The organism is Bradyrhizobium sp. LB14.3 (genome assembly GCF_040547985.1).
GTDB lineage: Bacteria > Pseudomonadota > Alphaproteobacteria > Rhizobiales > Xanthobacteraceae > Bradyrhizobium.
The window spans coordinates 52,436-93,549 of sequence record NZ_JBEPQT010000026.1 but is presented as its reverse complement, the minus strand read 5'-3'; the positions used below and the strand labels follow the sequence as shown (position 1 = coordinate 93,549).

The 41,114-nt window shown below is 64.7% G+C and carries 42 protein-coding genes (1 of these 42 cut by a window edge); 20 read left to right on the top strand and 22 right to left on the bottom strand.

Annotation, left to right across the window (positions count from 1 at the left end; genetic code table 11):
* Positions 1-115 precede the first annotated feature (115 nt).
* The 6 genes from ABIB00_RS31890 to ABIB00_RS31865 form a co-directional block, all read right to left on the bottom strand.
* Complete coding sequence (locus tag ABIB00_RS31890) at positions 116-958, bottom strand: DUF2076 domain-containing protein (RefSeq protein WP_354107086.1); 843 nt, start codon at positions 956-958, stop codon at positions 116-118.
* 128 nt (positions 959-1,086) lie between these two features.
* Complete coding sequence (locus tag ABIB00_RS31885; protein ID WP_247343621.1) at positions 1,087-1,932, bottom strand: ChbG/HpnK family deacetylase; 846 nt, start codon at positions 1,930-1,932, stop codon at positions 1,087-1,089.
* Positions 1,929-2,975, bottom strand: a complete 1,047-nt coding sequence (locus ABIB00_RS31880; RefSeq protein WP_354107085.1) for a glycosyltransferase family 2 protein — start codon at positions 2,973-2,975, stop codon at positions 1,929-1,931. Before ABIB00_RS31880 ends, ABIB00_RS31885 begins: the two co-directional genes overlap by 4 nt.
* Positions 2,976-3,063: 88 nt before the next feature.
* On the bottom strand, positions 3,064-4,041 hold the full coding sequence (gene hisG, locus ABIB00_RS31875) for an ATP phosphoribosyltransferase (protein WP_354107084.1): 978 nt from the start codon (positions 4,039-4,041) through the stop codon (positions 3,064-3,066).
* Positions 4,042-4,044: 3 nt separating this feature from the next.
* Positions 4,045-5,196 (bottom strand): ATP phosphoribosyltransferase regulatory subunit, encoded by a 1,152-nt coding sequence (locus tag ABIB00_RS31870; RefSeq protein ID WP_354107083.1) that lies wholly within the window; start codon positions 5,194-5,196, stop codon positions 4,045-4,047.
* 133 nt (positions 5,197-5,329) lie between these two features.
* Positions 5,330-6,100: a 16S rRNA (uracil(1498)-N(3))-methyltransferase gene (locus ABIB00_RS31865; RefSeq protein ID WP_354107082.1), complete on the bottom strand. Its 771-nt coding sequence runs from the start codon at positions 6,098-6,100 to the stop codon at positions 5,330-5,332.
* Between the two features lie 200 nt (positions 6,101-6,300).
* Between ABIB00_RS31865 and ABIB00_RS31860 the strand changes: the two genes are divergently transcribed.
* Positions 6,301-6,966: a hypothetical protein gene (locus tag ABIB00_RS31860; RefSeq protein ID WP_354052455.1), complete on the top strand. Its 666-nt coding sequence runs from the start codon at positions 6,301-6,303 to the stop codon at positions 6,964-6,966.
* Positions 6,963-7,895 (top strand): 4-hydroxybenzoate octaprenyltransferase, encoded by a 933-nt coding sequence (gene ubiA / locus ABIB00_RS31855; RefSeq protein WP_354107081.1) that lies wholly within the window; start codon positions 6,963-6,965, stop codon positions 7,893-7,895. The genes ABIB00_RS31860 and ubiA overlap by 4 nt, the downstream gene beginning before the upstream one ends.
* Here the strand turns inward: ubiA and ABIB00_RS31850 are convergent.
* Entirely contained in the window at positions 7,892-8,410 is a 519-nt protein-coding gene (locus ABIB00_RS31850; protein WP_247343600.1) for a DUF6101 family protein, read from the bottom strand. The genes ubiA and ABIB00_RS31850 overlap by 4 nt on opposite strands.
* 264 nt (positions 8,411-8,674) lie before the next feature.
* On the opposite strand from ABIB00_RS31850, the gene ABIB00_RS31845 reads away from it, so the two are divergent.
* The 7 genes from ABIB00_RS31845 (at position 8,675) to ABIB00_RS31815 (ending at position 15,897) form a co-directional block, all read left to right on the top strand.
* Complete coding sequence (locus ABIB00_RS31845; RefSeq protein ID WP_354107080.1) at positions 8,675-10,078, top strand: TldD/PmbA family protein; 1,404 nt, start codon at positions 8,675-8,677, stop codon at positions 10,076-10,078.
* A complete protein-coding gene (locus tag ABIB00_RS31840) occupies positions 10,065-10,883 on the top strand; it encodes a 3'(2'),5'-bisphosphate nucleotidase CysQ (protein ID WP_354052450.1) in 819 nt (272 codons plus the stop codon). The genes ABIB00_RS31845 and ABIB00_RS31840 overlap by 14 nt, the downstream gene beginning before the upstream one ends.
* Positions 10,884-10,942: 59 nt before the next feature.
* Positions 10,943-11,185: a DUF4170 domain-containing protein gene (locus tag ABIB00_RS31835; protein ID WP_247343592.1), complete on the top strand. Its 243-nt coding sequence runs from the start codon at positions 10,943-10,945 to the stop codon at positions 11,183-11,185.
* Positions 11,182-11,895 carry a lysophospholipid acyltransferase family protein gene (locus ABIB00_RS31830; protein WP_354052448.1) on the top strand — a complete coding sequence of 238 codons (714 nt, stop codon included), beginning with the start codon at positions 11,182-11,184 and terminating at the stop codon, positions 11,893-11,895. The genes ABIB00_RS31835 and ABIB00_RS31830 overlap by 4 nt, the downstream gene beginning before the upstream one ends.
* The gene (locus ABIB00_RS31825; RefSeq protein WP_354107079.1) at positions 11,858-13,204 is read left to right on the top strand and encodes a 3-deoxy-D-manno-octulosonic acid transferase; all 1,347 of its coding nucleotides are present in this window, start codon (positions 11,858-11,860) and stop codon (positions 13,202-13,204) included. Before ABIB00_RS31830 ends, ABIB00_RS31825 begins: the two co-directional genes overlap by 38 nt.
* Positions 13,197-14,213: a tetraacyldisaccharide 4'-kinase gene (lpxK, locus tag ABIB00_RS31820; protein ID WP_354107078.1), complete on the top strand. Its 1,017-nt coding sequence runs from the start codon at positions 13,197-13,199 to the stop codon at positions 14,211-14,213. The genes ABIB00_RS31825 and lpxK overlap by 8 nt, the downstream gene beginning before the upstream one ends.
* Positions 14,214-15,591: 1,378 nt before the next feature.
* A complete protein-coding gene (locus ABIB00_RS31815; protein WP_354107077.1) occupies positions 15,592-15,897 on the top strand; it encodes a hypothetical protein in 306 nt (101 codons plus the stop codon).
* A gap of 16 nt (positions 15,898-15,913) precedes the next feature.
* On the opposite strand, the gene ABIB00_RS31810 is transcribed toward ABIB00_RS31815, so the two are convergent.
* Positions 15,914-16,141, bottom strand: coding sequence for a DUF2093 domain-containing protein (locus ABIB00_RS31810; RefSeq protein ID WP_247343579.1), 228 nt, complete (start codon positions 16,139-16,141; stop codon positions 15,914-15,916).
* A gap of 176 nt (positions 16,142-16,317) precedes the next feature.
* Between ABIB00_RS31810 and ABIB00_RS31805 the strand changes: the two genes are divergently transcribed.
* Positions 16,318-17,142, top strand: a complete 825-nt coding sequence (locus ABIB00_RS31805) for a dienelactone hydrolase family protein (RefSeq protein ID WP_354107076.1) — start codon at positions 16,318-16,320, stop codon at positions 17,140-17,142.
* Positions 17,143-17,398: 256 nt separating this feature from the next.
* A complete protein-coding gene (locus ABIB00_RS31800) occupies positions 17,399-17,548 on the top strand; it encodes a hypothetical protein (protein ID WP_247343573.1) in 150 nt (49 codons plus the stop codon).
* Between the two features lie 247 nt (positions 17,549-17,795).
* Here ABIB00_RS31800 and xseA read toward each other — a convergent pair whose 3' ends face one another.
* Positions 17,796-19,436, bottom strand: coding sequence for an exodeoxyribonuclease VII large subunit (gene xseA, locus ABIB00_RS31795; RefSeq protein WP_354107075.1), 1,641 nt, complete (start codon positions 19,434-19,436; stop codon positions 17,796-17,798).
* A 119-nt stretch (positions 19,437-19,555) separates the two neighbouring features.
* On the opposite strand from xseA, the gene ABIB00_RS31790 reads away from it, so the two are divergent.
* From ABIB00_RS31790 to ABIB00_RS31780, 3 genes are all read left to right on the top strand, one after another.
* Entirely contained in the window at positions 19,556-20,566 is a 1,011-nt protein-coding gene (locus tag ABIB00_RS31790) for an alpha/beta hydrolase (protein ID WP_354107074.1), read from the top strand.
* Positions 20,567-20,908: 342 nt separating this feature from the next.
* Complete coding sequence (locus tag ABIB00_RS31785; RefSeq protein WP_354107073.1) at positions 20,909-21,463, top strand: hypothetical protein; 555 nt, start codon at positions 20,909-20,911, stop codon at positions 21,461-21,463.
* Complete coding sequence (locus ABIB00_RS31780; protein WP_354107072.1) at positions 21,463-21,762, top strand: transcriptional regulator; 300 nt, start codon at positions 21,463-21,465, stop codon at positions 21,760-21,762. The genes ABIB00_RS31785 and ABIB00_RS31780 overlap by 1 nt, the downstream gene beginning before the upstream one ends.
* A 387-nt stretch (positions 21,763-22,149) precedes the next feature.
* Here the strand turns inward: ABIB00_RS31780 and ABIB00_RS31775 are convergent, their stop codons facing one another.
* Entirely contained in the window at positions 22,150-24,009 is a 1,860-nt protein-coding gene (locus ABIB00_RS31775) for an ATP-dependent nuclease (protein ID WP_354107071.1), read from the bottom strand.
* Positions 24,010-24,355: 346 nt separating this feature from the next.
* Between ABIB00_RS31775 and purD the strand changes: the two genes are divergently transcribed.
* Both purD and ABIB00_RS31765 read left to right on the top strand, forming a co-directional pair.
* Entirely contained in the window at positions 24,356-25,639 is a 1,284-nt protein-coding gene (purD, locus tag ABIB00_RS31770) for a phosphoribosylamine--glycine ligase (protein WP_354107070.1), read from the top strand.
* 188 nt (positions 25,640-25,827) lie between these two features.
* Positions 25,828-26,733: an alpha/beta fold hydrolase gene (locus ABIB00_RS31765; RefSeq protein WP_354107069.1), complete on the top strand. Its 906-nt coding sequence runs from the start codon at positions 25,828-25,830 to the stop codon at positions 26,731-26,733.
* Here ABIB00_RS31765 and ABIB00_RS31760 read toward each other — a convergent pair.
* Positions 26,730-27,188 (bottom strand): nucleoside deaminase, encoded by a 459-nt coding sequence (locus ABIB00_RS31760; protein ID WP_354107068.1) that lies wholly within the window; start codon positions 27,186-27,188, stop codon positions 26,730-26,732. The two genes, ABIB00_RS31765 and ABIB00_RS31760, sit on opposite strands and share 4 nt — an antisense overlap.
* Before the next feature lie 119 nt (positions 27,189-27,307).
* Here ABIB00_RS31760 and ABIB00_RS31755 point away from each other — a divergent pair, with 119 nt between their 5' ends.
* Both ABIB00_RS31755 and rsmD read left to right on the top strand, forming a co-directional pair.
* A complete protein-coding gene (locus ABIB00_RS31755; RefSeq protein ID WP_354107067.1) occupies positions 27,308-29,428 on the top strand; it encodes a pseudouridine synthase in 2,121 nt (706 codons plus the stop codon).
* A gap of 2 nt (positions 29,429-29,430) precedes the next feature.
* Complete coding sequence (gene rsmD / locus ABIB00_RS31750; RefSeq protein ID WP_354107066.1) at positions 29,431-29,985, top strand: 16S rRNA (guanine(966)-N(2))-methyltransferase RsmD; 555 nt, start codon at positions 29,431-29,433, stop codon at positions 29,983-29,985.
* A 9-nt stretch (positions 29,986-29,994) separates the two neighbouring features.
* Here the strand turns inward: rsmD and mutL are convergent, their stop codons facing one another.
* Positions 29,995-31,797 carry a DNA mismatch repair endonuclease MutL gene (gene mutL / locus ABIB00_RS31745; protein WP_354107065.1) on the bottom strand — a complete coding sequence of 601 codons (1,803 nt, stop codon included), beginning with the start codon at positions 31,795-31,797 and terminating at the stop codon, positions 29,995-29,997.
* A 252-nt stretch (positions 31,798-32,049) separates the two neighbouring features.
* Between mutL and ABIB00_RS31740 the strand changes: the two genes are divergently transcribed.
* Positions 32,050-32,367, top strand: a complete 318-nt coding sequence (locus ABIB00_RS31740; RefSeq protein ID WP_354107064.1) for a ribbon-helix-helix domain-containing protein — start codon at positions 32,050-32,052, stop codon at positions 32,365-32,367.
* A 108-nt stretch (positions 32,368-32,475) separates the two neighbouring features.
* Here the strand turns inward: ABIB00_RS31740 and ABIB00_RS31735 are convergent, their stop codons facing one another.
* From ABIB00_RS31735 to ABIB00_RS31720, 4 genes are read right to left on the bottom strand one after another with little or no spacing between them, the layout of a single operon-like run.
* Positions 32,476-34,044, bottom strand: a complete 1,569-nt coding sequence (locus ABIB00_RS31735; protein ID WP_354107063.1) for a GMC family oxidoreductase — start codon at positions 34,042-34,044, stop codon at positions 32,476-32,478.
* 28 nt (positions 34,045-34,072) lie between these two features.
* Positions 34,073-34,621, bottom strand: coding sequence for a gluconate 2-dehydrogenase subunit 3 family protein (locus tag ABIB00_RS31730; protein WP_247352938.1), 549 nt, complete (start codon positions 34,619-34,621; stop codon positions 34,073-34,075).
* Between the two features lie 45 nt (positions 34,622-34,666).
* The gene (locus tag ABIB00_RS31725; RefSeq protein WP_247352940.1) at positions 34,667-35,062 is read right to left on the bottom strand and encodes a VOC family protein; all 396 of its coding nucleotides are present in this window, start codon (positions 35,060-35,062) and stop codon (positions 34,667-34,669) included.
* The gene (locus tag ABIB00_RS31720) at positions 35,063-35,449 is read right to left on the bottom strand and encodes a c-type cytochrome (RefSeq protein ID WP_247352942.1); all 387 of its coding nucleotides are present in this window, start codon (positions 35,447-35,449) and stop codon (positions 35,063-35,065) included.
* Positions 35,450-35,649: 200 nt separating this feature from the next.
* Between ABIB00_RS31720 and ABIB00_RS31715 the strand changes: the two genes are divergently transcribed.
* Positions 35,650-36,063: a hypothetical protein gene (locus tag ABIB00_RS31715; RefSeq protein ID WP_247352944.1), complete on the top strand. Its 414-nt coding sequence runs from the start codon at positions 35,650-35,652 to the stop codon at positions 36,061-36,063.
* Between the two features lie 59 nt (positions 36,064-36,122).
* On the opposite strand, the gene arfB is transcribed toward ABIB00_RS31715, so the two are convergent.
* From arfB to ileS, 6 genes are all read right to left on the bottom strand, one after another.
* Positions 36,123-36,539, bottom strand: a complete 417-nt coding sequence (gene arfB, locus ABIB00_RS31710) for an alternative ribosome rescue aminoacyl-tRNA hydrolase ArfB (protein WP_247352946.1) — start codon at positions 36,537-36,539, stop codon at positions 36,123-36,125.
* 115 nt (positions 36,540-36,654) lie between these two features.
* Positions 36,655-38,019, bottom strand: coding sequence for a M16 family metallopeptidase (locus ABIB00_RS31705; protein ID WP_354107062.1), 1,365 nt, complete (start codon positions 38,017-38,019; stop codon positions 36,655-36,657).
* The gene (locus tag ABIB00_RS31700; RefSeq protein WP_247447896.1) at positions 38,016-39,407 is read right to left on the bottom strand and encodes a M16 family metallopeptidase; all 1,392 of its coding nucleotides are present in this window, start codon (positions 39,405-39,407) and stop codon (positions 38,016-38,018) included. The genes ABIB00_RS31705 and ABIB00_RS31700 overlap by 4 nt, the downstream gene beginning before the upstream one ends.
* A gap of 205 nt (positions 39,408-39,612) precedes the next feature.
* Positions 39,613-40,341 carry a hypothetical protein gene (locus ABIB00_RS31695; protein ID WP_247353091.1) on the bottom strand — a complete coding sequence of 243 codons (729 nt, stop codon included), beginning with the start codon at positions 40,339-40,341 and terminating at the stop codon, positions 39,613-39,615.
* Between the two features lie 97 nt (positions 40,342-40,438).
* A complete protein-coding gene (lspA, locus tag ABIB00_RS31690; protein ID WP_354107061.1) occupies positions 40,439-40,933 on the bottom strand; it encodes a signal peptidase II in 495 nt (164 codons plus the stop codon).
* 11 nt (positions 40,934-40,944) lie between these two features.
* Positions 40,945-41,114 carry the final stretch of an isoleucine--tRNA ligase gene (ileS, locus tag ABIB00_RS31685; protein WP_354107060.1) on the bottom strand. The gene runs 2,845 nt beyond the window's last position, so the window shows 170 of its 3,015 coding nt (coding positions 2,846-3,015); the start codon falls outside the window, past its right edge — the gene reads right to left on this strand; the stop codon is at positions 40,945-40,947.

Below are 41,114 nucleotides of genomic sequence, written 5' to 3'. Positions count from 1 at the left end.
CCGAGACCCGCATAATCCACCGAACCGCCGTATACGGACCCGTACGTACGGTGGTGTGGGAGGGGCGACGCCGCGAGGCGTCCCCCTATCCCGATTGAGGCCGGGCAGAACAGTGTCAGGCGTAATCGCTGCCGCCGTCGTCTCCGCCGCCAAAGTCGCTGTCGTCGGCAACGTCCACATTGTCGTCGTCGTAATTCTGATCGTTATTCTGATCGTTGTCGTTGTGATCGTTATTCGACGCCTGATCTGCGAAGTTTTGACGCGAATCCTCGCGATTGCCCGAGCCGATGTCGTTGAGACCGGCGTCGCGCGCGAGCGAGCCGCCGGACTGGTCGCTACCGCTCCAGGGGCTGCGGTCGCCCGTGGCATTGGTGTCGCCGAAGGCCTGCTGGTGCGATCCGCCCATCATGCCGCGAATGCTGGAGAGCAGCAGCGAGCCGCCGACGACGCCGGCTGCGGCTGCCGCCGCGGTGCCGAGGAACGAGCCGCCGCCACCGCCGACTGGCGGGGCACCATAGCCCTGACCTTGCCCCGGACCTTGTTGACCTGGACCTTGGCCGTAAGCCTGCCCATAAGGCGGCTGGCCATATCCCGGTTGACCCGGCTGCGTCGCCTGGCCGCTGTTCCAGACAGGGCGCGAGTCGCGCTGCGGCACGTTCGGAACCGAGCCGCGCGACGGGCCCCCGCCGAACAGCGTGTCGCGCATGGTATCCAGGAAGCCGCCGGACTGCGCCTGCTCGGGCGCCTGCCCCGCCTCCAGTTCCTGGATGCGGACATGGGCCCGCTTCAGGGCTTCGTCCTGCAACAGCACGGTCTGCACCAGCGCATAGATGGCGCCGGGGGCCTTGCGCAGGCCGTCGGAGATTGCGGCGATCGCGTCGGGGTCGCGCGGTGCGTTTTCCAGTTTCGAAAGCCGGTCAAAAAGCTCGTCGACGAGCTGGCGTTCCTGCGGCGTCATGGTCAGTCTCCCTCGCGCAAAACAAGCACGAGGCAGATGTAGGGTTCCATTGTGGCCCCAACAGTGCCGGCCGGATTAAATTTCGGTATGCGACAAGCTGCCTCGCGGGGTCGGCCTTTTCGCCGATTTCATCCCAGCGTGACGCCGCTGTCCGTTAGCAGGCGCGCAAAGGCTTCACTGGCGAGATAACCGTGTTCGCGCTCGCGGACATCCGTCATCGGGTCGAGGCCGGTAAGGACTTCGTCGACGAAGCCGGGATGACACATGATGAGGCCGCCATCCGGCAGGCCTTCGAGAAATTGCCGCATCAATGCACCGAAATCGGCCGCCTGCGTGAAATCATAGGCGCCGGCGAAGCCGGGATTGAAGCTGAGGCCCGCACTGCCGGCGCGGCGGCGGAATTGCGCGCTGAGGATATCGAGCACCATGGCTTTTGGTGAAGCCAGCCGCTGCATAAGCGGCAGGTCCCGGCCGCCCTGGCGCACCCAGGCTTTTGGCGCGGCTTCGGCGACCGCGTCGACAAAGCCGTCGCGCACCTGCGGATAGAGCTGCACATGCTGATGGCCGTCGACGAAGTCAGGCGCGCGCCCGAACGCTTTCGCGAAGGCTGCCAGCTGCGCCTTGACCTCGTTGCGAAAGAATTCACGGTCGAGCCTTCGCGCAAGGCCCGCGCGCAGCAGCTTTGGAAACGGCAGAAACATGTCGCCGTCGAGCGGGCGGAAATGCATGGTGAGCGGCCGGAACGGCGCGGACAATGTTACGTGCAATCCGATCGCGCAGCGTGGGCTCGCCTTCGCCGCGGCCTGGAGCGCCTCGATCTCGCTGCGTTCGATCGCAGGTCCCACCATCATCACCGACGTGGCGTTGAGACGGCCGCGCTCGATCAGGTCGCGGATGGCGCGATTGACGCCCGGGCTGATGCCATAATCGTCGGCGCAGAGCCAGATCCGCCGCGGACTCGCGGCCGCGCTCATTCGGCCGCCGTCCTCTTCGAGGCGTCGTCGGCCTTGTCGGTCTCGAAATGCTTTTCGCTGTGCTCGGCAACGAAGTAGATCGGGCGCGCCTTCAGCTCGGACAGGATCTTGCCGATATATTCGCCGACGATGCCGATCATGATGAGCTGCACGCCGCCGATTGTCATCAGGCCGATCACGAGCGAGGGATAGCCGGGCACCTGCTTGCCGGTGGTCAAGACCTCCCAAAGGATCGAGATGCCGAACAGGAAGGCGCCGCCGGCGAGGATCACGCCGAGCAGGCTGGCAAAGCGCAGCGGCGCCACCGAGAACGAGGTCACCCCTTCGATCGAAAGACCCAGCAGGCGCGCGGCGCTGAAGGTCGTCACGCCATGGGTGCGCGGCGCGGGCTCGTAATCGACGCGGATCTGGCGGAAGCCGATCCAGCTCGCGAGGCCCTTGAAGAAGCGGTTGCGTTCCGGCAGCTGCCTGAGAGCCGCGACCGCCCGCGGCGACAGCAAGCGGAAGTCCCCGGCGTCCTCCGGGATCTTTTGGCGGGCCCCCCAATTGATCAGCGCGTAGAAGCCGCGCCCGGCGAGCCGCCGCAGGAAGGGCTCGTTGTCGCGATGCGCCTTGGCGGTATAGACAACGTCATAGCCGTCCTCGATCCAGTGCCGCACCAGCTGCTCGACCAGCGCCGGCGGATGCTGGCCGTCGCCATCCATGAACAGCACCGCGCCGAGCCTGGCATGGTCGAGGCCGGCCATCAGCGCCGCCTCCTTGCCGAAATTGCGCGACAGCGAGACCACCTGGACGTCGACCGCATCGGCCGGCAGCGAGTGGGCGATCGCCAGCGTCGCATCCGCGCTGCCGTCGTCGACATAGACGATTTCGCAGCCGAGCCGATAGCGTTGCCGCAGGGTCTTGGCGAGTTCGCAGATGCGCTGGTGCAAGGCGGCGAGGCCCGCCGCCTCGTTGTAGAGGGGGACGACAATCGACAGTCCCTTCGCGGCGGCGCTCGCCGCGGTGGTCGTCATGCCGGAAACGTCAGAGCCCAGCGTCATCGATCAAAGGTTCCAGAGGCGTTCAAGGTCATCTCAACAGCATATGGTAGCTGCCGTTTGCTGTCGCTAAGCTGAACGGACCTGAGGCTCACTGCCGCAGGAATGCCTCGAGTTTGGCGAACAGCGGGTTCTCCCGGTCGTACACGTAATCCAGCGAAACCACCGAGACGGTCTCGGCGCCATGCGCGCGCAGGAAGCTCGCGAGTGCATAGAGCTGGCCCGGCGGGCAGTGCAGCGTGAGCATGCCTGACGAGGTCGGCCCGCCGAAAGGGGCTTCAACGCCGAAGCGCTCGTGGGCCTCGGTGAGCATGGCCGCGTCGCACTGCCGGAAGCGGGTGCGGACCTCGCGGTATTTGTTGGCCCGCGCCCGCGCCGCGATGTGATCCAGGATGACGCGCGCGGTCTCCCGCGCCTGCGGCGACCAGTCGGCATCTCTCGACGCCACCAGATTGGCCTGGCTGCGCAGGATGATGCCGTCGTCGAGCACCCTGAGCCCGTTCGCGACCAGTGTCGCGCCGGTCGTGGTGATGTCGACGATCAGCTCAGCGCTGCCGGCCGCGGGCGCGCCCTCGGTCGCGCCGGTGCTTTCGACGATGCGGTAATCGGTGATGCCCTGGCTCTGGAAGAAGGTGCGGGTGAGGTTGATGAACTTGGTCGCGACCCGCATCCGCATGTGATGCTGCTCACGAAAGCCGGTGGTGACGTCGTCGAGGTCGGCCATGGTGCGGACATCGATCCACGCCTGCGGCACCGCCACGACGACGTCGGCATAACCGAAACCCAGCCCCTCGATCAGCGCGACGCGTTCGTCGGCGTCCGCAATGTTCTCGCGCACCAGATCTTCCCCGGTAACGCCGAGATGCGCCACGCCGCGGGACAATTGTGAGGCGATCTCACTCGCCGAGAGGTAGGCGACCTCGACATGGTCGAGGCCTGCAATCGTGCCGCGATAGTCGCGTGCGCCGCCGGCCTTCGACAGCTTGAGCCCTGCACGGGCGAAGAAGGCTTCGGTGTTTTCCTGAAGGCGGCCCTTGGAGGGAACGGCCAGAACGAATGGCGCGCTCATGACTTAAGCTCCCACCTTGCGGCCGATCCTGGTCAGCGCGTCCACCCAGACCGAGAAGCCGACCGCGGGGATCGGCTCGACTGAACCGAGTTGGGTCATGAGCCCGTCGTAGCGGCCGCCGGCAACCAGCGGCTCGGCGCCGTTGCCGCGGTGATGCAGCTCGAATTCGAAGCCGGTGTAATAGTCGAGACCGCGTCCGAACGCAGTCGAGAAGCGGGTCTGCTTCACGTCGATACCGCGCGCCGCCATGAAGCCGACCCGGCTTTCGAACTGGTCGATAGCGGCAGCGAGGTCCAGCTTCGCGTCAGTGGTGAGCGTGCGCAGTTCGGCGACAGCGTCGTCGGGATTGCCGCTGATTCCGAGGAAGCGCTTGAGCACGGCGATGGCCTCGCGCGGCAGCGCGCCGCCCTTCAGCGTCGACTGCTCCAGGAAGCGGTCGGCGATCTCGGCCGTGGTGCGGCCGCCGACATTGGTGGTGCCGGCGATCGACATCAGATCGGTGACGAAGGCCAACGCGGCCTTGCGGTCGGAGCCGGCCAGGGCTGCCAGCACGCCCTCATATTCGCTGCGGGTCGCAGGAGTTGCGGCTGCCAGGCGCTCCAGATCCTGCTCCAGGCTGATCTTGCGGTTGAAATCCTTGACCAGGCGGCGGCGCCAGACCGGATAGAGATCGAGCGCGTCGAGCAGCGCGTTGAACAGCGCCACGTCGCCGGTGCGGATCTCGACGTCGCGGACGCCGAAGGCCGCGGTTGCCTCCAGCGCCAACGCCAGCATCTCGGCATCGGCGGCGGCACGGTCCTGGCGGCCGAACGATTCGATGCCGGCCTGCAGGAATTCACTGGCCTGGCCACTGCGGTAGCGGAACACCGGACCGAGATAGCTGAACCCGGCCGGCTGGCCGGCGCGGCTGGAGGCGAGGTAATCGCGCGCCACCGGAATGGTCAGGTCCGGGCGCAAGCAGAGCTCCTCACCGGACAGATCCGTGGTCAGGTACAGGCTTTTGCGGATGTCTTCGCCGGAGAGGTCCAGGAACGGTTCGGCCGGCTGCAGGATCGCGGGCTCGGCCCTGACATAGCCGGCCTGTGCGAACGACAACAGCAGCGTGTCCGCCCAGGCGGCGGAGCCGGCAACATTTGAGGTGGCAGTCGCGGTCATCTCGGGGTCCATCGTCCCGGTGGAACCGGGCAGGGCAAGCAAGGGAAGCGAATTGCCGCAGGCCTTAGCATGGCCCGAAAGCGGTTTCGACCTCCAAAGGATCAATCGCTTAACGGTCGGCCAATGCCCGGGATCAGGCAGTCCCGCCGCCCCAATCGCCCAGCACCGCCTGCACCAGCGCCAGCGCGGCCACCGCGGCGGTGTCGGCCCGCATGATCCGGGGTCCCAGCGCCAGCCGCAGGATTTTCGGCTGCCGCAGCAGCAGCGCCCGCTCTTCCTCGGCAAAGCCGCCCTCGGGGCCGATCAGCACGTCGATGCCAACTCTGCCTTGGTCGTGTCCCGCCTCGCGTGCGCCTCGCAGGCTCCGAATCGGGTTTTCGAGCTCCGCCGCCTCGTCGCAGAAGATCAGCAGCCTGCCGGCGGCGCGCTGGCTGAGGAAGCGCTCCAGCGGCGCCGGCTCGGCGACAGTGGCGATGCTGAGGATGCCGCATTGCTCGGCTGCCTCGACGACATTGGCGCGCATCCGCTCGGTATTGACCCGGGAGGCCTGGGTGAACCGGGTCAGGACCGGCTGAAGCGTGGCGGCGCCCATCTCGATGGCCTTCTGCACCATGTAATCGAGCCGGGCATGCTTGAGCGGGGCGAAGACGTAAGTGAGGTCGGGCAGCCGGTCCTGGGCCCGGGTCTGCTGGAGGATGACGAGGCCGTCCGGTCGCTTGCGGCCTTCAATGGCGGCCTGCCACTCGCCGTCGCGGCCGTTGAACGCCAAAACCTCGGCCCCGGCGGCAAGCCGCAGCACATTGCCGAGATAATTGGCCTGATCTCGGTCGAGCTCGACCCTGCCGTCCTGGGCAAGGGGGGCGTCGACGAACAGGCGGGGGCCGCGGAAATCGTGGGAGGGCATCGTTCAAAGGTCCAATTTGTGGCCGTTGTTAACCGAAAGCAGTACTTTCGGGGTAAATATTGCCAAATTGGTGCGTCGGCGCGCCGCGCTCTTGCCCTATTCGGCGGGTTGTTAAGGGCCGGCGGGAATCGAGCGCGCTGGTTGCGCTTCAATTGGGAAGACGCCGAATCCCGCAAGCTCCTGCCGGAGAGACTGCCTTGATGATCCGTCATTTGATGGTTCCAATCACTGCCGCCATGGTCACGATGGGTGCCGCTTGTGCCTATGCGCAGGGTTTCCCGGCGCCGTTGCCCGGTCAGGCCCCAACCAGTTCCGCGTTCCCGCCCGTGAATGGCTCCGCGCCAGTCGCCTCCGTCGGCGGCGCGCCGCAATCGTCCTTCCCCGTGAACGGCGCTGCGCCCGTCGGTGGCGGCACCGGCGCTTTCAGCGCGGCTCCGCCGACGCAAGGTGGTCCCGCCGAGGATTGCATGAAGGCGTTCATGCCTCTGCGTGAGGAAGCCGAAAAGCGCGGCAAGCTGATCAAGATCGCAAGCGACCGTCACGCGCCGCCGGACGAGGCCTGCAAGCTGATCCGCAACTTCAGCCAGGCCGAATCCAAGATGGTCAAATACATCGAGGCCAACGCCGCCAAATGCGGGATCCCGCCGCAGGTCGGCGGGCAGATGAAGGATGGCCACAAGAACACTGAGGCCATGCAGGCGAAGGTCTGCAACGTCGCGCAGCAGATGCAGAACCAGCCGCGCGGTCCGGCCGGCCCGTCATTGAGCGAAGTGCTGGGCTCGTCGGCCTCGGCGCCCGAGGCCAATGCGGGCAAGAAGGGCGGCAGCACCTTCGACACACTCAACGGCAACGTCCTCACCCGATGAACGACACATCCGCCCGCGTTGCCGATTCCACCGGCAACTGGGTCGATACGCGCGCGCCGCAATGGGCGCGGCCTTATCTGCGCTTGTCCCGCTTCGATCGTCCGATCGGCTCCTGGCTTCTGTTGATGCCGTGCTGGTGGTCGGCGGCGCTCGCCGCCGGCATGGCGCATGACGTCGGCCGCCTGCCGCTCACCATCGTCCTGTTCTTGGTCGGCGCCTTCGTGATGCGGGGCGCCGGCTGTACCTGGAACGACATTACCGACCGCGATCTCGACGACAAGGTCGAGCGCACCCGCTCGCGGCCGCTACCGTCGGGCCAGGTGAGCGCGAAACAGGCGCTGGCCTTCATGGTCGCGCAGGCGCTGATCGGGCTCGTGGTGTTGCTGCAGTTCAACCGCTTCGCGATCCTGACCGGCGTTGCCTCGCTGCTGATCGTCGCGATCTACCCGTTCATGAAGCGCATCACCTGGTGGCCGCAGACCGTGCTCGGGCTCGCCTTCTCCTGGGGCGCCCTGATGGGATTTGCCGTCACCTTCGGACGCATCGACGTCACCGCGCTCGTGCTCTATGCCGGCGCGATTTCCTGGGTGATCGGCTACGACACGATCTACGCGCACCAGGACGCCGAGGACGATGCGCTGATCGGCATCAAGTCCACCGCGCGCCTGTTCGGCGCCCATACGCACCAGGCGCTGATCTTGTTCTACGGCCTTGCGGTGATGCTGATCGGCGTGGCGCTGGCGTCAGGCGATGCGCGCTGGCCGGCGTGGCTCGGACTGATAGCCTTCGCCGTGCATCTGTCGTGGCAGATCGCGCGGCTGGATATCAGCGACGGCGAACTCTGCAAGCGCCTGTTCTATTCGAACCGCGATGCGGGATTTCTGCTGTTTGCGGGTTTGCTGGCCGACGCGGTGATGCGGGCGGCTTAAGTCCGCGCGATAATCTCGCGCTCATCGCGATGCACCGACAACTCCCGTGCAACACCGGTGCGCCGGCGCATCAAGAATTTCGGACGGCGGTCGCGGATCGCGTTGGCGCGGCGACGGCGCGGCGACGGCTTGCGTGCGCCTTCGTCGAGCTGCGGAAGCGCGAACAGCTCGCTCCAGATCGCCCATGCTTCACTGAGCTCGTCGCCATCGGCGCTGACCAGCAGCGGAACGGACAGCGAGGGATCGCGGTGCACGAGGACGAGGGACTGCGCCTCGTCATTGCCGCGTAGCGCAACGCCGGTGAAGTCGCTGACGCGGACGTTGATTGCCATCCGCATGCCGCGGACGGCACGGCGCAGCACGACGCGTTCGCGATGAAGCTCGATCTGCCGGACATATCCGTCGGCGCGCGGATCATGCGCATCGAAGCGGACCGGAAGGGAAAGGGGGTCGAGCCGCAGGGAGCGGCTCGACCCGGCGGGAGCGGTCCCGCTTGTTGCTGTTTGACGCCTCACGGCTTTAGTTCTCCCCGCCAGGATTATGTTCCCGGTCGATGTGAGGACCTTAGCGCGGGCGTTTCCGAAACCGCTTAAAAAGGCTGGTTAATCCAACCTCACCGCCGAGCATGATTGACAAGACCTTGGCGCGCATGATTGACGAGACGTTGCGCCAACTGTGCGAATCTGAACTTTCGGCGGGCTGAAAATGCTTGAAGTCCGCGCTATCAGGGCACATTTGTGGGTTCCGGTCCCGAACCCCGCCCCAACAGGATTTCGTTTGTGAACCCTTCACCAAGCTCGACGCTTTCGCCCAAGGATTCGTCCACATCCGGCCGCGACCTGTTTGACCAGTCTGCGCTCTCCGATCTCGCGCAGCGGCTGGTGGAGGCTGCCAAACGCGCCGGCGCAGATGCGGCCGATGCGGTCGCGGTGCGTGGCGTCTCGCAAGGCGTCGAGGTGCGCGACGGCCGCGTCGAGGAATCCGAGCGGTCTGAGGGCGACGATGTCGGCCTGCGCGTGCTGGTCGGCCGGCGCCAGGCGGTGGTCTCGACCAACGACGCCAGCGGCGATGCCGTGACCGCGCTTGCCGAACGCGCCGTTGCGATGGCGCGCGTTGCGCCAGACGATAAATATGTCGGTCTTGCCGATCCCGCGCTGCTCGCGCGCGATTTCCCCGATCTCGATCTGCTCGACCCCGACGTACCCGCAACCTCGGAGCTGGAGCGCCGCGCGCTCGAAGCCGAAGCCGCGGCGCTCAGCGTGAAGGGCGTGGCCAAATCCGGCGGCGCCTCCGCCTCCGCCGGCATGGGCGGCATGGTGCTCGTCACCAGCACCGGCTTCCACGGCTCTTATCTGCGTTCCAGCCAGGGCATCTCCGCCACCGCAATTGTCGGCGAAGGCACCGGCATGGAGCGCGACTACGATTTCACCTCGGCGCCGCATGGTGCGGACCTCTTGTCACCGGAGATCATCGGCCGTTCCGCGGGCGAGCGCACCGTGGCGCGCGCCAATCCGCGCAAGGTCCAGACCTGCAAGGTGCCTGTAGTATTCGATCCGCGCGTGGCGGGCTCGCTGGTCGGTCACGTCGTCGGTGCCATCAATGGCGCTTCGATCGCGCGCAAGACCAGCTTTCTGAAGGACAAGCTCGGCCAGCAGCTGTTCGCCAGGAACATCCGCATCATCGACGACCCCCTGCGCAAACGCGGCCTGCGCTCGCAGACGTTTGACGCCGAAGGCGTTGCGGTGAAGAAGATCGCGCTGATCGACGAAGGCGTGCTGACGACCTGGCTGCTCGACTGCGCCACCGCGCGCGAGCTCGGCCTCACCACCACCGGCCACGCCCATCGCGGCGTGTCCTCCTCGCCGTCACCCGGGCCGTACAATCTGCATCTCGAACCCGGCACGCCGACGCCGGCCGAGCTGATCGCCGACATCAAGCAGGGCTTCTACGTCACCGATTTGATCGGCTCGGGCGTCAACGGCGTCACCGGCGATTACAGCCGCGGCGCCTCCGGCTTCTGGATCGAGAACGGCGAGCTCACCTATGCCGTTAGCGAGGTGACGATCGCCGGCCATCTGTTCGAGATCTTCAAGTCGATGCAGCCGGCGAACAATCTCGAGTTCCGCTACGGCGTCAATGCGCCGACGGTGCGCATCGAAAGTTTGACGCTTGGCGGACGCTGACGCGAACTCAACAAGCGAAACCGTCCTGACGCGCGACGCCGCGCTGCTGAGAGACACGGTGCGAGAGGCGGGCGCACTCGCGCGATCGATGTTCCGCACCGAGCTGAAGAAGTGGACCAAGGGCGCGTCCTCGCCGGTCTCGGAGGCCGACATTGCCGTCAACGATCTCCTGGAAGCGCGCCTGCGCGCAGCGACGCCCGACTATGGCTGGCTGTCGGAGGAGAGCGCCGACGACGAGGTGCGGCTGTCGCGGCGGCTGACCTGGATCGTCGATCCCATCGACGGCACCCGCAACTACCTCAATGGCCATGACGAATGGTGCGTCAGCGTCGCGCTGGTCGAGGATGCCTTGCCGGTGCTGGGTGCGGTGTTCGCGCCGACCAGCGACGAGTTCTTCTTCGCGGCGCGCGGGCAGGGCACGACGGTCAACGGCAAGGCCGTGCGGGCGACGTCCGGATCCGATCTCGACTTCTCGCGTGTCGCGGGCCCGAAGCCCTTGGTCGAGCGCCTGAAGCCGTCACTGGGCGAGATCAAGCTGCATCCGCGAATCGGTTCGCTCGCGCTGCGGCTCTGCCGGGTCGCCCACGGCGCGCTGGATGCGGCTTTTGCGGGCGGCAACAGTCATGACTGGGACCTTGCGGCGGCCGATTTGATCGTGCAGGAAGCGGATGGTAGGATGAGCGACCTCTCCGGAGATCCCATCCTCTATAACCGCCGGGAAGTCACGCACGGGGTGCTGGTGGCAGCGGGTCGCGATCGTCATGCGAACATTGTCGCGCATTTTCGAAACCGCCCCTTGCCGTGAAGCGCTTTCTCGTGCTTGTCGAACACTGCTTTGCCGGGCAGCCGTTAGGAACAGAACCGATGCCAGATAGTGCCCCGCAACAACTGCTCCACCTCGTCGTCGGCGGCGAGCTCGTCGATCTCGAGCACAACACCTTCAAGAACCTCGACGAGGTCGAGGTCGTCGGTCTCTATCCGAATTATGCGACGGCCCACGCGGCCTGGCGAGCCAAGGCGCAGAGCACGGTCGACAACGCGCAGATGCGCTATTTCATCGTCCATCTCCACAGGCTGCTCGACCCGAATCAAGAACCGGCGCGTTGAAAAAGCTGCTTCGCAATACGCTGCGGAGCAGCTTCGTTCAGCGTGCCGTGGGAATCCTGGCGGCCGAATATCTGCGTCTGGTCTGGCGGACCAACACATTCACGTTCGATCCGCCTGACGTCTATGACCGCGTCGAGCCGCAGATCCCGGCGATCTTCGCGTTTTGGCACGGCCAGCATTTCCTCACCCCCTTCATCAAGAACAAGGATTCGTACAAGGCCAGGGTCCTGATCTCCCGTCACCGCGACGGCGAGTTCAACGCGATTGCCGCCGAGCGGCTCGGCATCGGCACCATCCGCGGGTCCGGCGACCATGGCGGCGCATTTCACCGCAAGGGCGGGGTCGGGGCCTTCAAGGAAATGGTGCGGACGCTCCAGGACGGTTGTAATGTCGCGCTGACCGCCGATGTCCCCAAGCGCTCGCGCGTGGCCGGGCTCGGCATCATCATGCTCGCACGGGAATCGGGGCGGCCGATCATGCCTTTTGCGATGGCGACCAGCCGCTTCGTCCGGCTCGAGAACTGGGACCGCACCACCATCAACCTGCCGTTCGGGCGGGGCGCATTGGTCGGCATCAAGGAAATCCACGTTCCGCCGGATGCGGACGCCGCCACCATGGAAGCGCTGCGGCTCGAGCTGGAAGAGACCTTGAACGAGGCGACCCGGCGCGCCTATGCGCAACTCGGCCGCCCGGGACCTGCAGATGCCTAAATCGCTGCCCGGCTCGCTGCCGATGACGCTGCGGATGTATCGGCGGCTGGCTCGCGGCCTGGTGCCGCTCGCGCCTGCGCTGATCAAGCGACGCCTGAAACAGGGCAAGGAAGATCCCGCGCGTGTCGGCGAACGGCGGGGCCTGTCCCGGGACGTGCGGCCGCACGGCCCGCTGGTCTGGATTCACGGCGCCAGCGTCGGCGAGGTCCTGGCCGCTGCCGCGCTGATCGAGCGCTTGCGCGATCTCAATTTGCGCATTCTGCTTACCTCCGGCACCGTCACCTCGGCCGCGGTGGTGGCAAAACGCTTTCCGCCGGACGTCATCCATCAATACGTGCCGTATGATTCCCCGCGTTATGTCGCGCGCTTCCTCGACCATTGGAAGCCGTCGCTGGCGCTGTTCATCGAATCCGATTTGTGGCCGAACCTGATCCTGGCGGGCGCTGCGCGACGCGTGCCGATGGTGCTGATCAACGGGCGGATGTCGCCGCGTTCCTTCCCGCGCTGGCGCCGCATGCATGGTACCATCTCGGCGCTGCTATCGCGGTTCGACATTTGTCTGGCGCAGTCGAAGACCGATGCCGAGCGCTTCTCGACGCTCGGCGGCCGCGACGTGCTCACCACGGGCAATCTCAAGCTCGACGTTCCGGCGCCGCCGGCCGATCCCGCTAAGCTCGAACGGCTGATGGCGATGACGCGCGGGCGTCCGGTCATCGTCGCGGCCTCGACCCATCCGGGCGAGGAGGAGATGCTGGTGGCGGCCCATCGCAGCCTCGCCGGTTTCTTCCCGCAGCTTCTGACCGTGATCGTGCCGCGCCATCCGGATCGCGGCTCCTCGATCGCGGGCCTGATCACGGCGTCCGGCCTGAAGCCGCACCTGCGCTCGCGCGACGAGCTGCCGACTGCGACTACCGACGTTTATGTCGCCGACACCATGGGCGAACTCGGTCTGTTCTACCGCCTCTCGCCGATCGTGTTCATGGGCGGATCGCTGATCCGTCATGGCGGCCAGAATCCGATCGAGGCGATCAAGCTCGGCGCGGCCATCGTCCACGGTCCGCACGTCTTCAATTTCGCCGATGTCTACGAGGCGCTCGACCGCAGCGGCGGCGCGCGCCAGGCCGAGACGCAGGAACTGCTGATCAAGCAACTCGGGCAGTTGCTCGCCGATCCCACCGTGCGCGACAAGATGCATCGGTCGGGCGCCGGCGTAGTCGAGGATCTCGGCGGCGCGCTGAACCGCACCATGACCGCGCTCGAGCCCTATCTGTTGCAGTTGCGGATCGAGATGGGAGCCGCCAATGCGTGAGCCGGCCTTCTGGTACCGGCCACGTTCCCTCGAGTCGCGCGTATTATCGCCGCTGGGCGCGCTCTACGGCGCGATCACCGAACGGCGGATGCTGCGCGAGGGCGTGGACGCGGGCATCCCCGTAATCTGCGTCGGCAACTACCATGTCGGCGGCGCCGGCAAGACGCCGACCGTGCTGGCGCTGACGAAGCTCTTGCGCGAGCTCGGCGAGACGCCGGTGGTGCTCAGCCGCGGCTATGGTGGCAGCCTCAAAGGGCCGGTGATGGTTGACCGGATGCGTCACACCGCTTCCGACATCGGCGACGAGCCGCTGATGATGGCGCGCGACGTCCCTGTTGCAGTCGCGCGCGATCGCCTTGACGGCGTCGTGCTGGCGAAGTCGCAAGGCGCCACCGTGATCCTGATGGACGACGGTTTCCAGAACCCGCGTGTTTTGAAGGACACCTCGCTGATCGTGATCGACAGCGAACGCGGCCTCGGCAATGGCAAGGTATTTCCGGCCGGGCCCCTGCGCGCACCGCTGAAGGCGCAGCTCGCGCGCACCGACGCGCTGGTGCTGATCGGCGGTGGCCGCGCCGCCAACGATGTTGCGGCCGAGCTGGCCAAGCGCAACAAGCCGGAGCTGCGCGCGCGGCTGAAGCCGGATGCCGGGTCGGTCGCAAGACTGTTGGGCAAGCCGGTGTTCGCGTTCGCCGGCATCGGCGATCCCGAACGATTCTTCCGCACGCTGCGCGCTGGCGGCATCGAGGTCGCGCGCACGCGCGCCTTCGCCGATCATCACATGTTTTCAAATGACGAGATCGCAGCGCTCGCCGCGGAGGCACAGCGCGAGCAGCAAACGCTAGTGACGACGGAAAAGGATCTCGCACGCCTGCACGGCCGCGAAGGCGTGCCCGACGGCATCGTGCCTTTCGCGGTCCAGCTCGAGTTCGATGACCCGGCCGCGCTCCGGCAGCTGATCAGCGATCATCTCTACAAGGCGCGCGAGCGGCGGTTCGGCAGGCGATGATTCTGTAGGGTGGCCAAAGCGACTCCGCCACAGCCCAAAGAGCGAAGGCGAAGACGCGCCCCGTATCCATGCCGCCCCGAACGAGCGGAAGCAAAGTGACTCGGAGAAAGATCAGATTGCACGTCGCTCTCGCCTTGGTGGATTGTGGACGCCACGGGTGTGATGGAAAACAGCTCACCCGGCGTGATGCGACAACTGACAGGGGCGACATGTCGCGGCTGATGAATTCTCTTCCGCACGTTCGGGAGTTGATGTAGCCTCGCATGAGAGCCGTCGCCGCCCGGAAGCTGACATCCGGATCTAAAGCGAAGCCGCCGCAGTCGAACGAAGCGGCGGCAACGCTCACCTCACAGCAAGAATCATGTCTGCAAACCGATGCGAGGCGAAGGTCTTGCAGCGTCCATTGGCGGACCATGCTGTACGGCGCGTGCTGCGTCCGGCGCCATAGGTCCGACTGAGCGTGCTTGCCAGCGCCTCGGTAACGGCCTGCGCTGTCAATCATGCTCACCACGCCCCAACGGCCATCAATCCGATAATGGTCAGGCACGAGACGCAGGCCACCATGACGGTATAGTACTCGGCTGTATTCATTGCTGCCTCCCAAACTGTTCCAATTGCTTGGTCACTGCTACACGGGAGAGATCGCCGGTCTCGGGGTCGCTTCAATTCGGCGCGCCGCGACCGGTCTTGCGTTGCGCGTCCGTCCTCTCATCGTCACCCTTATCCGGATGATGATGCGCTTCGAGAGCTTCAGAGCGTTCAGCTGCGATCAAAAGCTGTTTCCGCATTTCAGCGAGGCGGGCGCGGCAATATTCACGATAGAGCAGGTCTAGTATGGTGGGCATGATCAGCCCCGTCGTTTGACTTTCGATTTACAGATATTCCACCGCGATTTTCGAGGTGATCGTAGCCCGTCAGATGGCTCTTCGTTATGAGCCCGTTCACAGACTGCGCCAATTCCAAAGCTCAATGGCCGTTTGGTTGACTTGATTGTCTGTGCGATAAAAGAGCAGGGCTAGTTACCTAAGGTCTCACTATAGCAGCGCTCTGTTTCACCAAGACTTCGTCAAACAACCTGAGAGCGCCGACCGCAACAAAGAATCCAACCACAACGCGAAATAACTAACCACGGAGTGCAAGCACTATTCGATGCAACGCGGATTGGCACGACGGAGATCATTTGCTGTGAGACGCGCACTTCAGGCGCCCGCGAACACCGTCGCGACGCCGATGCGGACCATTCTCATACCTCGCGATAAGCTGCACCTGTCGTGCTACGCCGGCAGGGCAGCTGCGCTTTGCCCATCCGACAGCAGCCTGCCATTCAGGCGCCATTCATCGCAAGCTCCTATCGTTTTCAGACGTTCAGGAGAATTCGATGAAGTTGTCGTCCGCCGCCGTCGCCGCCGGCCTTGTGTGTCTGATCATTGTGCCCGTGTTTGCACAAACGGCGCCGCCGGCTACTCAAACCGCCACGGTTCCGGTTCCCGCGACCAAGCGCGTGACGTGCCTCAGCTCGACGCAAAATATGAAGGGGCAGGACAAGCGCGACCAGATGCAGCTCTGCATGGCGCAGGCGCGGGTCGATTGCCTGAAGCAAGCGATCGATCAGAAGGTCGTCGGCGAGATCAGGAAGAGCTTCATCAAGACTTGCGTGGGCGCGGATGGCACGGAGCAGCACTAGAAGCGCGCCCGCGGCCTCACGATTGCGGCTTCGGCGCGCCGGGGTAATGCCGCTCGAGCACGGCGGCGGGCGTGGCGTAAGCTTCCTGCAGGTCCACGCTCCAGTATTTCAACTCGTCGAGCGGGATGCGCGTGTCGGTGATGGCGCAGCGCACGAAGGTCCCCGGCGAGATCACACGGAAGTCGCCGTCGAGATATTGCACCTGCGCTTCGCCATGGCCCGAGGGGCCGAACTTGTTCAGCACGGTCGAAAGTCTCCGTGGAAGGCCGCTCCGTGGAAGACCCTGGAGGGCACGATGTGTTGGACGGGATGTAGCATAGATAGGGTGGCTTGTCCGCCCGGTAAACCCACCGGTTTGTGATGTTTTGGCGCCGTTTCCGCGTGATAGTGCTTGAACGAAGGATCCAACGGCAGAGTCCGATGTATCTTCCGTTAACCGCCCTGTTCCTGACGTTCCTGATATCGGCCGCGCAAGCGTCGCCGGCGCCGCAGCAGGTCGAGATTCCGCTGGCGTCGGGCGTGCTGCATGCGCAGCTCTACAAGCCTGAGGGCACGGGGCCGTTTCCGGCCGTGATCGCGCTCCACGGCTGCGGCGGGCTCGGCGGCCATTCCGATTCCGTGCTGTCGCGCTATCGCGACTGGGCCGAGCGTCTGCTCAAGTCCGGCAACGCCGTGCTGCTCCCTGACAGCTACGGCTCGCGCGAGCTCGGGCCGCAATGTCGCGTCAAGGAGATGCACGTCAAGGCGCGGCGTGAGCGCGTTGCCGACATCGCGGCTTCGCGCGCCTGGCTGATGAAGCAAAGCTGGGTGGTGCGCGACCGCGTCAGCCTGATGGGTTGGGCGAATGGCGCCAGCGCGCTGCTCTGGGCCGTGCGTCCGCAGGGTGGTGCGCGCGACGCTGGTCCCGATTTCCGCGCCGCGATCGCGTTCTATCCGGACTGCAGGATTTCCGCAGGTTTGGGGTGGAGCACGCGGGTGCCGACTTTGGTGCTGATCGGCGCCAATGACGACGTGTCGTCGCCGCCGGCCTGCCGCCAGATGGTCGAGGGCGCGCATGGGCGCAGCGCGCTCGCACGCATCGTGGTCTATCCCGGCGCCTATCACGATTTCGACCGCGCCAACACGCCGCTGCACGCAGCTGCCGGCAGCACCGACGCCGCCGCACCCGAGCACGGTCATCTCGGCACCGATGCGGTCGCGCGTGCGGAGTCGCAAAACGAGGTCGCGGAGTGGCTGGCCCGGTGAGGCCGCGCTGAAGGTCCTGCAGCCCGGATGAGCGCAGCGATATCCGGGTAGGTCTGTCCCGCATGTTGCTGCGCTCATGCGGGCTACATGTGCCGAGCGGGGCCGCCCGACGGAACAACAGCGGACAGCCCCGCATCGACCACCGCCCTGCACGGCAATTGATGGCCGACTGTAACTCTACGGATCGCGCACGGATGCGGTTTCAACATTTGACGACGCCATCATTCGACCACGATGTCGAATAAATGCATCTTCCATGCGCAACCACTTCGTCCTGTTCTCCTCCGCACTGATTGTCTTCACCGTCGCGGTCTTCCTGTTCGAAGCCCATGCCGGCGCGCCGCAACTCGCGCCGGAACATTGCGGCTTCTGGACCACGATCGACGCGGGATTGTCCTGCCGGTAGGTAGGCACTCCGTCATTGCGAGCGGAGCGAAGCAATCCAGAGTCTTTCCGGTGAGGGATTCTGGATTTCTTCGCTGCGCTCGCAATGACGGGGATGGGGTGCATTTGCACGCACACTCGCTGTCATCGCCCGGCTTGACCGGGCGATCCAGTACTCCGAGACGTCAGTGGCTCATCGAGAGGCTGCGGCGTACTGGATTCCCCGCCTGCGCGGGGAATGACACTGAGGGCGGAGCAGCGCCGCGCCGCTAGAACAAATTACCCTGATCCACCGGCTTGCCCATGCGCTTCGGTGCGGGTTTGGTGTCCTGCGCGGCGGGCTTCGACTGCGTTGGCGCACGCTTCGCCGCGGGCGCAGGCCGATCCGCATCCGCCGTCGCGGCCACACGGCCATCCGCAAACTCGATCTCCACCCGCGCATTCGGCCCGACGCTGTCGGCCGAGTGCAGGGGATGGCCGGCTTCATCGCGCACCAGCGCAAAGCCGCGCGCGAGCACGCCGCGATAGGACAAAGCGGAGAGCAGCTTGCCGCTGTTCTCGACGCGGGCATCCAGCCGCTGCAACAACGTGACCAGCGCGCGGCCCGCGCGCTCGGCAAGTCGATGCGTGCGTTCGCGCTGACGCGCAATCGCGTTGCGTTGTGCCTGCGCGTTGGAGAGCTTTGAGGCGCGCAAGCGCACCTCCAGCCCGGCAAAGCGGTCGCGCCGCCGCCGCAGCAGCGAGCGCGTGGACAGGCCGAGCCGCTCGCCGCACACGGTGAGGCGATGATCGGCCTGCGCGATCTGGCCGTGCAGCACCCGCAGCGTCAGCTTGGCGCCGGCGGCGGTGAACCGGCGGAAATGCGCATGCGTGTTGGCCTTGAGGCAGCGGGGCAGGGACGCACCCGCCGAATCCAGCCGCTGCCGCGGGATCGCCAGCAGGTCGCCGGCTGCCGGCAGCGCGCGCGCGGCGGCACGCAGCTCGCTGCGGCGGCTCTCATGGGCGCGCTGCCAATAGGCGCGGGTGCGTCGCCCGAGATCGGCGACCTCGACAAAGAGATCGCTGCGCACCGGCACCGCCATTTCGGCTGCCGCCGTCGGCGTCGGCGCGCGCTTGTCGGCGACGAAATCGATCAGCGTGATGTCGGTCTCGTGGCCCACCGCCGAGATCAGCGGGATCATGCTCTCGGCCGCGGCGCGGACCACGATCTCCTCGTTGAACGACCACAAATCCTCCAGCGAGCCGCCGCCGCGTGCGACGATCAGCACGTCGGGCCGCGGAATCTTGCCGCCCTCCGGCAGCGCGTTGAAGCCGCGGATCGCGGCCGCGACCTGCTCGGCCGAGCCTTCGCCCTGCACCTTGACCGGCCACACCAGCACGTGGCGGGGAAAGCGGTCCTCCAGGCGGTGCAGGATGTCGCGGATCACGGCGCCGGTCGGCGAGGTCACGACGCCGATCACCTCCGGCAGCCACGGCAAGAGCTGCTTTCGCGCCTCGTCGAACAGGCCTTCGGCGGCGAGCTTCCTCTTGCGCTCCTCCATCAGCGCCATCAGGGCGCCGATGCCGGCCGGCTCCAGCGCCTCGATCACGATCTGGTATTTCGAGGAGCCCGGATAGGTGGTCAGCTTGCCGGTGGCGATGACCTCGAGCCCCTCCTGGGGCTTGAAGCGCATCCGCCCGTGCACGCCCTTCCAGATCACCGCCTCGATCTTGGCGCTCTCGTCCTTGAGCGCGAAATAGCAATGGCCGGAGGAATGAGCCCCGCGGAAGCCGGAGATCTCGCCGCGGACCCGGACATGGCCATAGGTGTCCTCGACCGTCCGTTTCAGGGACTGCGAGAGCTCGGAAACGGTGAATTCGGGGGTGTTGAGCAGAGGCTCTGCAGGCGGCATCGGCAAACGATTCGGCATTTGGGGATCGGACCCGACGTTAAGGATTTTTGCAGCGCGGCGCCAATCCGGGGATTGATTGAGAGAGTACTCTGCAATATAGAGTTCTCTATATTTGATCAGTTTGAGGGAAGTAGATCATGGCAATTCGACTGCTACGCGGCGTTTTGAGCGGACTGAAATGGGCCTTGTGTGCGGTCGGCGGCGTGGCGCTGATCCTGGCCGCGATGATCGCAACGCCGCTGGAGCGGCCGCCGGAGATGCGATCGGTCTCCGACTCCGCCAAGGGCATCGATTGGTCCACGCTGCCGGCCCTGGAGCGTTTTCAGGCCCGCGACGGCACCTGGATCGGTTTCCGCCATTACGCGCCGATTGGCGCCGCGACGGGCCGTGGCGCGATCTTCATCCACGGCTCTTCCGGCTCCAGCGGCACCGTCAATCACGCCCTGACCCATGCGATCGCCTCGCGCGGGGTGGAGACCTGGGCGCTCGACATCCGCGGCCATGGCGGCTCCGGTACGCGCGGCGACATCGGCCATGTCGGCCAGCTCGAAGACGACCTCGTCGACTTCGTCGCCGAGGTGCGCAAGACCGCGCCGGAGCTGCCGCTCACTTTGATCGGCCATTCCGCCGGTGCCGGCTTCTCGCTGCGCGTCGCCGCGACACCGATCATGCAGGACATGTTCGTGCGCACGGTGCTGCTGGCGCCCTATCTCGGCTATGACGCGCCGACCAACAAGCCGCATTCCGGCGGCTGGGCCAATTTCGACCTGCCGCGCTTTCTTGGGCTCGCCGCCCTGCGCAAGCTCGGCATCGACTGCTGCGCGCAGCTTCCGGTGCTCGCTCTCGCCGTGCCGGCGAGTTCGGCAAAGTATCTCGTCTCCACCTATTCCGACCGCCTGACGCGCAATTTCGCGACGCGCGGCTATCGCGTCGATCTTCCGGCGACGATACGTCCGATCACGATCTTCGGCGGCGCCGAGGACGAGATGATGATCTCGGACAAATATGCGGAGACCGTGCAGGCCATCAAACCGTCGGTCGACGTCAAGATCATCGACGGCATCAACCACATGGGCATCGTCACCAACCAGAAGGCGGTCTCGCTCATTGCCGACGATGTGGCAACGCGCGGGGCAGGGCAGTCATGATGCGCCCCGTTGACGGCAAGGCAATCGCAGCTGAGCCTCATCCTGAGGAGACCGCGCAGCGGTCGTCTCGAAGGACGAGGCACTTGCTCGGCTGTCACCGAACCCATGGCCATCCTTCGAGACGCCCGCCTGCGTCGGGCCCTCAGGATGAGGGCGGAGTTTGCGGCAGCCGCTTTAACGGGTCCTGGTGCAGCTGAGCCTCATCCTGAGGAGACCGCTGGAAGCGGTCGTCTCGAAGCCTCATCCTGAGGAGACCGCGTAGCGGTCGTCTCGAAGGACGAGGCGCGCGCTCAGGTGTCACCGAGCGTCATACGAGATAGCCCAGGGACAGAAAGGGACGACATGATCGACAGCAAGGAGGCGTCCGCGGCGCTGGCCGATATCGACGACATCGTCCAGCGCGTGAAGCAATCGCAGCTCTACGAGCTGGCGGGCCTCGCGGTCGTCTGGTGGGGCATATTGGTGTTCGCGGGCAATCTCGTGACCTGGCTTTGGCCGATCTATGCGATCTACGCCTGGGTTGCCGTGGATGTTGTCGGCGTCGTCGGTCTGGTTGCACTCCGCCTGCTCAATCCGCCGCGCCACGCCCATGGTCGCGGCTTCGAGATCAGACTGCTTCTGCTGTTCGTGCTGTTCTTCGCCTTCGGTTATCTCTGCACCAGCGTGATCGGTCATTTCGGTCCGCGCCAGCTGGGCACGTTCTGGCCGCTTTATTTCATGCTGTTCTACGCGCTGGCGGGTCTCTGGTTCGGCTATGCCTTCATTGCGATCGGTCTTGGAATTGCCGCGCTGACGCTGATCGGCTTCTTCTATATCGGCGAGGCGTTTCCGCTCTGGATGGCCTTCGTCAACGGCGGTGGCCTGATCCTCGGCGGGCTCTGGATGCGGCGGATCTGATGGCCGAGCTCGACGACATCATTCACCAGCCGTTGCGGCTGAAGATCATGGCGGCGCTGAACGCGCTGCCGGCCGCCGCAGGATTGGAGTTTTCCCGGCTGAAAAAGCTCACTGCCGCGACCGACGGCAATCTCGGTGCGCATATCGAGACGCTGGCCAAGGCGGGCTACGTTTCGGTGGAAAAAGCCTTCGTCGGCAAGAAGCCGCAGACCACGGTGACTGCCACCGCCGCCGGCCGCGGCGCGTTCGCGCGGCATGTGACGACGTTGCAGGAGATCATTGCGGGGAAGCAGGTGTAGGCTCCGCTGTCATCGCGGTGCTGATTGTTGTGCCCTCGCCCCTTGCGGGAGAGGGCAACTCCGCTGGTCAATAGAGGCTCACTTGGGTGAGGGTTCTCGTCCTGCTCCCACTTGAGTCTGCGAATACAATGACCGTGCGCTAAGCTATATCAACTGGATGCTTTGGCCTTGGAATTTAGAGCACTGTCACCGTAATTCCCGATAACGAACGGGACGTACTTGAACTTCTTGTCAGTCATCGCTGCATCATGAAGCCAAGTGAGCGCGCGGGCGATGGCAGCGGCTTCCAGCCCCAACATCGCACGCGTGCTGCCAATCAAGCTAATGCATGTTACTGCATTTCAATTGTAAGCGTGGCGGGAAAAGCCGGCAATGCCGCACATGCAGCTACTTCTTACTCTCTAGCCGAGAAGCAATCTCTCGTACCAATTGCTTTATGGCAACTTTGGTATCAGCCTCAAAATCTGCGAGCTTGATCTTCTTCTCTCTAACTTTGTTCAGGAACTCATACGCCAAAATAGGCTTCGAGTGACCGCCTGTCTTTGCATGTTGGGAGTTCTTGCCCTCGTAATTTAGATCGGGATCACCGAGAACGTGCGAGCAGAAGTCTTTTTTAGAGAATATATCCTCAATGCCGTCGCCGGGAATCTTGAACATGCGTTGCTTAGAAACCGCTTCATCATCTCCAAACATGTAACGCTTGAGGTTATTGTATGCTTGCCTTCCGGCGCTGTCGTCGTCAACGGCGACAATGAACTCTAAGCCCCACCCCAAGAACATATTCGCCAATGTTTGCACGTTGCTCGCCCCCGTGGCGGCAATGAAGTAAACCTCCTGCTTTTCTCCCAGCATCTCCCAGAAAGAGGTCAGATAGTAGAACCCACTGATTTCCTCCAAAATCACATTATTTCTTTTTTTGACTACCTGCTGATGAGAGAGATCAACACCCATCGCAGTCAATACAGGTGACAGCGTGTCTCTCGACGCTGCGCCAAGTTCATGAGCGTGAACGAGCTTCGTAGGCGAATTGTCCGCGTCGCCGTCTCTTTGTGCTGCGATGACCCGGTAAAGCTTATCGTATTCGATCAAGTGTGGACTGTGTGTCGAGTACACGATCTGGCTTTTACTCGACTTCGCCAACCGATTGATCAGTGCCAAAACGTCGGCCTGCGCTTTTGAATGCAGATTTGCGCCCGGCTCATCGAACAGGAATACGGTCCCTTGCTCGTCTTTTTCAGAAGCCTTTAGTTGGAGATAGAAGGAAATAAACCAGCGGACGCCTAGACTGCGTTGCTTGGGGAATAGTTGATTTGTTCCATCCGTGATCCAAAATTCGAGATGGGGCATCCCAGCAGTCTTCTGACCGCCTGGACCGTAGTAAGCAAATACACACTTCAGTTGTAGTTTCTCGTTCTTGCCAATCGTTTGGCTCCAGAACGAACTGAAGTCGGCAGTAACAGTCGCATTCGCGCGCGCTAACAGCGTCTGCTGGGTTCGTGGACTTCCATCCACGAGCGTGTCCAAGTTTATATTAGCGATCCTGAGGAAATTGGCGGCAGCCTGCGTTCCCGCGCCCGAAAGCACCCACCCACCCTTTTGTCCTTTTTGAATGTCGACTCGGTCAGGCAAGAGACCTGCGGCTTGATCAAACAACACGGTATCTGGAGCAATTGCGATTATCTCGTCAGCGAGCGTTTCCGGTGTGAGGATATGCACATGCACAGCTTCTTCGTCGCTTGCCTTCTCGTCGTCATCCGCGTCCTCATTCTTTTCATCTTCCGCGCGATCGTCTCCATCATCTGCGGCTTTCGTTGCGGTGCTGTTCGGCGGGCCGTTCTTCAACAGCAATTCCGCTAGATCTTTATCTTCGCAGGAGGGTTCGCAGACATATTTTGCGTTGGCAGCGTCGTAGCGCCAGCGAAAGTTCAGGATAAGGTCATTTTCGGTAAGCTCAAGATACACTCCCAGGGCATATACTTGGTCTTGGTCGTATGCGGCGAGGTTCGCCAGAAGTCGTTTGGTGTCGACCTTGAGGCGCAAGAATACGGCAGGCAACTCAGCATCGATCCGACAATCGTCGTCGGTGATATCGGTGGCATGGAACGTTGTGGCGAGGGCTTCGAGGATTGATGATTTTCCGCTTTCGTTTTGTCCAACCACTACGGTGATGCCGTCGGACGCAAAGGGGCACCATCCCGTATCAACGATCGAACGAAAATTGGTAATCCGAAACGCAATCAACCTCATATTCAGCCTCCCACCCAGCAGGTAGCATGTACGTGCAACCGCCGGCGGTAAGCAAGTTGCTCCACGCGTTGCTCGTTAGGCCCTTGTGGAAAGACCAGAATAGTGTGCAAATATTGATCTAACCTCCGTTGCGGCGTTCAGCTTCGGCAATGTTCGTCCTTCTGCCGAAGGTGGAGATAGCTTCCGGAGCTTCGCCAGCCGCTCTGCGCATAGTACGGCCCGACGGATTCCGGGCTCGTGGCTTCGCCGCGTCCGGGAATAACGGGAGGGTGGGTCCAGCCCCCTTCACACTCGCCCCGATTCGTGCGACCTCCGCCCCCAGAAAAACCCCTCATTCGAGCCCTCAATGCACATTCTCCTGCTCGGTTCCGGCGGCCGCGAACATGCCCTGGCGTGGAAGATCGCAGCCTCTCCCCTGGTGACCAAATTCTGGTGCGCACCGGGCAATGCCGGGATCGCGCGCGAGGCGGAATGCGTGGCGCTCGATGTCGCCGACCATGGCGCGGTGATCGACTTCTGCAAAACGAATGCGGTCGAGCTCGTGGTGGTCGGCCCGGAGACGCCGCTGGCGGCCGGTATCGTCGATGACCTCACCGCCGCCGGCATCAAGGCATTCGGACCGGACAAGATCCCCGCCCAGCTCGAAAGCTCCAAGGGCTTTACCAAGGCGCTCTGCACCGAATTCGGCATTCCGACCGGCGCCTACAAGCGCTTTACCAACGCCAGCGATGCGCGTGCCTATGTCCAGAGCCAGGGCGCGCCGATCGTGGTCAAGGCCGACGGCCTTGCCGCCGGCAAGGGCGTCGTCGTCGCCAAGACCGTGCGCGAGGCCGAGGACGCCATCGCCATGATGTTCGAGGGCGCCTTCGGCGAGGCCGGCGCTGAGGTCGTGATCGAGGAGTTTTTGCCGGGCCGCGAGATCAGCTTCTTCGCGCTGTGCGACGGCGAGACCGCCATTCCGCTGGCGTCCGCGCAGGACCACAAGCGCGTGTTCGACCACGACGTCGGCCCGAACACCGGCGGCATGGGCGCCTATTCGCCGACGCCGCTGGTCACGCCTGCGATCCACGACGCGATCATGGCCAAGATCATTCTGCCGACGGTCGCCGGCATGAAGCAGCGCGGCACGCCGTTCCGCGGCATCCTCTATGCCGGGATCATGCTGACGACGCAGGGCCCAAAACTGTTCGAGTTCAACGTCCGCTTCGGCGATCCCGAGTGCCAGGTGCTGATGCTGCGGATGATGTCGGACATCGTGCCGGCGTTCCTGGCGTCCTGCGACGGGCAGCTGAAGCATTTTGATCTGCGCTGGCATCCGGATTCCGCGCTCACGGTGGTGATGGCGGCGAAGGGATATCCCGGCGACTATCAGAAGGGCACGCGGATCGAAGGGCTCGATGACGCCGCGAAGGTCGAGACCGCCGAGATCTTCCACGCCGGGACGGTCGAGAAGGACGGCGCCATCCTCGCCAATGGCGGCCGCGTGCTCAATGTCTGCGCGCTCGGCAAGACCGTGACGGAAGCGCAAGGCCGCGCCTATCAGGCCGTCGACCGCATCAACTGGCCGGAAGGCTTTTGCCGCCGCGACATCGGCTGGCAGGCGGTGGAAGCCGAGAAGGCCAAGGCCTGACAGCGGTTTTTCGCACGCGCGCGCAATGTCCGGCCGCGCCCGTCGGCACTCCAAAATTGTGCAGGCAGGTGTTGAACTTAGCTACTGTGCATGGGGTTGTTTTCGAGATTTTTGTTTTGGGGCACCCCAAGTCTTGGGCACTTCAAGACTGAGCAGGATCCAGCGCTGACCAGATAAGGATGCAGAAGATGTCCGATCTCGCCGACCTCTATCCCGGCTTCGCCTCCGAATGGATCAACACCTCCTTCGGCCGCATCTTCGCCCGCGTCGGCGGCAAGGGACCGCCGCTGTTGCTGCTGCACGGCTTCTCCGAGACCAACGTGATGTGGCACCGCGTCGCGCCGCAGCTGAGCGACCGGTTCACGCTGATCATCGCCGATCTGCCCGGCTATGGCTGGTCCGACATGCCCGAGAGCGATGCGCTGCACATGCCCTACAGCAAGCGCGCGATGGCCAAGGCCATGGTCGAGGCGATGGAGAGCCTTGGCCACGTGCACTTCGCGCTCGCCGGCCACGATCGCGGCGGCCGCGTCTCCTATCGCCTTGCGCTCGATCATCCCGGCCGGCTGTCGCGCCTCGCCGTGCTCGATATCCTGCCGACCTATAATTACTGGGAGCGGATGAACCGCGCCTATGCGCTGAAGATCTACCACTGGACTTTTCTGGCGCAGCCAGCCCCGTTGCCGGAAACGCTGATCTCGAGCCACGGCGAGTTCTTCCTGCGCTTCAAGATGGCGAGCCAGACCCGGTCGAAGACGCTCGACGCCATCGACGAGCGCGCGCTCGAACACTACATCGCCCCGTTCCGCGATCCCGCCCGCGTCCACGCGATGTGCGAGGATTATCGCGCCGGCGCCTATTTCGATTACGATCTCGACAAGGCGGACTTCGAGGCCGGCAAGAAGATCACCATTCCGATGCAGGCGCTGTGGGGCGATGCCGGTATTGCGCAAGCCGCCGCCACCCCGCTCGACATCTGGAAGCAATGGGCGACGAATGTCGTCGGCATGCCGGTGGATTCGGGGCACTTCCTCACCGAGGAGAACCCAGATGTCACCGCCAAGGCGCTGCGCGAGTTCTTTGCGGCGGCTTAACGCCGCTCCCGGAAGAAGTCCTTGAGCAGCCGCGCCGACTCGCTTTCGCCGACCCCGGAATAGACATCCGGGACGTGATGGCAGGTTGGCGAGGTGAAGAACCTCACGCCGGACTCGATCGCGCCGCCCTTGGGATCGGCGGCGCCGTAATAGAGCCGCCTCACCCTTGCAAAGGAGATCGCGCCCGCACACATGGTGCAGGGCTCCAGCGTCACGTAGAGGTCGCAGTCGACCAGACGCTCGCTGCCGATCTTTTTGGCGGCTTCGCGGAGCGCGACAATCTCGGCATGGGCGGTCGGATCATAGTCGGTCAGGGTCCGGTTCGCCGCGGTGGCGATGACCTCGAAGTTGCGGACCACGACGCATCCGATCGGAACTTCGCCCGACTTTCCGGCGTTTTCGGCCGTTCTGAGCGCCAAATCCATGAAAGAGGGGGCTTTCAAGCCTCGTATCATCCCGAGAAACCTGCTAGTAGCTGCGCCTTCAGCAGAAGTGCTTACCGAATTTGCCTGAGCATGCGGCTCGAAACGAGCGCGCACAATGCTTTCTGGCCACCCCCTGAGTGAGATTATTCATGCCTCGCGACAGCGACAAAGACAATGATTCCCGCGGCCGGCGCGACCGTGGCCCGGCCAAGGGCGGCCGTTCCGGCAAGGCTCGGGGCCCCGAGAAGAAGTTCGCCAAGCGCGGATTTGAGGGCAAGGGCGACAGCCGCCCGCCCCGCGGCGACAGTGACAGCCGACCGGTCCGCCGCCGCGAAGACGGTGATGCGCCACGCCGCGATTTCAGCGACCGCCCGAAGTTCAAGCGCGAAGACCGGCCGCGCGGCGAGGATCGTGGCGAGCGCAGCTTCAAGCCGCGTGGCGATCGTCCCTTCAAGCCGCGTGAAGACCGTCCGTTTTCCGATCGTCCGTCGCGCGACGGCGAGAAGCGCCCGTTCAAGCCCCGTGGCGACCGCCCATTTTCTGATCGCCCCTCGCGCGATGGCGAGAAGCGGCCGTTCAAGCCGCGCGGTGATCGCCCGTCCTATGGGCGTGATGACCGTCCGCCGCGCAGGGATCGCGACGATTCCCGTCCGTCCGGCCGGACCGGTGACACGAAGTTTGGCGACAAGCGACCTTACGCACCGCGTGGCGACCGTCCGGAACGCAAGTTCGACGGCGAGCGGAAGTTTTCGCGCGGCGCACCGGACCGTGGCGAGCGCAGCGATTCAAAGCCTTGGCAGAAGCGCGATGCGGCTCCCCGTGGGGACCGGCCGCCGCGCAAGGACTTCAGCAAGGGCCCGCGCAAGGATTTTGGCGGCAGCGACCGCGGTCAGGACAAGCCCTGGCAGAAGCGCGACGATCGGCAAGGCGGCGGCGAAGACCGTCCGCGCTTTTCGCGTTCGCGCGACGATCGTCCATCGGGTGATCGTCCGTTCCGTGAGCGTCCCAAATTCGATCGTCCCCGCGATGATCGTCCCAAGTTCGATCGGCCCCGTCGTGACAGCGATGGTGAGCGTGGTGGGCGCGGCGGCGACCGCCCGAAATTCGATCGTCCGCGCGAGCGCTCCGACTGGCACGAGCATCCGCGCAGCGAGAGCGATCGTCCGCGCCGCGAAAACGAGGACGACAGCAGGATCTTCGAGAAACGTCCGGCCTTCGGCGGTCGCGGCGCCTATCGCGGCCGTGATCGGGACTTCGAAGGCCGCCCGCGCCGGGACGAAGCACCGAAGCCGAAGAAGGCCGGCGAGCGTATCGCCAAGGTGCTGTCGCGTGCGGGCCTCGCCTCGCGCCGCGATGCCGAGGAGATGGTCACGCAGGGCCGCGTCGCCGTCAACGGCCGTGTCATCAATTCGCCGGCGCTCGACATCACCGCGAACGATGTCGTCACCATCGACGGCAAGCCGATGCCGGAGCGCGAGCGCACGCGGCTGTTCCTCTATCACAAGCCGCGCGGGCTGATGACGACGCATGACGACCCCGAGGGGCGTCCGACCGTGTTCGACAATTTGCCCGAAGGCCTGCCGCGGCTGATCTCGATCGGCCGGCTCGACTTCAACACCGAGGGCCTGCTGCTGCTCACCAATGATGGTGGGCTCGCGCGCACGCTGGAGCTGCCGGACACCGGCTGGCTGCGCCGCTATCGCGTCCGCGCCCACGGCGACGTCACGCAGGCGCAGCTCGACGAGCTGAAGAACGGCATCGAGGTTGAGGGCGTCAAATACGGTCCGATCGACGCCACGCTGGAGCGTGACCAGGGCGCCAATGTGTGGCTGGTTTTCGCGATCCGCGAAGGCAAGAACCGCGAAGTGCGCAACGTCTGCGCCCATCTCGGGCTCGAGGTGAACCGGCTGATCCGGGTGTCCTACGGACCGTTCCAGCTCGGCGAGGTCCCCGAAGGCCAGGTCGAGGAGATCAAGTCGCGCGTGCTGCGCGACCAGCTCGGCGACAAGATCATCGAGAAGTCGGGTGCGCAGTTCGATGTGCCGCAGAAATCTGCCGCGCGTGAGGGAGACGACGCGCCGCGCGAGAAGAAGCCTGCCAGCAAGCGCGGCGTGATCAGCGACCGCAAGGGCCGCCGCGTGCTGGTGCAGCGCACCGGCAGCGAGGAGGCGCGCGAGCGCAACGAGTCCGAAGCCAGTGGCTACGGCCCGCCGCGCCGTCCCAAGCGCGGCTATCACGGCAAGCGCGATCTGGCGCCGAAGGAGGACTGACGTTGCGCGTCGTCGGCGGTCGATTGAAGGGGCGCAATCTGGCCTCACCGTCCTCGCGCGACATCCGCCCCACGGCGGACCGCCTGCGCGAGTCCGTGTTCAACATCCTCGTGCACGCCTATGACGATCCGATTTCGGACGCGCGCGTGCTCGATCTCTTCGCCGGCACCGGCGCGCTCGGCATCGAGGCGTCGTCACGCGGCGCGAAATTCACGCTGTTCGTCGACAACGGCGCGGAAGCGCGCGCCCTGCTCCGCAACAATGTCGAGTCGCTGGGCCTCGGCGGCGTCACCAAGGTCTATCGCCGCGATGCGACCGACCTCGGGCCTGCACATCCGGTCGAGCCGTTCTCGCTGGTGTTCCTCGATCCGCCCTACGGCAACGGCTTTGCGGAGAAGGCGCTCGCGAGCCTGCGTGATGGCGGCTGGCTCACGCCAGGCGCGCTGCTCGTGGTGGAAGAGGCGAAGGCTGCGCAGTTCGCGACGCCTGAGGGTTACGAGGAATTGGAGCGGCGGGCGTATGACGACACGGAGTTCGTGTTTTTGAAGGCGCCGTAGCCTACGAAGTCACCGCCGCCCGAACAGCTTCTCCACATCCGACAGCTTCAGCTCGACATAGGTCGGGCGGCCGTGGTTGCACTGGCCGGAGTTCGGGGTGTCCTCCATCTCGCGGAGCAGGGCGTTCATCTCCTCCGGCCGCAGCCTGCGGCCGGCGCGCACCGAGCCGTGGCAGGCCATGGTTGCGGCGACGTGCATCAGGCGGCGCTCGAGCGGCAGCGCCTCGTCCCACTCGGCCATGTGCTCGGAAAGATCGCGCAACAGCCCGCCCGCGTTGGTCTTGCCGAGCAGTGACGGCGTCTCGCGCACCGCGACCGCGCCGGGGCCGAAGGATTCGATCGCAAGGCCAAACGACGTCAGCTCTTCGCTGCGCTCGAGCAGGCGCTCTACCGTGGCCTCGTCCATCTCGACGATCTCGGGGATCAGCAGGATCTGCCGCTGCACGCCATTGGCGGCGAGCGAAGCCTTCAGCCGCTCGTAGACGATGCGTTCATGCGCGGCGTGCTGGTCGACGATGATCAACCCGTCGCGGGTCTGCGAGACGATATAGGTCTCGTGGATCTGGGTGCGTGCCGCGCCGAGCGGACGGTCGACAAAGTCGCCGACAGGCCGGCTCTCGATCCGCACGTCGGCGCTCGGCGCGCCGACGTCGAATGCGGCCTGCGCACGCTCGGCGAAGGCGGGCGCGGCGGCACCGTCGAAAGACGGCATCGGGCCGGATGGCGACTGCCGCCAGTCCCAGCTTGCCGGGCGCGGCGTGAATGCGGGGCGGAACGAAGATAGTGCGCTCTCGCCGCCGTTTGCGGCCGTACGCCGGCCCTCCCGCGCGAGCCCTTCCTTCAATCCGTGCACGATCAGCGCGCGCACGAGGCCTGCGTTGCGAAACCGGACCTCGGTCTTGGCCGGATGGACGTTGGCATCGACCTCGCGCGGATCGAGCGTGACAAACAGCGCCAGCACCGGATGGCGGTCGCGCGGCAGATAATCGGCATAGGCCCCCCGCACCGCGCCGAGGATCAGCTTGTCGCGCACCGGGCGGCCGTTGACGAAAAGATATTGCCCGAGCGCGTTGGCTTTGGTCAGCGCGGGCGCCGCGGCATAGCCGGCGACCACGACGCCCTCGCGCTCGGCATGGACCTCGATGGCATGGCTGCGGAACTCCGCCCCCAGGATGTCGCCGAGACGGGTCAGGCGCCCGGCGACGCCGGGTAGCGCCGCAGCCCAGGTCACCGGCGCGCGCTCTTCGCCCGCCAGCGTGAAGGCGATTTCGGGCCGCGCCATCGCCAACCGCCGCACCACCTCCCGGATCGCTTCCGCCTCGGTGCGGTCGGTCTTCAAAAACTTCAGCCGCGCCGGCGTCGCGTAGAAGAGGTCGTTGACCTCGACCCGCGTGCCATGCGCCAACGCCGCCGGCATGATCCCGGATTTCTCGCCGCCCTCGACATTGAGCGCCCAGGCGTGCGGCTCGCCGGCATGCCGCGTGGTGATGGAGAGCCGCGCGACCGAGCCGATCGAGGGCAGCGCCTCGCCGCGGAATCCAAGCGTGCGGATCTGCAGCAGGTCCTCGTCGTCGAGCTTGGAGGTGGCGTGACGCTCGACCGCCAGCGACAGGTCCTTGGCGGTCATGCCGCCGCCGTCGTCGGTGATGCCGATCCGCCGGCGCCCGCCGCCATCGGTGAAGACGTCGATCCGGCTCGCGCCGGCATCGATGGCGTTTTCGACCAGTTCCTTGACCACGCTCGCGGGACGTTCGACCACCTCGCCGGCGGCGATGCGGTTGACGACCTGTTCTGGCAATTGGCGGACGGGCATGAACTCGATCTTGGGCTTGCGATCTGGATTCGCTGACAGCGCTATTCTAGGCCGTGTTGCGTCAAAAGCATGTGTTGGGCAACAGGAACGTGGCGGGCTGGGGAAAAGGGCCGTCTATCGCATTGAAGAGATTGGACGTTCGAGAAAATCGCGCACCCCGGATGGATTGATCTCCGGGTGCTGGTCCCGATTGTGGGGTACCGGGCTGCGGTGTAGCATCGTGAAAAAACGGCAACAGGACGGGAGGACGCCATGTGCCATCTCTTCGCGCACCAGCCCCAACGCGACTACGAATCCCAGACCCGTTCGTTACGGATCGGTGGGCATTGCACCTCGATCCGTCTGGAAATGGCATTCTGGGACACGCTGGACGAGATCGCGGCCAAGGAGAACATGAGCGTCGGCAAGTTCCTGACGACGCTCTACACCGAGGTGCTCGACCACCACGGCGAGGTCAATAATTTCGCCTCGTTGCTGCGCTGCTCCTGCCTGATCTATCGCTCCAGGAGCATGGTGCCGCTGCAGGAGTTCAAGGCAACTGTCGCGCCCATTCTCGATGCAGCCGAATAGCGGCTATGAGACCCCTCCGCCGTCATTGCGCGACGAAGCATTCCAGACCGTCACCGCGGCGGGATTCTGGATTGCTTCGCTTCGCTCGCAATGACGAGGAGAGAGCGCTCAGATCTCCTTCTTCTGCATCGCGCCGGCAATGTAATCCGCCTGCCGAATCGCGAGCGAGACGATGGTCAGCGTCGGATTGCAGGCAGCGCCGCTGGTGAACTGGCTGCCGTCGGAGACGAACAGATTCTTGACGTCGTGGCTCTGCCCGAACTTGTTGACCACACCGTCGCGCGGCTTCTCGCTCATCCGGTTGGTGCCGAGATTGTGCGTGCTCGGATAGGGCGGCGTCGGATAGCTCACGGTGGCGCCGACGGCTTCGTAGACCGCCGCCCCCTGCTTGTAGGCATGCGCGCGCATCGCGAGATCGTTGGGATGATCGTCGAAATGCACGCTTGCGACCGGCTGTCCGAACTTGTCCTTCACGGTTGGATCGAGCGTGATGCGGTTGGTCTCCTGTGCCATGTCCTCGCCGACCAGCCACATGCCGGCCATTCGGGCATAGCCGTCGAGCGCTGCGGTGAACGGGCGTCCCCAGGCGCCGGGGTTGAGGAACGCCGCCATGAAGGGCAGGCCGATCGACAGCGTCTCCATCTCGTAGCCGCCGACGAAGCCGCGCTTCGGATTGTTGGTGGCCTCGTCGCGGATGATGCCGGCCATGGTGGTGCCGCGATACATGTGCACCGATTTCTCGAACACGGCGTAGACGCTGCCGGTCATGTGGCGCATGTAGTTGCGGCCAACCTGACCACTCGAGTTGCCAAGGCCGTCCGGAAACATCGTGGATGCGCTGTTCAACAGCAGCCGCGGGCTTTCGATCGAATTGCCGGCCACCGCAACGATGCGTGCCTTCTGGCGCTGCATCGCGCCCGTCTCGTCGGCGTACACCACGCCGGTGACCTTGCCGCCCGCGTCATGCTCGATCTTGACCGCCATGCTCGCGGGGCGGACTTCGAGATTGCCGGTCGCCTCGCCCTTAGGTATCTCAGTGTAGAGCGTCGACCATTTCGCGCCGGATTTGCAGCCCTGGAAGCAGAAGCCGATCTGCTGACAGGCGCCGCGGCCATCTCGTGGCTGGCTGTTGATGGCCATGTTGCCGGTGTGCACGGTTTTGTATCCGAGCTTCTTCGCGCCGGCCTCCATCACCCTGAAGTTATTGTTGCCGGGAAGTCCGGGAATGCCGTTGGTGCGGGTCACGCCCATCTTGTTCTCGGCCTTGGCGTACCACGGCTCCATCTCCGCGAGCGTGACCGGCCAGTCCAGCAGGTTGGCGCCGGGAAGGTTGCCGTAGGTGCTCTTCACCTTGAACTCGTGCTCGTCGAAGCGCAGCGACGCGCCCGCCCAATGGGTTGTCGAGCCGCCGACCGCCTTGACGATCCAGGCAGGAAGACCCGAGAAGTCTTTTGCGACGCGCCATGTTCCCGATGTGGTACGCGCGTCGGTCCAGGCGAGCTGCGAGAAGCTCTCCCACTCGTCATTGACGAAGTCCTGATTCTCGATGCGGGGACCTGCTTCGAGAATGACGACCTTGACGCCCTTCTGTGCGAGCTCGTTGCCCAGCGTGCCGCCGCCGGCACCGGAGCCGACGATCACCACAACGCTGGAGTCGTTCAGATCGAATTTTGCCATTTGCGTTCTCCTGAACCGTTGGGTGGCCTTAAGCCTTCGGCAGCCAGTCGATGTCGGCGAAGCCGCGGTTGATGTAACCGCCGTGCTCGGCGGAGGAGCCCTCGTAGCCGAACCGCGGCCAGACCTCCTTCTGGTTGTAGAGAGAGACGATGAGGTCGCCGCGCACCTTCTGGAAGAAGTCGCTCTGCTCGATCTCCTTCAAGAGCACCACGCGGTCGGCTTCCCAGGGCACTTCGGCATAGGGCGCCTTGTGGCGATCACGCGCGTTCTGATCGAGCCTGGTGATGCCGTCGCTGATCAGCACCTTGACGGACGCGTCTTTCGCCGCCTTGCCGTCCCACGGCTTGATCGCGGTGATGTAGTAGCTGTCGCCGAGGGCGTCGTGTGGATAGATATCGCGCGCGACCTTCAGCAGTGTCTTCATCGTCGCAGGCGAAAGGGCGCTTGCCTCATCGGCCCAGGCGCCATCGATGCTGACGGCGACGCTGGTCGCGACTGCCGCGACCGGAACGGCGGCCGCGGCGCCCTTGAGAAAGATGCGGCGGCTGTGCTTGCTTCGACGATCGACTTCTCTCATGGCATTCCTCCTTCGATTTTTGTGATTTTGATTTTTGTAGTTTGATCAGTTGAACCGTCCGCCGCGCTGGATCACCTCGATCTTGTAGCCGTCAGGGTCACTGACGAAGAAGAAGCGCGCCAGCGTTTTGCCGTCGTGCTTGAAGTCGCGCAGCGGACCCGGTGCGAGCTTTTCACGCTCGAAGCGGGAATGTTCGGCATCGAGATCCTCGACCACCACGGCGAGATGTCCATAGCCGTCGCCGAGCTGGTACGGCTCCTCGCGATCAGAGTTCACCGTCAGCTCCACTTCGAAGGGTGAGGAGGGGTGACGCAGATAGATCAGGGCAAAGTCCGAAAATTTCAGATGGTCGGCGATCTCCAGGCCGAAGGCGCGTCTGTAGAAGTCGAGCGAGCGCGCCTCGTCGAGCACGCGGATCATGGAATGAACGGGCTTCGCCATTCAGTTCTGCTCCTTCAGATAAGCGATAACGGCAGCGCGCGTCTCTGGCTTCGCCTGCCGGTAGACCATGGTCACGCCGGGAACGACGGCTTGCGGATCGGTCAGCCAAGCGTCGAGCCTGGTCTCGTCCCAGGCGAAGTCGGCTTTCGACAGCGCCTCTGAGTATTTAAAGCCTTCGGCCTTGCCGGCGGGGCGGCCCACGATCTTCACCAGTGAAGGGCCTTGCCGCATCGGTTCTGACAAGCTCAAGGTGTGGCACACCGCGCAGTGCTGCTTGAACAGTGTTGCGCCATCCGGCGGCTTTGCGGTCGGCAAAGGCATTTGCGCCTCGGCCACCCGCACCACCAGCACCATCGCGGTGCACAATCCCAGCACGATCGCGCGCATCGTCAAAAGCCCGCCCGTCCACGTCAATTCAGCGTGCGCAAACTCTAGGCGCGGCCAAACATGCGGTGGTAGTAGCGGGCTGTTTCGCCGCGAGCGGAGATGCTCACGGCCGCGTGTGTTCCGCACTGCCTAATATGCGGAGCACAATTCCGCGAAACCGCCGTCAAATCCCTAAACGATTACCACATGATGCGGATTGCATGACCAATGCGCCGCTTGATTTCTTTACGCGATGCAATGGACCGGTGCTGGCAAGCGGTGTCGGGAACGGCCGAGCCATTCATTGCAAAAAAATCCAGGAGAAATGGATGAAGTTGGTGAAGACCTCGATGATCGCATGCGCTCTGTCGGCTCTCATTGCGACGCCCGTTCTCGCGCAAGGCGCGCCATCCGCCAAGACAGGCGGCACCGTGCAAAGCAAACCCATGCAAGGCGGCACGATGGGCAGTGGCGATGAGGAGATGAGTGCTCAGCCGGGCGCAGCGGGCGAGAAGACCGGCATGAAGTCGACCAAAGGCACCAGAGGCACGGCCGGTACCACCGGCAGCGCTGCGCATAAGGGGACCGCCGACGATCCCACGACGGGCGGTGCTGCCCCATCCAAGCGTTACTAACCCGGCCGGGTCTGACGGCAGAACTCCGGTCGCCCTGCGGCCGGAGTTTTCTGCGCTAGCTAGTCGTCGAAATGTCCGCCGCGCTTCGACTTGATGTCGCTGCGGCGCTTCTTGCCCTCGAGCCGGCGCTGCTTGGAGCCAAAGGTCGGCTTTGTCGCGCGCCGCGGCTTCGGCCGGACCATGGCTTCGCCGAGCATCTCCGTAAGGCGGTCGATGGCGTCCTGGCGGTTGCGCTCCTGGGTGCGGAAGCGTTGGGCCTGGATCACGATGACGCCGTCCTTGGTCATGCGCTGCCCTGCGAGCCGGGCGAGGCGCAACGCGGCATCCTCCGGCAGCGTCAGCTTCCGGGTATCGAAGCGCAATTGCGCCGAGGTCGCGACCTTGTTGACGTTCTGCCCGCCCGGGCCGGAGGCGCGGACAAAGCCGATCTCGATGTCGTCCTCGTCGATGACGAGATCGCGGGATATCCGCAGCATGGTGGCACCATTCGTGATGTCCGGACATATCGCGGACGTCTACGTTCGGCAATGGCGCTCATCCGAAACGCAAATGGCCGGGCGAACCCGGCCATTCCAAGCGACGTAGCGGAAGTCAGTTCGACTTCGGGGCCGCTGCGGCCGGTTGCGCCGCGGCCTGCGGAGCGCGGCCGACGACGACGGTCAGAAGCCCCTGGCCCCAGAGGCGCTTGGCGGCTGCCTTGGCGTCGTCCAGGGTCACCGCATCGACGACGCCGTTGCGCTTCTCGATATAGTCGATCGGCAGCTTGTCCTGCTGATATTGCAGCAGCGCCTGCGCGAGCTTCGAGGAGGTGTCGAGCGCCAGCATCTGTGAGCCCTTGAGATAGGATTTGGCCTCGTCGAGCTCCTTCTGCGTCGGGCCCTCCTCGGCGATCCGGCGCACTTCCTTCTCGATGGCGTCGGTGGTGTCGCCGGCACGGTCGGCACGGGTACCGGTATTGCCGATGAAGACCGCCGAATGCTCCATCCAGAGCAGCGATTCGAACACCGAATAGGCCAGCCCGCGCTTCTCGCGCACCTCGCGATAAAGCCGCGAGGACAGCCCGCCGCCGCCGAGAATGTGGTTGACGACGTAGGCCGCCATGAAGTTCGGATCGCTGCGCTTCACCCCGGGGCCGCCGAAGGTGATCACGGTCTGGGGAACGTCGAGCGTCACGAAGGCGCGTTGCGGCGGCCTGGCGGCTTCGACGTCGGGGATCGGCACGAGATTGGCATTGGCGGGCAGGCTGCCAAACGTGTGGTCGAGCAGCTTGCCGAGCGTGGCTGGATCGACGTCGCCGACCACGGCGATCTTCAGCGTGTCCTTGGCGAGTACGCGGCCGACATAATCCTTCATGTCGGCGATCGTGATGGTCGGGACACTGTCGAGGTTGCCGTTGGACTGCCGGCCGTAAGGATGTTCGCCGAAGGCGACCTCCAGGAATTTGCGGCTCGCCAGCGAGGTCGGGTTGGTGGTCTCGCGGCGCAGGCCCGAGATCACCTGCGAGCGGATACGTTCGACATCGGCGGTTTCGAAATGCGGCGAGGTCAGCGCGCTCCGCAGCAGGTCGAAGGCCTCGTCCTTGTTGTCGCGCAGCATGCGCAGGCTGCCGCGGAATGTGTCGCGGGTGGCGCTGAAGGAGAGCTCGATGGCGCGGCGGTCGAGCCGCTCATGGAAGGTCTTGGAGTCGAGATCGCCGGAGCCTTCGTCGAGGAGATCGCCGACCAGATTGGCGAGGCCCGACTTGTCCTTGGGATCCTGGGCCGAGCCGCCGGCGAAGGAATATTCCATGGCGATCAGCGGCACGGTCGCATCCTGCACGAACCAGGCTTCGATGCCGCCCGGCGAGGTCAAATGCTGGATCTTTGCAGCCGCCTGCGACGGCGCCACCGCAGCGAGCGCGAGTGCCGCGCCGGTGACGAGGGAGAATGCGACGCGTCGAAGGAAGGGATAGGTCACGAACGCTTCTCCTCGCGCTTGGTGGTCGCGGTGTCCTTGATCAGATAGCCCGTCACCGAGCGCTTCTTCTCGAGCCATTTCTGCGCGACGGTGCGGACCTGCTCGGCGGTGACGGCGCGGATGCGGTCGGGCCAGCTCCGGATGTCCTCAATCGACAGGCCCGTGGTCAGCGCGCCGCCATACCAGCGCGCCAGAACAGCCTGGTTGTCCTGGGCGTAGATCGCCTCCGCGATGAGCTGGGTCTTCACGCGCTCCAGATCCTCGGCGCGAACCGGGTTCTGGGCGATGTCGGCAATGACGCCGTCGACCACCTGCTCGACTTCGGCGAAGCTGACGCCGGATTTCGGCGAAGCCGAGATCGCGAACTGGGTCGGGTCGAGCGAGATGCTCGAATAGCTGGCGCTGGCGGAGACCGCGAGCGGCTTGTCGACCACCAGCGCGCGGTAGAGATAGGAATTGCTGCCGCTGCCCATCAGCTGCGCCAGCACGTCGAGGGCCGCGCTTTCGCCGGCTGCAGCCGTGGTCGCCGAGGGCACCAGGTAATAGCGCCGCAGGCTCGGCTGCTCGACGCGCGGGTCGGACAGCGTGACGGTGCGCGGTGCCGCGGGCTCCGGCTCCTGCGGGCGGATGCGTTGCGCCGGGATCGCGGGCTGCGCCGGGATGGAACCGAAATTGCGCTCGACCAACGGACGGATGTCGGCGGCGTCGACGTCGCCGGCGATCACCAGGATCGCGTTGTTCGGCGCATAGAAGCGGCGGTAGAAGGCGAGTGCGTCTTCGCGATTGAGCTTCTCGATCTCCTGGTGCCAGCCGATTACTGGACGGCCATAGGGATGGTTGAGATAGAGCGCGGCCATGATCTGCTCGTTGAGGCGCGCGTCGGGGCTGTTGGCGACGCGCATGTTGTACTCTTCGAGCACGACGTCGCGCTCAGGCAGCACGTTCTCGTCCTTGAGGATCAGGCCGGTCATGCGGTCGGCCTCGAACTCCATCATGGTCGGCAACTGCTCGCGCGGCACGCGCTGGTAGTAGTTGGTGTAGTCGACCGAGGTCGAGGCGTTCTCGTTGCCGCCGACGCGGAGCACGGTCTGGGAGAATTCGCCGACCGGATGCTTCGAGGTGCCCTTGAACATCAGGTGCTCGAGGAAGTGCGCGAGCCCGGACTTGCCCGGCGTCTCGTCTGCGGAGCCGACCTTGTACCAGATCATCTCCGTGACGACGGGCGTGCGGTGGTCCGGAATCACCACGACCTGCATGCCGTTACCGAGCGTGAAGCTGGCGGGCGGAGCCGATGTCACCGTGGTCTGGGCGAACGCGGCGCTGGCTGAGAGGACACTGGTCGAAAGCAGCGCGGCAAGGAGGCAGGCAACCGATCGGTTTGCGGACATCATGATCCCTGGTGAAAGGCCGAGCCCGGATGTCCGGCTCGGAGGCACGGCATGCTACACCGTGCGGCTGAGGCTTCGCGTCACGAAGCAGAGAACGCAACTCGTAGGCAAGTTACTGATTAGCAATTTATAGACCGCGTCCGGCGTGCATCAGCCGCCGGTGCCGGGTTCGCGCCTGTCAGGACGTCGCGGCGGGTGAGGGGCGCTATTGTACCTTGTCCTTGCCCGTCATGATGTCGAAATAGGTCCGCCGCGATTTGTCCTCGCCGGCGCCATAGGCGTAGTTCGGTGACGGCGTCTGGTATCCCGGCGGCGGCTCGACCAGCGACGAGCGCGGCGGCTCGGTGGTGAACTGCTTGTTCTCGGCGCTCTTGCCGCCCTTCATCATATTCCACAACCCGCCGGTAAAACCGAGTTCGGCGGGGCTGAGCGACGGGTTGCTGTTGGCGCCCGGCTGAATGGGATCGTTGCTCGTGCGCTCGGGAGCGGCCGTCTGGCCGGCCTTCATCTCTGCGGGGGTCAGCGGCTGGGCGGCCTGCCAGTTCTCCGTCGCCTTGGTGGCCTTCTTCCGCGCGGCGATCGCTTCCTTGCGGCGCTTCTCCTCGGGATCCTTGGGCCAGTTCGGCGCATTCTGGGTCTGGGTCGCGGGCGGCGGCAGGTCGAGCTTGGGCGGCACCACCAGCGGCGAGCGCTCGCGGTATTCAATGCCGGGCTTTTCCATGCTCTTGGCGCCGATGCCGGACATCAGATTGTCGATGAGCTTCTCTTCGAAGGTCATGTCGTCGTCATCGGCATCATCGCCGTCACCGGCGCGGGCCGCGCCTGCCGACATGGCGAGACCGATGCCGAGGGCAACAGCGGACAATTTCAGTGCCCGCCAGAACCCCTGCTTGGGGTCTCGAACCATCGAACCGCTGGTCTTCGAGCTGCGCATCACTGTACCTGTTCCAAAATGTGCCAGTTTGCCGCTCTCGCGCGGCATAACCCCCCGCAAAAGCAAGGTTCCGCCTGCCGGTCCGTATCGGCCGGGATCAGGGCGCTTTTGCGGCGGGTGCCCCCAGGAAGGAATCATACAATAGCGCCGCCACGCCGACAACGATGGCCACGTCGGCGAGGTTGAACACGTACCAATTATAGGTATTTCCGCCGATCTCGATGTGGAACAGGGCGAAATCGACCACCGCGCCATAGGCGAAGCGGTCGATGCCATTGCCGATGGCGCCGCCAATGATCAGCCCGAGCGCGATGGTTGCCAGCAGGGTGTGTGAGCGGACCATCCAGACCCCCAGCGCGACCACCGCAATGACTTTGACAGCCATCAGCGCCAGCTGCGCCGCCTGACCGTCGTTCTGAAGCCAGCCGAAGCTGATGCCGATGTTCAAGGCCAGCACCAGGTCGAAGAACGGCGTCACCTTTACCGCGCCGCGACGGGCGAGGTCGAACACGTTCAGCAGCCAGAGCTTTGAGGCCTGGTCGGCCACGAGCGTGAGCAAGGCCGTGAGGATGCCGGCGCGGAGCGGGGTCATGGCCGCGGGGATCAGACCCCCACCCCCAGCGCCTTCCATTCGCGCAGCGCTCGGGCGTCGCGCGGGGTGACGTCGGGGTATTCGGGATCTTCACCCACCGTCGGCGAAATCTTCCAGGAACGGGCGCATTTGGTGCCAACCGCTTTCTCCACCACGACGGCGACGCCGGGCACGGCATCGA

Coding starts and splice junctions, on each gene's coding strand:
- ABIB00_RS31890 (WP_354107086.1), bottom strand. CDS start 958: ATGACGCCGCAGGAACGCCAGCTCGTCGACGAGCTTTTTGACCGGCTT.
- ABIB00_RS31885 (WP_247343621.1), bottom strand. CDS start 1,932: ATGAGCGCGGCCGCGAGTCCGCGGCGGATCTGGCTCTGCGCCGACGAT.
- ABIB00_RS31880 (WP_354107085.1), bottom strand. CDS start 2,975: ATGACGCTGGGCTCTGACGTTTCCGGCATGACGACCACCGCGGCGAGC.
- hisG (WP_354107084.1), bottom strand. CDS start 4,041: ATGAGCGCGCCATTCGTTCTGGCCGTTCCCTCCAAGGGCCGCCTTCAG.
- ABIB00_RS31870 (WP_354107083.1), bottom strand. CDS start 5,196: ATGACCGCGACTGCCACCTCAAATGTTGCCGGCTCCGCCGCCTGGGCG.
- ABIB00_RS31865 (WP_354107082.1), bottom strand. CDS start 6,100: ATGCCCTCCCACGATTTCCGCGGCCCCCGCCTGTTCGTCGACGCCCCC.
- ABIB00_RS31860 (WP_354052455.1), top strand. CDS start 6,301: ATGATCCGTCATTTGATGGTTCCAATCACTGCCGCCATGGTCACGATG.
- ubiA (WP_354107081.1), top strand. CDS start 6,963: ATGAACGACACATCCGCCCGCGTTGCCGATTCCACCGGCAACTGGGTC.
- ABIB00_RS31835 (WP_247343592.1), top strand. CDS start 10,943: ATGCCAGATAGTGCCCCGCAACAACTGCTCCACCTCGTCGTCGGCGGC.
- ABIB00_RS31825 (WP_354107079.1), top strand. CDS start 11,858: ATGCGCAACTCGGCCGCCCGGGACCTGCAGATGCCTAAATCGCTGCCC.
- lpxK (WP_354107078.1), top strand. CDS start 13,197: ATGCGTGAGCCGGCCTTCTGGTACCGGCCACGTTCCCTCGAGTCGCGC.
- ABIB00_RS31815 (WP_354107077.1), top strand. CDS start 15,592: ATGAAGTTGTCGTCCGCCGCCGTCGCCGCCGGCCTTGTGTGTCTGATC.
- ABIB00_RS31805 (WP_354107076.1), top strand. CDS start 16,318: ATGTATCTTCCGTTAACCGCCCTGTTCCTGACGTTCCTGATATCGGCC.
- ABIB00_RS31800 (WP_247343573.1), top strand. CDS start 17,399: ATGCGCAACCACTTCGTCCTGTTCTCCTCCGCACTGATTGTCTTCACC.
- xseA (WP_354107075.1), bottom strand. CDS start 19,436: ATGCCGAATCGTTTGCCGATGCCGCCTGCAGAGCCTCTGCTCAACACC.
- ABIB00_RS31790 (WP_354107074.1), top strand. CDS start 19,556: ATGGCAATTCGACTGCTACGCGGCGTTTTGAGCGGACTGAAATGGGCC.
- ABIB00_RS31785 (WP_354107073.1), top strand. CDS start 20,909: ATGATCGACAGCAAGGAGGCGTCCGCGGCGCTGGCCGATATCGACGAC.
- ABIB00_RS31780 (WP_354107072.1), top strand. CDS start 21,463: ATGGCCGAGCTCGACGACATCATTCACCAGCCGTTGCGGCTGAAGATC.
- ABIB00_RS31775 (WP_354107071.1), bottom strand. CDS start 24,009: ATGAGGTTGATTGCGTTTCGGATTACCAATTTTCGTTCGATCGTTGAT.
- purD (WP_354107070.1), top strand. CDS start 24,356: ATGCACATTCTCCTGCTCGGTTCCGGCGGCCGCGAACATGCCCTGGCG.
- ABIB00_RS31765 (WP_354107069.1), top strand. CDS start 25,828: ATGTCCGATCTCGCCGACCTCTATCCCGGCTTCGCCTCCGAATGGATC.
- ABIB00_RS31760 (WP_354107068.1), bottom strand. CDS start 27,188: ATGATACGAGGCTTGAAAGCCCCCTCTTTCATGGATTTGGCGCTCAGA.
- ABIB00_RS31755 (WP_354107067.1), top strand. CDS start 27,308: ATGCCTCGCGACAGCGACAAAGACAATGATTCCCGCGGCCGGCGCGAC.
- mutL (WP_354107065.1), bottom strand. CDS start 31,797: ATGCCCGTCCGCCAATTGCCAGAACAGGTCGTCAACCGCATCGCCGCC.
- ABIB00_RS31740 (WP_354107064.1), top strand. CDS start 32,050: ATGTGCCATCTCTTCGCGCACCAGCCCCAACGCGACTACGAATCCCAG.
- ABIB00_RS31735 (WP_354107063.1), bottom strand. CDS start 34,044: ATGGCAAAATTCGATCTGAACGACTCCAGCGTTGTGGTGATCGTCGGC.
- ABIB00_RS31730 (WP_247352938.1), bottom strand. CDS start 34,621: ATGAGAGAAGTCGATCGTCGAAGCAAGCACAGCCGCCGCATCTTTCTC.
- ABIB00_RS31725 (WP_247352940.1), bottom strand. CDS start 35,062: ATGGCGAAGCCCGTTCATTCCATGATCCGCGTGCTCGACGAGGCGCGC.
- ABIB00_RS31720 (WP_247352942.1), bottom strand. CDS start 35,449: ATGCGCGCGATCGTGCTGGGATTGTGCACCGCGATGGTGCTGGTGGTG.
- ABIB00_RS31715 (WP_247352944.1), top strand. CDS start 35,650: ATGACCAATGCGCCGCTTGATTTCTTTACGCGATGCAATGGACCGGTG.
- arfB (WP_247352946.1), bottom strand. CDS start 36,539: ATGCTGCGGATATCCCGCGATCTCGTCATCGACGAGGACGACATCGAG.
- ABIB00_RS31700 (WP_247447896.1), bottom strand. CDS start 39,407: ATGTCCGCAAACCGATCGGTTGCCTGCCTCCTTGCCGCGCTGCTTTCG.
- ABIB00_RS31695 (WP_247353091.1), bottom strand. CDS start 40,341: ATGCGCAGCTCGAAGACCAGCGGTTCGATGGTTCGAGACCCCAAGCAG.
- lspA (WP_354107061.1), bottom strand. CDS start 40,933: ATGACCCCGCTCCGCGCCGGCATCCTCACGGCCTTGCTCACGCTCGTG.